General features: G+C 66.3%; 58 protein-coding genes, 1 pseudogene and 1 riboswitch (2 of these 60 running past the window's edge). Of the genes and pseudogenes, 27 read left to right on the forward strand and 32 right to left on the reverse strand.

Going from position 1 to position 54,248, the window contains the following annotated elements:
- Positions 1–163, reverse strand: partial view of a hypothetical protein gene (locus tag ACFO0G_RS08595; RefSeq protein WP_376977043.1) — the 5' portion only. The gene continues 323 nt to the left of window position 1, outside the view; only the first 163 of its 486 coding nucleotides appear in the window; the start codon lies at positions 161–163; the stop codon falls past the left edge of the window.
- Positions 164–204: 41 nt separating this feature from the next.
- Positions 205–705 carry a DUF2087 domain-containing protein gene (locus ACFO0G_RS08600; RefSeq protein WP_376977044.1) on the reverse strand — a complete coding sequence of 167 codons (501 nt, stop codon included), beginning with the start codon at positions 703–705 and terminating at the stop codon, positions 205–207.
- 251 nt (positions 706–956) lie between these two features.
- On the opposite strand from ACFO0G_RS08600, the gene ACFO0G_RS08605 reads away from it, so the two are divergent.
- Both ACFO0G_RS08605 and ACFO0G_RS08610 read left to right on the forward strand, forming a co-directional pair.
- Entirely contained in the window at positions 957–1,508 is a 552-nt protein-coding gene (locus ACFO0G_RS08605) for a nuclease-related domain-containing protein (protein ID WP_376977045.1), read from the forward strand.
- Between the two features lie 328 nt (positions 1,509–1,836).
- Positions 1,837–2,508 (forward strand): SRPBCC family protein, encoded by a 672-nt coding sequence (locus tag ACFO0G_RS08610; RefSeq protein WP_376977046.1) that lies wholly within the window; start codon positions 1,837–1,839, stop codon positions 2,506–2,508.
- Here ACFO0G_RS08610 and ACFO0G_RS08615 read toward each other — a convergent pair.
- The 6 genes and pseudogenes from ACFO0G_RS08615 to ACFO0G_RS08640 form a co-directional block, all read right to left on the reverse strand.
- Positions 2,462–3,410, reverse strand: a pseudogene (locus tag ACFO0G_RS08615) (alpha/beta fold hydrolase). The gene ACFO0G_RS08610 and the pseudogene ACFO0G_RS08615 overlap by 47 nt on opposite strands.
- A gap of 28 nt (positions 3,411–3,438) precedes the next feature.
- The gene (locus ACFO0G_RS08620; protein WP_376977047.1) at positions 3,439–4,464 is read right to left on the reverse strand and encodes an alpha/beta hydrolase; all 1,026 of its coding nucleotides are present in this window, start codon (positions 4,462–4,464) and stop codon (positions 3,439–3,441) included.
- A 30-nt stretch (positions 4,465–4,494) separates the two neighbouring features.
- Positions 4,495–5,313 (reverse strand): HNH endonuclease, encoded by an 819-nt coding sequence (locus ACFO0G_RS08625; protein WP_376977048.1) that lies wholly within the window; start codon positions 5,311–5,313, stop codon positions 4,495–4,497.
- A 90-nt stretch (positions 5,314–5,403) separates the two neighbouring features.
- Positions 5,404–5,598 (reverse strand): hypothetical protein, encoded by a 195-nt coding sequence (locus tag ACFO0G_RS08630; RefSeq protein ID WP_376977049.1) that lies wholly within the window; start codon positions 5,596–5,598, stop codon positions 5,404–5,406.
- Positions 5,595–6,137, reverse strand: a complete 543-nt coding sequence (locus tag ACFO0G_RS08635) for a hypothetical protein (protein WP_376977050.1) — start codon at positions 6,135–6,137, stop codon at positions 5,595–5,597. The genes ACFO0G_RS08630 and ACFO0G_RS08635 overlap by 4 nt, the downstream gene beginning before the upstream one ends.
- Positions 6,138–6,236: 99 nt before the next feature.
- Positions 6,237–7,088 (reverse strand): universal stress protein, encoded by an 852-nt coding sequence (locus ACFO0G_RS08640; RefSeq protein WP_376977051.1) that lies wholly within the window; start codon positions 7,086–7,088, stop codon positions 6,237–6,239.
- A 103-nt stretch (positions 7,089–7,191) separates the two neighbouring features.
- Between ACFO0G_RS08640 and ACFO0G_RS08645 the strand changes: the two genes are divergently transcribed.
- Positions 7,192–8,649 (forward strand): DUF5129 domain-containing protein, encoded by a 1,458-nt coding sequence (locus tag ACFO0G_RS08645; protein WP_376977052.1) that lies wholly within the window; start codon positions 7,192–7,194, stop codon positions 8,647–8,649.
- A 166-nt stretch (positions 8,650–8,815) separates the two neighbouring features.
- Here ACFO0G_RS08645 and ACFO0G_RS08650 read toward each other — a convergent pair whose 3' ends face one another.
- Complete coding sequence (locus ACFO0G_RS08650; protein WP_286397407.1) at positions 8,816–9,088, reverse strand: YegP family protein; 273 nt, start codon at positions 9,086–9,088, stop codon at positions 8,816–8,818.
- Positions 9,089–9,241: 153 nt separating this feature from the next.
- Complete coding sequence (locus ACFO0G_RS08655; RefSeq protein WP_376977053.1) at positions 9,242–9,988, reverse strand: DUF4386 family protein; 747 nt, start codon at positions 9,986–9,988, stop codon at positions 9,242–9,244.
- A gap of 161 nt (positions 9,989–10,149) precedes the next feature.
- Here ACFO0G_RS08655 and ACFO0G_RS08660 point away from each other — a divergent pair, with 161 nt between their 5' ends.
- The gene (locus ACFO0G_RS08660) at positions 10,150–10,503 is read left to right on the forward strand and encodes a hypothetical protein (protein WP_376977054.1); all 354 of its coding nucleotides are present in this window, start codon (positions 10,150–10,152) and stop codon (positions 10,501–10,503) included.
- Between the two features lie 63 nt (positions 10,504–10,566).
- On the opposite strand, the gene ACFO0G_RS08665 is transcribed toward ACFO0G_RS08660, so the two are convergent.
- Both ACFO0G_RS08665 and ACFO0G_RS08670 read right to left on the reverse strand, forming a co-directional pair.
- On the reverse strand, positions 10,567–11,037 hold the full coding sequence (locus tag ACFO0G_RS08665) for a GyrI-like domain-containing protein (protein WP_286397403.1): 471 nt from the start codon (positions 11,035–11,037) through the stop codon (positions 10,567–10,569).
- A 55-nt stretch (positions 11,038–11,092) separates the two neighbouring features.
- The gene (locus tag ACFO0G_RS08670; protein ID WP_286397402.1) at positions 11,093–11,455 is read right to left on the reverse strand and encodes a DUF5655 domain-containing protein; all 363 of its coding nucleotides are present in this window, start codon (positions 11,453–11,455) and stop codon (positions 11,093–11,095) included.
- Positions 11,456–11,704: 249 nt separating this feature from the next.
- Here ACFO0G_RS08670 and ACFO0G_RS08675 point away from each other — a divergent pair, with 249 nt between their 5' ends.
- The 4 genes from ACFO0G_RS08675 to ppsA are packed head-to-tail and all read left to right on the forward strand — an operon-like array spanning position 11,705 to position 19,220.
- Complete coding sequence (locus tag ACFO0G_RS08675; RefSeq protein WP_376977056.1) at positions 11,705–13,678, forward strand: heavy metal translocating P-type ATPase; 1,974 nt, start codon at positions 11,705–11,707, stop codon at positions 13,676–13,678.
- A 46-nt stretch (positions 13,679–13,724) separates the two neighbouring features.
- The gene (locus tag ACFO0G_RS08680; RefSeq protein ID WP_286397399.1) at positions 13,725–14,186 is read left to right on the forward strand and encodes a universal stress protein; all 462 of its coding nucleotides are present in this window, start codon (positions 13,725–13,727) and stop codon (positions 14,184–14,186) included.
- On the forward strand, positions 14,183–16,744 hold the full coding sequence (locus ACFO0G_RS08685) for a cation-translocating P-type ATPase (RefSeq protein WP_376977058.1): 2,562 nt from the start codon (positions 14,183–14,185) through the stop codon (positions 16,742–16,744). The genes ACFO0G_RS08680 and ACFO0G_RS08685 overlap by 4 nt, the downstream gene beginning before the upstream one ends.
- 40 nt (positions 16,745–16,784) lie before the next feature.
- A complete protein-coding gene (gene ppsA, locus ACFO0G_RS08690) occupies positions 16,785–19,220 on the forward strand; it encodes a phosphoenolpyruvate synthase (RefSeq protein WP_376977060.1) in 2,436 nt (811 codons plus the stop codon).
- Between the two features lie 71 nt (positions 19,221–19,291).
- On the opposite strand, the gene ACFO0G_RS08695 is transcribed toward ppsA, so the two are convergent.
- The 4 genes from ACFO0G_RS08695 to ACFO0G_RS08710 all read right to left on the reverse strand — a co-directional run bounded on the left by ACFO0G_RS08695 (position 19,292) and on the right by ACFO0G_RS08710 (position 23,666).
- Complete coding sequence (locus ACFO0G_RS08695) at positions 19,292–19,714, reverse strand: Hsp20/alpha crystallin family protein (RefSeq protein ID WP_286397395.1); 423 nt, start codon at positions 19,712–19,714, stop codon at positions 19,292–19,294.
- 13 nt (positions 19,715–19,727) lie between these two features.
- Complete coding sequence (locus tag ACFO0G_RS08700; RefSeq protein WP_286397393.1) at positions 19,728–22,247, reverse strand: HAD-IC family P-type ATPase; 2,520 nt, start codon at positions 22,245–22,247, stop codon at positions 19,728–19,730.
- A gap of 23 nt (positions 22,248–22,270) precedes the next feature.
- A complete protein-coding gene (locus ACFO0G_RS08705; RefSeq protein WP_286397392.1) occupies positions 22,271–23,137 on the reverse strand; it encodes a universal stress protein in 867 nt (288 codons plus the stop codon).
- 70 nt (positions 23,138–23,207) lie between these two features.
- Positions 23,208–23,666 (reverse strand): pyridoxamine 5'-phosphate oxidase family protein, encoded by a 459-nt coding sequence (locus ACFO0G_RS08710; protein ID WP_286397390.1) that lies wholly within the window; start codon positions 23,664–23,666, stop codon positions 23,208–23,210.
- 271 nt (positions 23,667–23,937) lie between these two features.
- Between ACFO0G_RS08710 and ACFO0G_RS08715 the strand changes: the two genes are divergently transcribed.
- A complete protein-coding gene (locus tag ACFO0G_RS08715) occupies positions 23,938–25,638 on the forward strand; it encodes a GAF domain-containing sensor histidine kinase (RefSeq protein ID WP_286404419.1) in 1,701 nt (566 codons plus the stop codon).
- Positions 25,639–25,647: 9 nt separating this feature from the next.
- Here the strand turns inward: ACFO0G_RS08715 and ACFO0G_RS08720 are convergent, their stop codons facing one another.
- Entirely contained in the window at positions 25,648–26,271 is a 624-nt protein-coding gene (locus ACFO0G_RS08720; RefSeq protein WP_286404417.1) for a response regulator, read from the reverse strand.
- A gap of 338 nt (positions 26,272–26,609) precedes the next feature.
- On the opposite strand from ACFO0G_RS08720, the gene ACFO0G_RS08725 reads away from it, so the two are divergent.
- Positions 26,610–27,119: a universal stress protein gene (locus ACFO0G_RS08725; RefSeq protein ID WP_286397388.1), complete on the forward strand. Its 510-nt coding sequence runs from the start codon at positions 26,610–26,612 to the stop codon at positions 27,117–27,119.
- Here the strand turns inward: ACFO0G_RS08725 and ACFO0G_RS08730 are convergent.
- The 8 genes from ACFO0G_RS08730 to ACFO0G_RS08765 all read right to left on the reverse strand — a co-directional run bounded on the left by ACFO0G_RS08730 (position 27,102) and on the right by ACFO0G_RS08765 (position 35,499).
- A complete protein-coding gene (locus ACFO0G_RS08730) occupies positions 27,102–27,605 on the reverse strand; it encodes a hemerythrin domain-containing protein (protein ID WP_286397387.1) in 504 nt (167 codons plus the stop codon). The two genes, ACFO0G_RS08725 and ACFO0G_RS08730, sit on opposite strands and share 18 nt — an antisense overlap.
- Positions 27,602–27,919, reverse strand: a complete 318-nt coding sequence (locus ACFO0G_RS08735; RefSeq protein WP_286397386.1) for a DUF3040 domain-containing protein — start codon at positions 27,917–27,919, stop codon at positions 27,602–27,604. The genes ACFO0G_RS08730 and ACFO0G_RS08735 overlap by 4 nt, the downstream gene beginning before the upstream one ends.
- Before the next feature lie 40 nt (positions 27,920–27,959).
- Positions 27,960–28,367: an SHOCT domain-containing protein gene (locus tag ACFO0G_RS08740; RefSeq protein ID WP_376977065.1), complete on the reverse strand. Its 408-nt coding sequence runs from the start codon at positions 28,365–28,367 to the stop codon at positions 27,960–27,962.
- 9 nt (positions 28,368–28,376) lie between these two features.
- Entirely contained in the window at positions 28,377–31,178 is a 2,802-nt protein-coding gene (locus tag ACFO0G_RS08745) for an HAD-IC family P-type ATPase (RefSeq protein WP_286397383.1), read from the reverse strand.
- A gap of 49 nt (positions 31,179–31,227) precedes the next feature.
- Complete coding sequence (locus ACFO0G_RS08750) at positions 31,228–31,695, reverse strand: universal stress protein (RefSeq protein WP_286397381.1); 468 nt, start codon at positions 31,693–31,695, stop codon at positions 31,228–31,230.
- Between the two features lie 75 nt (positions 31,696–31,770).
- On the reverse strand, positions 31,771–33,321 hold the full coding sequence (locus ACFO0G_RS08755; protein ID WP_286397379.1) for a DUF4389 domain-containing protein: 1,551 nt from the start codon (positions 33,319–33,321) through the stop codon (positions 31,771–31,773).
- Between the two features lie 62 nt (positions 33,322–33,383).
- Positions 33,384–34,247 (reverse strand): universal stress protein, encoded by an 864-nt coding sequence (locus ACFO0G_RS08760; RefSeq protein WP_286397378.1) that lies wholly within the window; start codon positions 34,245–34,247, stop codon positions 33,384–33,386.
- A gap of 106 nt (positions 34,248–34,353) precedes the next feature.
- Complete coding sequence (locus tag ACFO0G_RS08765; RefSeq protein ID WP_286397376.1) at positions 34,354–35,499, reverse strand: AI-2E family transporter; 1,146 nt, start codon at positions 35,497–35,499, stop codon at positions 34,354–34,356.
- A 131-nt stretch (positions 35,500–35,630) separates the two neighbouring features.
- Here ACFO0G_RS08765 and ACFO0G_RS08770 point away from each other — a divergent pair, with 131 nt between their 5' ends.
- The 4 genes from ACFO0G_RS08770 to ACFO0G_RS08785 are packed head-to-tail and all read left to right on the forward strand — an operon-like array spanning position 35,631 to position 39,033.
- Positions 35,631–36,062, forward strand: coding sequence for a hypothetical protein (locus ACFO0G_RS08770; protein ID WP_286397374.1), 432 nt, complete (start codon positions 35,631–35,633; stop codon positions 36,060–36,062).
- 52 nt (positions 36,063–36,114) lie between these two features.
- On the forward strand, positions 36,115–36,639 hold the full coding sequence (locus ACFO0G_RS08775; RefSeq protein ID WP_286397372.1) for a mycothiol transferase: 525 nt from the start codon (positions 36,115–36,117) through the stop codon (positions 36,637–36,639).
- A complete protein-coding gene (locus ACFO0G_RS08780) occupies positions 36,632–37,567 on the forward strand; it encodes a ribonuclease Z (RefSeq protein ID WP_286397370.1) in 936 nt (311 codons plus the stop codon). The genes ACFO0G_RS08775 and ACFO0G_RS08780 overlap by 8 nt, the downstream gene beginning before the upstream one ends.
- Positions 37,564–39,033 carry a protein adenylyltransferase SelO gene (locus ACFO0G_RS08785; protein WP_286397368.1) on the forward strand — a complete coding sequence of 490 codons (1,470 nt, stop codon included), beginning with the start codon at positions 37,564–37,566 and terminating at the stop codon, positions 39,031–39,033. The genes ACFO0G_RS08780 and ACFO0G_RS08785 overlap by 4 nt, the downstream gene beginning before the upstream one ends.
- 110 nt (positions 39,034–39,143) lie before the next feature.
- Here the strand turns inward: ACFO0G_RS08785 and ACFO0G_RS08790 are convergent, their stop codons facing one another.
- Positions 39,144–39,980 carry a C40 family peptidase gene (locus ACFO0G_RS08790; protein ID WP_286397366.1) on the reverse strand — a complete coding sequence of 279 codons (837 nt, stop codon included), beginning with the start codon at positions 39,978–39,980 and terminating at the stop codon, positions 39,144–39,146.
- Between the two features lie 3 nt (positions 39,981–39,983).
- Positions 39,984–40,154: riboswitch (cyclic di-AMP (ydaO/yuaA leader) on the reverse strand.
- Positions 40,155–40,444: 290 nt separating this feature from the next.
- Between ACFO0G_RS08790 and ACFO0G_RS08795 the strand changes: the two genes are divergently transcribed.
- From ACFO0G_RS08795 to ACFO0G_RS08805, 3 genes are read left to right on the forward strand one after another with little or no spacing between them, the layout of a single operon-like run.
- Entirely contained in the window at positions 40,445–40,804 is a 360-nt protein-coding gene (locus ACFO0G_RS08795) for a TraR/DksA family transcriptional regulator (protein WP_376977070.1), read from the forward strand.
- A complete protein-coding gene (locus tag ACFO0G_RS08800) occupies positions 40,801–41,331 on the forward strand; it encodes a DNA alkylation repair protein (RefSeq protein WP_376977072.1) in 531 nt (176 codons plus the stop codon). The genes ACFO0G_RS08795 and ACFO0G_RS08800 overlap by 4 nt, the downstream gene beginning before the upstream one ends.
- A gap of 20 nt (positions 41,332–41,351) precedes the next feature.
- Positions 41,352–41,795: a DUF1810 domain-containing protein gene (locus ACFO0G_RS08805; RefSeq protein ID WP_286397357.1), complete on the forward strand. Its 444-nt coding sequence runs from the start codon at positions 41,352–41,354 to the stop codon at positions 41,793–41,795.
- Between the two features lie 37 nt (positions 41,796–41,832).
- On the opposite strand, the gene ACFO0G_RS08810 is transcribed toward ACFO0G_RS08805, so the two are convergent.
- Entirely contained in the window at positions 41,833–42,726 is an 894-nt protein-coding gene (locus tag ACFO0G_RS08810; protein ID WP_142133701.1) for a glucose 1-dehydrogenase, read from the reverse strand.
- Positions 42,727–42,889: 163 nt separating this feature from the next.
- Positions 42,890–43,396 carry a metallophosphoesterase family protein gene (locus tag ACFO0G_RS08815; RefSeq protein ID WP_286397355.1) on the reverse strand — a complete coding sequence of 169 codons (507 nt, stop codon included), beginning with the start codon at positions 43,394–43,396 and terminating at the stop codon, positions 42,890–42,892.
- 73 nt (positions 43,397–43,469) lie between these two features.
- On the opposite strand from ACFO0G_RS08815, the gene ACFO0G_RS08820 reads away from it, so the two are divergent.
- Both ACFO0G_RS08820 and ACFO0G_RS08825 read left to right on the forward strand, forming a co-directional pair.
- Positions 43,470–43,661, forward strand: coding sequence for a DUF1918 domain-containing protein (locus tag ACFO0G_RS08820; RefSeq protein ID WP_286397352.1), 192 nt, complete (start codon positions 43,470–43,472; stop codon positions 43,659–43,661).
- A 52-nt stretch (positions 43,662–43,713) separates the two neighbouring features.
- Positions 43,714–44,229 carry an NUDIX domain-containing protein gene (locus ACFO0G_RS08825; RefSeq protein WP_376977075.1) on the forward strand — a complete coding sequence of 172 codons (516 nt, stop codon included), beginning with the start codon at positions 43,714–43,716 and terminating at the stop codon, positions 44,227–44,229.
- A gap of 19 nt (positions 44,230–44,248) precedes the next feature.
- Here ACFO0G_RS08825 and ACFO0G_RS08830 read toward each other — a convergent pair whose 3' ends face one another.
- Positions 44,249–44,926, reverse strand: a complete 678-nt coding sequence (locus ACFO0G_RS08830) for an endonuclease/exonuclease/phosphatase family protein (protein ID WP_286397347.1) — start codon at positions 44,924–44,926, stop codon at positions 44,249–44,251.
- A gap of 157 nt (positions 44,927–45,083) precedes the next feature.
- Here ACFO0G_RS08830 and ACFO0G_RS08835 point away from each other — a divergent pair, with 157 nt between their 5' ends.
- The 4 genes from ACFO0G_RS08835 to ACFO0G_RS08850 all read left to right on the forward strand — a co-directional run bounded on the left by ACFO0G_RS08835 (position 45,084) and on the right by ACFO0G_RS08850 (position 49,076).
- Positions 45,084–45,887: a thioesterase family protein gene (locus ACFO0G_RS08835; RefSeq protein ID WP_376977077.1), complete on the forward strand. Its 804-nt coding sequence runs from the start codon at positions 45,084–45,086 to the stop codon at positions 45,885–45,887.
- A gap of 73 nt (positions 45,888–45,960) precedes the next feature.
- On the forward strand, positions 45,961–46,503 hold the full coding sequence (locus tag ACFO0G_RS08840; protein ID WP_286397342.1) for a PadR family transcriptional regulator: 543 nt from the start codon (positions 45,961–45,963) through the stop codon (positions 46,501–46,503).
- Between the two features lie 5 nt (positions 46,504–46,508).
- The gene (locus ACFO0G_RS08845) at positions 46,509–48,221 is read left to right on the forward strand and encodes an ABC1 kinase family protein (RefSeq protein ID WP_376977079.1); all 1,713 of its coding nucleotides are present in this window, start codon (positions 46,509–46,511) and stop codon (positions 48,219–48,221) included.
- Between the two features lie 105 nt (positions 48,222–48,326).
- A complete protein-coding gene (locus ACFO0G_RS08850) occupies positions 48,327–49,076 on the forward strand; it encodes a lipoate--protein ligase family protein (protein WP_376977081.1) in 750 nt (249 codons plus the stop codon).
- A 38-nt stretch (positions 49,077–49,114) separates the two neighbouring features.
- Here the strand turns inward: ACFO0G_RS08850 and ACFO0G_RS08855 are convergent, their stop codons facing one another.
- Entirely contained in the window at positions 49,115–49,372 is a 258-nt protein-coding gene (locus tag ACFO0G_RS08855; RefSeq protein ID WP_236798496.1) for a mycoredoxin, read from the reverse strand.
- Between the two features lie 132 nt (positions 49,373–49,504).
- On the opposite strand from ACFO0G_RS08855, the gene ACFO0G_RS08860 reads away from it, so the two are divergent.
- Positions 49,505–50,266, forward strand: coding sequence for an SOS response-associated peptidase (locus ACFO0G_RS08860; protein ID WP_376977084.1), 762 nt, complete (start codon positions 49,505–49,507; stop codon positions 50,264–50,266).
- Positions 50,267–50,291: 25 nt separating this feature from the next.
- On the opposite strand, the gene ACFO0G_RS08865 is transcribed toward ACFO0G_RS08860, so the two are convergent.
- Positions 50,292–50,714 (reverse strand): VOC family protein, encoded by a 423-nt coding sequence (locus tag ACFO0G_RS08865; protein WP_286397330.1) that lies wholly within the window; start codon positions 50,712–50,714, stop codon positions 50,292–50,294.
- A gap of 19 nt (positions 50,715–50,733) precedes the next feature.
- Here ACFO0G_RS08865 and ACFO0G_RS08870 point away from each other — a divergent pair, with 19 nt between their 5' ends.
- Positions 50,734–51,054, forward strand: a complete 321-nt coding sequence (locus ACFO0G_RS08870; RefSeq protein WP_142133710.1) for a chorismate mutase — start codon at positions 50,734–50,736, stop codon at positions 51,052–51,054.
- A gap of 24 nt (positions 51,055–51,078) precedes the next feature.
- On the opposite strand, the gene ACFO0G_RS08875 is transcribed toward ACFO0G_RS08870, so the two are convergent.
- Positions 51,079–51,468, reverse strand: a complete 390-nt coding sequence (locus ACFO0G_RS08875) for a hypothetical protein (protein WP_142133711.1) — start codon at positions 51,466–51,468, stop codon at positions 51,079–51,081.
- 131 nt (positions 51,469–51,599) lie between these two features.
- On the opposite strand from ACFO0G_RS08875, the gene ACFO0G_RS08880 reads away from it, so the two are divergent.
- On the forward strand, positions 51,600–51,950 hold the full coding sequence (locus ACFO0G_RS08880) for a DUF6504 family protein (RefSeq protein WP_376977087.1): 351 nt from the start codon (positions 51,600–51,602) through the stop codon (positions 51,948–51,950).
- Between the two features lie 11 nt (positions 51,951–51,961).
- Positions 51,962–54,248, forward strand: partial view of a DNA polymerase III subunit alpha gene (locus ACFO0G_RS08885; RefSeq protein ID WP_376977089.1) — the 5' portion only. It continues 1,205 nt past the right edge of the window; only the first 2,287 of its 3,492 coding nucleotides appear in the window; it begins with the start codon at positions 51,962–51,964; its stop codon lies beyond the right edge, outside the window.

The raw sequence follows: 54,248 nt of genomic DNA on the forward strand, positions 1-54,248 counted from the left end.
CGAGAACGAGATAGGCCGCGACCCACGATCCGTGCTCAAGCTGAAGCGGGCTAGTTACCGCGGCAACGAGACCGCCTGCCACAACGCACAGCAGCGCCACTGAACCGAAGGCCAGGGCCGGCTTGATATCGCCTGCCGGCAACGTACGTGACGAGTTGCTCATGCCGTCCAAACTACTGCACACCATGTCAGGGCAGGGGGCGGTTACTCTGCCGAGGAATACGAGGAACCCGAAGGCGTGCGCTGCAAAACGCCGAAGTCAACCATGTATCGGCGCAGCAGCACCACGTCGTCGGTATAGCTGAGCAGCCGCTCGTTGACCTGTCTCTCTGTGAGCTTTTCGCCGGGTGCGATGGTCTCGGTGGCGATCCTCGCCAGCAGCGCCCGCCGCTCTGCCAGGTTCGCGGGATATCTCTCAATCCGTCCGAGCCGCATGAACCTGTCCAGCCCGGTCCGCGGCTGCCGGCGGGGCTGCTGGGCCAGCAGGTCACGGAATATCGCTTCCCCCGCCACCAGCCCGCCGGATGCTTGCCGCTGGACGAGCCCGGACTCCAGCAGGCCAGCGATGGCTCGTTGGCGCCGCTGCTCCTTCACATCAGGCAGGACATCATTAGGGGCCGCTCCCAGCACTATCTGGGCGTAGGCGGTCCTGGCATCAGCGTTGCCCAGCATCGCCAGCACGCGACGCCAGTGGGGTCCGTTCATCTTCGATCCTCGGGCCACGCCAGTCTCCTCCTCTGCCGCCGAGCCACACCAGTACGTCGAGGTGTGCTGGAGATCGTAGCCAGCATGCCACGGTTCCCGGAAGCCCGCCGGCGGCGGAAAGCCGTATGCGATCCGCCGCGTTCCCCAAGTTTTTGGGAAAGATGCTGCCAGGAACCCCCGAAAACCGGTGCGGACAACCAATGCAGGCCCTATGCTCATGCTGCATGCATCACACAGTGGGGGAGAGAAACGTGAGCACCGATTCAGTACCAGCGCACTTAGGGACCCGTGTACCGGGCCAGGCGGTCATCGAAGAGTTGCTGGCATTGCAGAGCCAGGTGCCGCCGCGATCCAGGCTCCAGCGGATCTTCGGAGTGAGTCCCCTGAGTGCGGAAAGCTCGTCCTGGTACCTGGGTGCCATCGGCGAAATCGTCGTTGGAGAGATCCTGGAAAATCTGGGTCCCGAGTGGCGGGTTCTCCACGCCGTTCCGGTAGGCGCAGGTTCGTCGGATATCGACCATGTGCTGATCGGCCCCGCCGGCGTCTTCACCATCAACACGAAGAACCATTCCGGCCAGCCGGTCTGGGTGGCAGGCAGGACCCTCATGGTCGCCGGTAGGAAGACCCGGCACCTCTACAACGCGGCCCACGAAGCTGCGCGCGCCTCAAAGCTGCTGACTGCCGCGGCGGGTTTTCCCGTGAACGTGACTGCCGTCGTCGTCATTGTCGAGCCGAAGACGCTGACCATAAAGGCGTGCCCCGAGCAGGCGGTGGTGGTCACCGACGCCCAGCTTCCGCGCTGACTGCGCACGGCCAGTCCCGTGCTCGCCTGGGCGGAACTGACCCGTATTTCCGCCGTCGCGGGCAAGCCGGGCACCTGGCACAAGCGTCCGGCCGCGCAACATGACCCGCGGGTGCTTCAACAAAAGTTCGGCGCCCTCAGGCGCCTTGTTGTGCAGGCACGACGGCGACGCGCGGCTTGGATGCTGGGCGTACCGGCGGTGGGCCTCCTGACATTGATGAACGGAGCCCACCTTGGCGCCGCTATCCTGCAGGGGTTGGCAGGGCGTTGACCGGGCCACAGGACATTCGGCACTTTTCCTGGGCCCGACAGGTCCACAAACTGAGGTGATGCGACTCCCGACGCGCTTGCTGCCCATACTGGGGATCGCGGCCGCGGTGGGGGCCTATCTGCGCTGGTTACGTCCCTGGCAACTCACCTGGGGCGCTGGGCCGGAAGAGGTCTCCCGAGCGATGCCGGGCGACGAACTGGTGCCCCAACCGACCTTCAATGCCACGAGGGCCATCACCATCGGTGCAGCGCCCGAAAGGATATGGCCCTGGCTGGTCCAGGTGGGGCTTGGCCGCGGCGGCTGGTACAGCTACGACATCCTCGACAACCTTGGCCGGCCAAGTGCACGGCGGATTATTCCTGAGCTGCAGAACCTCGCCGTAGGCGACATCGTCCCCATGAGCCCAGATGGCAGACACGGCATAACGGTCCAGAGGATGGACCCGCCACTGTCCATGGTCTGGGGCACGCCGGGGAACACCAGCTGGACCTGGCAGCTTGAGCCCACCAAAGACGGTTCAACCCGGGTTATCAGCCGTATCCGTGCCCGGTACCGCTGGTTCCCGCCCGCCATGGCCTTCTCGGCACTCGTGGAATTCGGAGACATCTGGATGATGCGGAAGATGCTGCTCAACCTTCGCGAGCGTGCCGAAACGGTGCAGCTACCAGGCCAGGAACCCCTTGCTACGCCTCCTCCGCTTTCGCATAAAGCGCCAGGAGATCACGGCTGAACTCATGCGGGGACGGTTCGCATGGGCTGTGCCCACCCCTGTAGACCCCGATCCGCGCACGGATCGCCTGCGCAAACAGCCGGTGCAGCTGGAGCGGCCACAGGTCATGCTCGCCCACGGCCACGAACTTGGGAAGCTCTGCCTCAGCCAGTTCCTGCCGTAGATCTGGAACGTTTTGCATCAGGGTGTAGATATCGCGGATGGACGAGCGGCGGGTGAAACGGAAGCGGTAATTGACGAACCGCTGCCTTCCCGGCGGTACGTGGGCCACCCTCCCGCTGCGGATTCCCCAGATGAGCAGCGCGGCACCGGCCCTGCCGTTGACCCACGTGCTGAACCGGCCGATGCGGCTCACACCCCGGAAACTCGGACCCGGTTCCGGTGGGCACCCCAGGAAGGTGATGGACCGGAAGAGATCCGGGCGCTCCACGTAGGCGAGCTGGGCGATGATGCCCGCGAAGGAATAGGCCACAACGTGCACGGGGGCGGCTGTACCTTCAAGGACCGCCAGGAAAGTCGTCCACGAACAACCCGTAGTCGTAATGCTTCCGGGGCGGCACCAGGTTCTCCGGCCCTGCCCCCGCTGACTTGTACTGGCCCGCCAGATCGTACGTCAGCGCGTAGTATCCGGCGCCGGCAAGGTCCGGCATCATGAGCGAGAAATCCTCTTTCGAGCCGGTGGCGCCCGGCACCAGGACCACGCACGGATCATCCGGATTGCCCAGCGCCATGGCGGCGAGCTTGCCGCTGGGGACGTCCAGCGTGAACTGCACAGAGCCAGGCGGTGGCACGGACCAGTCGACATCACCCAGCTCCGCATCCTGCAGGGCCGCCGCATCCACTCGGGCAGAGCCAAACTCCTCGGGATCAACTCCGTAGTCTCTTTGGCCCGGCTCCGGCATGGTCCCAAGATAGCCCAGCCGGACGCGCCTAGTCAGCGGCAGCGGGAGGACCGGCCACGTTGCCCACAAACGCATGGAGCCGCCGGTACACCTCCTGCGATTCCGGATAGCGGTAATCCTGTTGCCAGGTGTGTTCGGTGTTGGCACTGGCCCAGGGGTAGATGAGGGCATCCACGGGAACGCCATGGTCCTGCAGCCGCGCAATGAAATTGAGGTTGGACCGGTAAAAGAAGTCGCGCTCGGAGGTGGTGACGAAGACCGGCGGGTGGTTCCCGTCCAGCCACTCGATGGGGGACAGATAGCCTGCTGCAGATCGCAGCCGTGCAGAGGTCAGGGGTGCCGTGGCCGGCAGCAGCATGCGGACGAAGTTAAGGCTGAGGACAAAGCCGCTTTCAAAGAACACCGAAAAATCAACGGCGCTGCAGTGCTGGACAAGCCCTTTCACATGCCCCGCGGGAACAGCCGGCAGCAGCGAGTAGTGCGCTGCCAGCTCTGGGCGCAGGCTGATGGCGGTGAGCAGGGCCGAAATCTGCCCGCCCGCGGAGTCCCCGCCCAGGACCAGGCGCGCAGGGTCCCCGCCGTACTCCCCGATATTCGCGGCAACCCAGGCAAGGGCGGCGTTCGCGTCCTCGAGCACATGCCCCATATGGAACCGCGGCGCATGCCGGTAGTTGACGTTGACCACCACCATCCCGCCCAGGGCCTGGTTGGCGCAGTACTTGGTCAACGCCGACTTGTCACCGGATGTCCATCCTCCGCCGTGGAAATAGACGTAGACCGGCAGGCCCCCGCCGCCCACCACCACATCTTCACCCGACTGATGTGCCAGGGGTGTCAGCACATCGAGCCGGTGGGCGCGCAAGCCATCGCCGACGTAGTCGAGGTCGTGGACATATGCCACCTCGGTGATGGGATCCGTGTTGAACCGCACCCGCTCCCGCGAGCTGACCGAACGCATCAGCAGCCGCCACGTCCACACAGGTACGCGACGCAACGCAGTCCTGGCCCGGCGGGCCAACTGGAATGCGTCACCGGAATCGGCAGCCACCGTCATGCCTCCATTTTACGGGCTGGTGGCCCGGGCCTATCCCTGCCCGCCTTCCATGATCCGCCGCGCATCCTCCTGAGCCCTCAGGGCCAGGGCTGTTACCAGCTCACCCCTCATCACCTGCCTGGAGGCGGAGTTCATGTTCTGCAGTTCGGACACCGTGCGCGGCGGGTTCACGCTGTGGGCCACCGCATGGCAGTTGGGGCACAGCGGAATGAGGTCTGCTATGGGGTCGAGCTGATATCCGCTGTGCAGCATTTCCGGCGGCACCACATGGTGCACGGCCAGGGCCTCAGGTGCGCTGCCACCGTACGCGGACTCGAATGAGAACCCGCAGGCCGCGCACGATGTGCCGTGGAACGCCAGGCAGATCCGCCGGGCGTCAGGGTCCCGTTCGAACCGGCTTACCTGGACAGTGCTCACAGCGTCCGGCGGCAAGGTCCCGCCACCCACCTCGGCACGGCCCGCCGTCGTGGGCCCGCAAGCACGCCAAAGCCGGCGCAGGGCAGGCTCGTACGACGGCGGCAGGGCCACCAGGGAGGGCCCGCCCGCCTTGGCCCAGTGGTCCCGGGGGAGGGCCTCGGCAAGGATGCCGGGCCGTATCTGTTCGCCAAGTGGAAGCAGTGCGTCAACGGCGAGGGCGATGAACCATTCCCCAGCTCCGGCCAGTTGGTAGGGTTCCGACACCACCACCGCGTGACCGATCAAACCAGCGCCCGCTTCGTTGCTGCCGTGCAGCAGGAGCCAGGCCTCGGTGGCTGGGCTGACGTCCGGGCGATGCTCCAGGCACCACCGCTCCATTGCTCGGCCGGACTTTGCAACGCGCTTGACGACGGCTTGGTGGTCCCAGCGCATCAGCCTGTTTGTGTCGCATCCGAGAATTACTGCAGCCACTGCACACCGACCCCCGCCACGCGCCGTCGACCGTTAAACACTGAGCGGGACTTAGATCGGTTCCTTGGCCAGTGCCTTGGTCTTGGCGGGCGTTTCGCGGCCCAGGCGTTGATCGAGCGTGACGCGCAGCCGCGCTGCGGCAACCTGGACGCGGTGCTCGGCAGCCGTACCGGTTTTCCTGGCGGGCTTGGCCGCGGTGTTCCGGGGAGTGTGGACGAAACGGTGTTCAGGCGATGTTGCGCTCACGGTCCAACCTCCTTGGTACTGTCGTCATCCGTCATTCCATTCTCGCCTAAGTTGTCCCGGTCGTCCACGAAGGCCGGCTCCTGCCCCGACGCGGCGTCCACCTCGGCATCATCCCCGTTCTCCTCGCCGTTCTCGTCCCCGGCCACGCTCTTCCAGGCTATGTCGAACAACTCGAGTTCCTCGGTGCGGGCCAACTCGCTCCTGGCCAGGACCTCCAGGGTTGCCAGCCCCAGCGCCTTGGTCCCTTCATCCGGGTCCAGCGCACGGTCCAAGGCCCACTGGGTGCGGCGCCACCACTCCGCCCGGCTGTCCGCCTCGGTCTTTTGCCGAAGGGCATCAGCATCGGCTTCGCGCTTTTGATCCAGCGCCGTCTTGTCGGCGGCAGTGCGCTGCTTCAGGGTGCGCCAGTTGATGTAGAAGGCGAGCAGGGCCGCGATGAGGACGGCCAGGGGGCCTAACCCCGCAAGGATGACCCACCAGTCCGCCGGTCCGGAATGGACCACGACGTCCAAGGGGCCGGGGGAGGGAACAGGGGTCACCGGACCAGCTTAGGCGCCAGGTTCCGCCGGCAGTGGGCCGACACTCCACCCGCATTCCTTCCCATCATCCGATGGGCGACTGCGTCAACTGCCTCTCCTTCAACTGCCCCGGCGGGAGATGAGGACCGGGCCGCGGGCGTGGTGCAGGACGGCGTGGGCGGTGGAACCCATGGTTTCCCTGAGGATGCCCTGGCCGTGGGAACCCACCACCACTATCCGGGCTTCTGCGGAGGCCTGGAGGATGGCGTGCGGGACCGAGCCGTCCGTGAGGACCTCTCCCTCAGCGGTGATACCGGGTGCCGCAGCACGTGCATGGGTCAACGCGGACGACAGGATCCTTTGGGCCTCAGCCTCGGCTTCCTGCGTAGCTGGCCGCTGGTGGCCCGGGGGCTGGTGCTGGACATGGATCACGGTGAGTGCTGCCTGCCACGCCGTTGCGAGGGCGCAGGCATCCTCCAGTGCTGCGGGGGAACCTGAGGCGTCGACGGCGACGACGACCTGCCCGTCCGGGTGGAGGTCCCGGCGGATGACGGCGACGGGGCAGGCAGCGGTGGCCGCGAGTTCCAGGCTCACGGACCCCACCAGCAGGCCCAGGAAACCGCCCAGGCCGCGGCTGCCGACAACCAGCAGCCTTTCGCCCGTGGAAACCTGGGCCAGAAGCTGCGCAGGCAGTCCGTGGAGCAGTGTGCTCCTGATCTGAAGGCCCGGAACCTCCGCTGCCGCATGGGCCACGCCCTCTTCCAGGATGGACTGGGCGGACTGCTCCAGGCCGCTGCCGGACACGCCCGGCACCGGGCCGAGGTGTTTGGTAAGCAGCGGCCACATTGAACAGTGCACCACGTTCAGCGGGCAGTTCACCGCCCGGGCGTGCCGGGCTGCCCAGCGAACAGCGGCCGCGGCCTCATCCGATCCGTCATAGCCGGCCACAACTGCTTTTGGCTCCTGCGTCATCTGACTGCGCTCCTGCCCGGACCGGCCATCACCCGCGGGACCTTCGGCCCTTTGGCAGCCCTGCTCTTTGGTTTCATCCTGATTCTAAGTAATGGGGAGGGATATGGGCAGCGTGGTCAGCCGTATTGCCGCGACCGTACTTGCCGTGGCTGCCCTCCTCCTGGGGTTCCCGGCGCCGGGCACCGCGGTGGCACCCGTCGCTGTCGTTGTGGAGGACACCGCAGGGGTGCTTGACCAGAACACCCTGCTGCCCGCCGTCGAACGCATCCAGTTTTACGAGCCCACCCGCGTCGCCGTCTTCACTTACAACGGAACGGCGGAGGACAACCTCAACGAAGAGGTCCTCAAGTTTGCCCGGTCCAAACATCCCGAGTGGATCAGCGCCGACGGCCAGAAATGGGCCGACGGGCTGTTCATATTCGCGCTCGACCCTGTGGGCCGTCATGTGGGGACCTACATGGGCGAGGACCGGAAGGTTTCTCTGGAACAGCGCAGCGACATCCAGGACGCGTCAAAGGACCTGTTCCGCGACGCGCAGTGGACTGACGGCACGGTGGCCGGCATACGCCGTGCCGCCGAACTCATCAATCAACCGTGGTACCGGTCCGCCGCGTTCCTGATCACAGCATGGGTTACTGGCGGCATTGCGGCCCTGGGTGCTGCCGCATGGTTGATCGTCCGCGCCGTGACCAGGAGCGCCTGCCGGAAACAGATCGAACGTGGGGACCGCAGCTACTCCAACGTCAGCATGGACCTGGACGTGACGGAACTGAACGCCGGGACCATCCCGGAATCCTCCCGCTATGGGAGCCAGGTCCTGGAGAAACACCGCACCTTCCTGAGCCGCTATGCCACCGTCACGGAACTGTCCAACCAGGTGCATGCGTTGGGCAAGCGGTCCTTGAGCAGCTGGAAGAACCTCAAGCTTGCCCGCCAGTTCGCGGACAGCGCCGCCGAGCTGGACGCGCTGGACGACGTCATCGCGGACAGCAACGCCTTGTTGAACCGCGCCGACACCTGGCCTACCGCCTGGGACCGGCAACTTGCCCCGTTCCGCAAGGACCTGGCCGGGCTGGAGCAGCTCCTGGCCAAGCGGCACGGACAAGGGGACTCCGCCACGGCCGCCGCGCTGCGGTCCTTCCGCGACGAAAGCCTGCGGGAGATCGAGCGGTGGACCGCAGAACTGGCGGACGGGCGGATATCACCGGAAAAGGCCCTGGACCGTCTTTACCAGGCACGTACCCGGCTTTCGGAACTCCTGGAGAACCATGCGGAAACGGTCATCCAAGGCTTTGCAAAGAACGAGCGGGAGGCGCGGCTGATGCGCGAGCAGATGGAGACGGCGCATGAGGGCCTGGACCACCGCCGGCAGCGGACCTACGAGCCGAGCATCCTGGGGACGGTGTACCCGTCGTACCAGTTTTTCTCTGTCGCCACCTTCAACTCCGGATTCAATACCGGGGTCAGCAGCGTCAACTCGGCCAGGGGCGGCGGCAGCACCACCGGTTATGGCAGCAGCGGCGGCAGCTTTTCCGGGTCCGGCAGTTCGTCCAGCTTCTAGTTTTCCCTGGCGTTTTGACGGCTTTCGCGGGGGCCTGGGCGGCGCGTGGCGTTTGGCGCCGCGTTGCCAGCAAATCACACAGGAGTGGGGCCCATCGTCCTCGATGGGCCCCACTGACCTCAGCGGCTGAGCGGTAGTCCGTTCGCCGCAGTACAAGCGCTTCAGCTCATGCTGCGCCCACGGTGCCGAGCCTGCGGGCGCTGCGGCGGACGGTGTAGCGGAGGTGCGGGGCCGCTGCGAGCACAATGCCTGGCGGCGGGGGCGCAACATCCCGGATCAGCCCGGTCCCTGCGCATTCGCGTACCTCAGCTATTGCTGCAGCCGCCTCCTGTTTGTCGGTGAATTGTCCGGAAACCGCCAAAACGTGCCCATCGGGCATCACAAGCCGGAACCGGATCAGCGAGTCTTCATCAACGAACAGTTCGAACGTACCTGCCATATGCCTTGTTCTCTCCTCAGGGTCCTGCCTGCGTCGACGTTGACGCGGACGGCGGCCTGGCCCGACTTCGGGTCCAGCAACCCGGAACGCACAACCCAGCTACGGTGCATCTTCCGGCCTGAATCCAGCTTCTCAAAGGGCCCGGCCGGCCTTTTAGGGACCAAAGTCCCTGACTGGCGGCGCCGAGGATGCTAGCCGGGCAGGCCGGGACAGGCGGATCAATACGATTCCGGTGGCAATGAACCACAACCAGAGCAGGATGCCGTAGCCCCAGTAGAAGTCGGGGACCGTGTGGCGAAGGGCCTCGCTGAGGACTCCCAAGGCACCGGTTCCAATACCGAGCAACGCCAGGTACTGCGGGAAGGGCGCCGCTGCCGCGAGCATTGCCAGTCCCATAAGGAGAATTCCGAGGGCAGAGAGGACTCCGGCGATGGCTGGTGTGTTGTTTTCGGCGATGATGGCTTCAGCGGCGGTGGCGTAGGCGCTGCGTTCACCATCCGTCGCGGCGGCCATGTAGCGGTCGCTGAGATAGACGAGGTTGAGGGACCCCCGGCTGCTGACCGGGATGGCAAGCAGGAGCGCCCAGGGAAGGGCGGCGAAAATCAGTGCTATCAGGGGCAGGCTCTTCCGGAAGGGCATCAGGGCCACGAAGAGGGCCGTGAAAACAAGGACCGGGAGGATGTTTGGCAGGATCCACAGAACCTGCTCGGCCACGTAGTTCGTTTTGTTGGCAGCAATGAACTCGAGAGTGGCAGCTCCGCCGCGCACCGGCGGGGGTGCCAGGAAGTCCAGCACCAGGGCAGCTATCAGCAGGAGGACGAACAGGATCGATGACGCCCCCGCCGCGAGATAGAGGAGGCCCCAACCCGGCTGGGCCCCGGGTGCACCGTGCCTTTTCATGCTTGGAGGCTGCCATTTAATCAGCGGCCCGGACAGTGCCGTTGGGCCCGGCTGCCATGTCCCGCGGCTGTTGCCGCCGGTGACCAAGGTCCCTGTTCGGTTATGCCGGCCCTTGGCAAAATTCGGCATTGAATACTGATTGCGGTCGACGGGAGGAAGGCATGCCGACAGAGGACGCACACGCGGGCAACGGCGCGGAGGAGCGGTTGCGGATAGAGCTGGAGGACGCGGCCTCCGTAAAGTGGTGGGCGCGAATCCTCTACACCCTTGGCTCGCAGTATGGACGCACCCAGCTGCGGTTTGTTGGCAGGATGGAGGACGGCCGAAGGCTCTATATCAGCGACACATTTCCCGGGCCACCCCTGAACGCCACCGCTCCCGCAGAAGCCTGGGCTCCTGGCCTGCAGGCCAGCCTCAGCCAGCTCCGCGAAGAGATAGCCCGCGACGGCTGGACGGAAACCAGCCACGGGGCGCAGCCGTGGGACCTGGCCTTCACCCGCCGCAGGGGCTTATGACCCGGACGGCCGGCTCCGCGTAGCTTTCCCGGCCCCGCGTTCCCAAGTTCCAGGCCCACCGCCTCAGGCGATCGGCCAAACGACCTTGGTCTGCCACGTTGCAGGATCAGGCTGCTGTTCGGGATCGGTCAGGTAGTACTCCCACATACTCTCTGAAGGGGTGGCGCCGTCGGCTTCCATCCGTTCCCTGATGGCGTCGTAGGTGGTTCCCAGCGTGTCGTAAGGGCCGGTATGCACCGCTTCAAAGGCATCCGTGTCAGGGAGCGAACCGCTGGCCACTTCGCCTGTCCCCCGGAAGTCGCCGGAGATAGGGAACCCGGCTTCAACGTCTACAGTTTCGCCCGGCATGCCGTGGTAGCGTGCGAACGGTGGGCCGGCGGGCCTGGCGCCCTGCATCTGGACCGCAGCCATGACAGCGCCGAAGGCACGGCCGAAGAAGCTGGTCAGCGCGTCCATCGGGACCCTTTCACGCACTACGGCGACGGGTTGTTCGGTGACATGGATTTTTTGGGGCTGCTGGCCATTCTCAGTCATGGCATCAGCCTTGCCGTCCCGGCACCAGCCTGACAGGGCCATAGGACTCTAACCGTCAGCCCGCGGCGCCGTACGCTTCCTGCATCCAGGTGCGGACCTCGGCATCAAGTTGAGTGCTGTCCGTGAGTTCCAGGTGATGCATCCAGATTTTGGCCGAAGGATGCACGATCTGCTTGAAGCGCCGCGAGCCCAGGTCCCGCGGCAGTGCCAAGGACAGGACAAGCGGAACAGAAGACTTCACATAAACCCCGGGCCGCCAGAGGTACGCGAACCCGCGGCGCCGGCGGAAGGAAATTTGGCTTTTGCCCACCCTGATCTCATGGGGTCCCAGGCCCGCCGCCATCCGTTCGGCCGTCTCGTAGATCCCGAGCGCGGTGGGTGCTCCGTCGAAAAACTGCTCCACTGACCGGGGCTGCATCGACGAGTCCCGCCCTAAGCCTTGCCTGCGTTGATCGTTATGGCTTCCATCCGCGTTCCAGTATGAGTCTGTGCCAAGTCTGCGGCTCAAGCATGACCGCGGCATCGGTGCCGTGGGCAGGGCCGAAGGTCACGCGGCCGGGGTGCAGAAGACAGGCCGGGGCCAAATGCCCTAGCCCCCCTGACGGCGGCAGGGTAGGTTCAGTTCCATGTGCGATGACCTTCACCGCCTCCTGCCGAAGGGTCCTGGATGAGGAAGCAGGCCTCCCCGCCCACGGCCACCGGCGGAGGTCCCGGCAGCCTTGACGCTGGAGAACCCGCAGGCTCGCCGGTGGAAAAGGCCTCGGGCTTCCTCAGACGGTATCCCGTCGTCGCACTGACCCTCCTGGTGCTCGTGGCCTCACTGGTGCTGGTTCAGTTCGGCCTGGAACTGCAGGTCCGCATCCTTGCGTCGGCCTACGCGGCCGTTATCGTGGTGGCCCGTGCGGCCGGCATGGTCCGGTCGCTGCGCGAGGGCCGCTGGGGGATCGACCTTTTGGCCCTGATGGCCATTGCCAGCACGGTGGCGGTGGGAGAGTATCTCGCGGCCCTGGTGGTGATCCTGATGCTCACTGGCGGGGAGGCGCTGGAGAATTTCGCCCAGGGTCGCGCAGCGCGGGAACTGCGGTCCCTGCTGGACAGGGCTCCCCGCTTCGCCCACCGCGAGGAATCCGGCGCGGTTCTGGTGGACACCCCAATCGGCGAGGTCGCGCCGGGGGACATACTGGTGGTCCGCCCGTCCGAACTGGTACCCGTTGACGGCGAACTCCTGTCCGATTCAGCCACCCTGGATGAATCATCGCTGACGGGTGAAAGCTTGCCGGTGGAACGCACCCGTGGGCAACAGTTGCTCAGCGGCGCCGTCAACGGAGTGGCGGCCATCCGGATGCGGGCAGCGGCCACCGCGGCCGACTCGCAGTACAGCCGCATCATCGCCCTGGTGGAGGAGGCCTCCAACAGCCGCGCCCCGGTAGTCCGCATGGCCGACCGCTACGCGGTGCCCTTCACCCTCCTGGCCCTGGCCATGGCGGGAACGGCATGGCTCCTGTCCGGCGAGCCGTTGCGCTTTGCCCAGGTCCTGGTGGTGGCCACCCCCTGCCCGCTGCTGATCGCGGCGCCGGTGGCGTTCCTGGCCGGTACCAGCCAGGCCGCCCACAAGGGCATCATCATCAAGAACACCAGGACCCTTGAACAGCTGGCGAAGGCACAGTCGGCGGTCTTCGACAAAACCGGTACCCTCACGTCGGGGCGTCCCGTCCTCGATGAGGTCAGGATGGCACCTGGCCATGGGGAGACGCTGGGGAGCAGGAAGATCCTCCAGCTCGCCGCTTCCGCGGAGCAGTACTCCTCGCATGTGCTGGCAGCTTCAGTGATCGAAGCCGCCCAGGCAGCCGGGCTCACCCTCCTGCCAGTGCAGCAGGCGACGGAAAACGCCACCCACGGTGTGGAGGCCGTTTGTGACGGCCAACAGGTGGTGGTGGGCAAAGCCGGCCTGGTCCGCAGCTCATCCAGCGGATTCCGGGAGGCTGCGGTCCACAGCGGCCAGCTTGCCGTTCACGTGGCGGTCAACGGCGGGTACGCCGGTGCGTTGATCATGAAGGATCCATTGCGGGGCAACGCCGTGGATACGCTCGAACGCCTGCGCGGCCTCGGCGTGCAAAACACCATGCTGCTGACCGGCGATGCCCACGCCACGGCCGCCCACATTGCCGAGGAAGCCGGGATAGGGCGGGTCCAGGCGGAGTGCCTTCCCGAGGACAAGGTCAACACTGTTGCCGCCCTGGCGGAACGGCCGGTCCTGATGGTGGGCGACGGCGTGAACGACGCTCCTGTCCTGGCCGCTGCGGACGTCGGCATCGCGATGGGGGCCAAGGGCGCCACGGCTGCGAGCGAATCGGCGGACGTGGTGATCATGCTCGATGACCTGTCCAAAGTGGCCCAGGCCGTCGCCATCGGAAAGCGCACAGTGGCTGTTGCCCTGGTGAGCATCTGGACGGGGATAGGGCTAAGCCTTGTCCTGATGGCCATCGCCATGACCGGGTACATTCCCGCCGTCGCCGGCGCGCTCCTTCAGGAACTGGTTGACCTGGCCACCATCCTGAACGGTCTCAGGGCGCTCCACGGTGCTGATAAGAAAGCCGGGGCCGGCCGGAAACCCGGTCCACGGAGGCTGCCGGCGGCATGACTTTCGGCCCTTCCCAACCCAAGCTGCAGCCGGGAACGTGGTGACCATGAATGCAGAAACAGGAGCCAAGCCGGTCATTGTGGGTGTGGACGGGTCCGAATACTCCTCCGCGGCCCTCCGCTACGCGGGCACACTGGCAGCCCGCCTTGGCGCCCGGCTCGAGGTCATCTCATGCATCGGGATGCCGGACTACCTGGTGATGTCGCGGCTTGAGGGGGCGGATCGGCAGTTCACCGCAAGGCTGGAGGATGCTGCCGGGCGCCTGGTGGAGGATGCCCTTGGCCGGGCGTTTTCCGGTGACCGGCCGGACAACATCGACGTGTCCATCAAGTTCGGATCACCGGCGAAGGTGCTGGTGGACGAGAGCCGGCGGGCACAGATGCTGGTGGTTGGACGGCACGGCGAAGGCGGCCTGCTCAAGTCGTCCATGGGTTCCGTCAGCAGGGCCTGCGCTGCCCACTCCAATTGTCCCGTGCTCCTGGTTGGGCAGGAGGCGGACGCTGTGTGAGGACCGCGGAGGGCCTCAGCTCTGAACAGGCCGCGCAGCTCCTGAAGCAGGCGGGCCCCAACCAGCTTCCCGCGGAGAAACCCGTTCCGCAGTGGCGGAAGCTTTGGGGCGAAATGACGCACTTCTTCGCCCTCATGCTGTGGTGCGCCGCAGGGCTGGCCTTCATCGCGGACATGCCGCAGCTCGCCGTGGCGATCATCGTCGTCGTCATTGTCAACGGGGTCTTCGCGCACATCCAGCAGGAACGCGCGCAGCACGCCGCCGCCAGGCTGCGTGGCCTGCTGCCCGCCGACGTGGTGGTCCGGCGGGACGGGAAGGTGCGCAAGGTCCACGCCAGTGAGCTGGTGGTCGGTGACGTGGTGCTGCTCGCTGCCGGCGACCGCGTCCCGGCGGACACGGTGTTGCTGTCAGCAGCGGCCTTCGCGGTGGATGAATCCATGCTGACCGGCGAAAGCGCCCCGGTGCCGAAAATCGCCGGTGACCCGGCCTGGGGCGGCACCTTCCTGGTCAACGGTTATGGCGAGGCCTCAGTGTCGGCAACAGGTACCGGAACCAAGCTCGCCGGGATCGCTGCCCTGACCAGTGGGGCGGTTCCACCCCCCACGCCGCTGTCACAGGAACTGCGCCGCATCGTCCGCGTCACCGCCGGTATGGCCCTGGGCATCGCGGCGGTCTTCTTCCTTGCATCGCTGCTGGTGGGCTTCCAATGGCGGGACTCGTTCCTGTTTTCCATCGGCGTTGCCGTAGCGCTGGTCCCGGAGGGCCTCCTCCCCACCGTCACGCTGTCGCTGGCCATGGGAGCACAGCGCATGGCAGGCCGCAGCGGGCTGGTCCGGAACCTCGAAGCAGTCGAAACCCTGGGCTCAACCACCTTCATCTGCACCGACAAAACCGGGACCCTGACGCAGAACCGGATGAACGCCGTCGAAGTCTTTACAGTGGCTGGTCCTGTCCAGGTGACGGGCCAGGGATATGCTCCCGACGGCGGTGTCCAGGGAAGCGGGGTGGAAGGGGCTGCCAAGGTGGCGCTGGCTGCGCGTACGGCTTCGCAGGGCCGAGCCGAGTTCCACGACGGACAGTGGCGGGCGCAGGGCGACCCCATGGAGGCGGCGATGGACGTCCTGGCCCGCAGGCTGACAGGCACTGAGGCCGGCGCTGCCCCCTGGCGCCGGTTGCCGTTCGATCCCGTGCGGCGCCGCGAATCGGCCCTCCTGGGGGCGGACCTGTTCTGCAAAGGCGCTCCCGAAACCGTGCTCCCGGTCTGCGAAGCCGTGCCCGGCCCGGTCAAGGAACAGGTGGAGGTGATGGCCGCACGCGGGCTGCGCGTCATCGCTGTTGCCCGGCGCCAGCTTGCAGGAGCACCGGAGGCCTGGCAGTCCACTCCAGCCTTGGAGCTTGAAACAGGCATGGAACTCCTGGGCCTGATCGGACTGCAGGACCCGCCCCGGCCGGATGTGGCCGACGTGATCCGCACGGCGCGGCAGGCGGGACTCAGGATCGCCATGATCACCGGCGACCACCCAGCTACGGCGGCGGCGATTGCCCGCCAGATCGGGCTGACCGGCAGCCCCGAACTGGTGCTGGAAGGCGCGGACCTGCCGGAGGACGACCAGATCCTGGGCGCACTTTTGGACCGCGACGGAGTGGTGGTCAGCAGGGTCTCGCCCGAGCAAAAGCTCCGCGTGGCCAAAGCGCTGCAGGCACGCGGCCATGTCGTGGCGATGACCGGCGACGGCGTCAACGACGGCCCGGCCCTCCGCGAAGCCGACATCGGTGTGGCCATGGGCCTCAGCGGAACAGACGTGGCGCGTGAAGCCGCGGATCTGGTTCTCCTTGACGACCATTTCGGCACCATCGTGGCCGCCATCGAACAGGGCAGGGCCACCTACGCCAACATCCACCGGTTCCTCACCTACCACCTCACCGACAACGTGGCGGAACTGACCCCCTTTGTCATCTGGGCACTGTCCGGCGGCCGGTTCCCGCTGGCCCTGGGGGTACTGCAAATCCTCGCCCTGGACATCGGCACCGATCTGCTGCCCGCCCTGGCCTTGGGTGCCGAGCCGCCCGGCAGGCGTATCCTGGCACGTCCACCCGAACGGCGGCACCTGATGGACCGGCAGTTAATCATCCGGGTCTTCTGCATCCTGGGCCCCGTCGAGGCCGCCATGGAAATGGCGGTGTTCTCCGCGGTCCTGGCCGGCGGTGGGTGGAGCCGGGGCCAAGTGCCGGAGGCAGGGCTCCTGATGGCTGCCTCCGGTGCCGCCTTTACCGCGGTCGTCCTGGGGCAGCTGGCAAACGCCTTCGCTTGCCGGAGCGCCACGGTGCCGCCCTGGAAGCTGGGCTGGGGGACCAACAGGCTCCTGGTCTGGGCCGTGCTGGCTGAGCTGGCCATCCTAGCCGTGTGCCTGTACATCCCCTACCTCGCAACACTGCTGGGCCAGGCACCGCCACCCCCGGCAGGCTTCCTGCTGGCGCTCCTGGCGGCCCCTGCGGTCCTGCTGGCGGACTGGATCCACAAATCCGCGCGCCGGCGGCTGCGGCGGAGCAGGACCTAAGACTCTGCAGCCCCCCGCCGGTCAAGTCCAGAATCAAGCCATGAGTGCCGCCGCAGACACGTCCCTGGCCAACGCCAACGTCAAGTGGATCGAGGACACCGGGATCGCGGACATCCCTTCCGTCGGAGGAAAGAACGCTTCGCTGGGCGAGCTGACCCGTGCGCTGCAGACCGAGGGGGTCCGGGTCCCCGAGGGGTTCGCCACCACCGCTGCCGCCTACCGGGCGTTCCTTGCTGCCAACGGCCTGGAGCCGCGGATTAGGAAGCACATGGAAGACCAACGTGCCGGAACATCCACGCTCCGCCAGGCCGGAGCGGCGATCCGTGAGCTGTTCCTGCAGGCCACCTTCCCGGAGGACATCGCCGCGGACATCCAGGAACACTACAGCGCCCTGTGCCGGCGGGCGGGGCAGGACCAGCTCGCCGTCGCGGTCCGCAGCAGCGCCACCGCGGAGGACCTGCCGGACGCCAGCTTCGCCGGCCAGCAGGAAACCTTCCTGAACGTGGCGGGCGCGCGGGCGGTCCTGGATGCCTGCCGGCGCTGCTACGCATCCCTGTTCACCGACCGCGCCATCAGCTACCGCGAAATGAAGGGATATGACCACCTGGACGTCGCCTTGTCCGTGGGGGTGCAGCGCATGGTCCGCTCCGACGTTGGCGCATCCGGGGTGATGTTCTCAATCGACACCGAGTCCGGGTTCCCCGGCGTGGTGGTGATCAGCGCAGCCTGGGGGCTGGGGGAGACGGTGGTCCAGGGGACCATCAACCCGGACAAGTACCAGGTGTTCAAGCCGCTCCTGGCAGAGGAGCGCTTCAGCCCCGTGATTGAGCGGGAGCTGGGCGCCAAGGAACGCAAAATGGTGTACAGCCAGGGCGGGGATGCGCGGACCAGGATGGTGGAGACCTCCGAACGGGAGCAGCACACGCTGGTGCTGGATGACCGGGAGGTTGTCCTGCTGGCCCGCTGGGCCGCTGCCGTGGAGGAGCACTACGGGCGCCCGATGGACATGGAGTGGGCCAGGGACGGGGTCACCGGAGAACTCTTCATGGTGCAGGCAAGGCCGGAAACCGTCCAGGCCCGCAGGAGCACAACCACCTTCCGGACCTACCATCTTGCACAGCCCGGGAAGGTCCTGGTCTCCGGCGCCGCGATCGGCGACGCCATAGCCCGGGGCGAGGCGTGCGTGGTGCGGGATGCCAAGGACATCGAATCCTTCGTGGACGGCTCCGTGCTGGTCACCCGGATGACGGATCCGGACTGGGTACCCGTGATGAAGCGCGCGGCAGGCATCATCACGGACCACGGCGGCCCAACCAGCCACGCGGCCATCGTCAGCCGCGAACTGGGCGTGCCCGCCGTCGTGGGAACGCGCAACGCCACGGAAGCACTGTCCGACGGCGTCAAGGTCACCTTGTCCTGCGCGGAAGGCGAGGAAGGCCGCGTCTACGAGGGACTGCTGGAGTTCTCAGTGGAAGACGTGGACATGCAGGCGCTTCCGGCCACCCGCACGGCCGTAATGATCAACATCGCAAGCCCTGCCGCGGCCTTCAAATGGTGGCGGCTGCCCGCCGCCGGCGTGGGCCTGGCCCGGATGGAGTTCATCATCAACAATTTGATCCGCATCCACCCCATGGCCCTGGTCCATCCGGAAAAGGTGGCGGACCCGGACGAGGCTGCGCTCATCCGGCAGCTGACCAGCGGCTATGAAGACCCCCAGGAGTACTTCATCGACGTGCTGGCCACCGGGATCGCGAAGATTGCCGCTCCGTTCCATCCCAAGCCCGTGATCGTCCGGTTGAGCGACTTCAAGACCAACGAATACGGCCACCTCATTGGCGGCAGCGCCTTTGAACGCCCGGAGGAAAACCCCATGCTCGGGTTCCGTGGCGCCTCCCGCTACTACAGCAGCCACTACCGCGAAGGCTTCGCCCTGGAATGCAAAGCCCTGAAACGCGTACGCGAGCAGGTGGGATTCGGCAACGTCATCGTCATGGTTCCCTTCTGCCGCACCGTCCGGGAAGCTGACCAGGTGATCCAGGCGATGGAGGAGCAGGGATTGGTCCGCGGCCGGGACGGCCTGCAGCTCTATATGATGTGCGAGATCCCCTCGAACGTGGTCCTGGCAGCGGAATTCGCCAAGCGCTTTGACGGTTTCTCCATCGGGTCCAACGACCTCACCCAGCTGGTGTTGGGGGTGGACCGCGACTCGGAGGAGCTCGCCGGGCTGTTCGACGAGCGGGATCCGGCAGTGATGGCCATGATCGCCGAAGCGATCAGCAAGGCCCACGCCGCCGGCATCAAGATCGGAATCTGCGGACAGGGGCCCAGCAACCATCCTGACCTCGCAGAGTTCCTGGTCAGCCAGGGCATCGATTCCGTGTCCCTGAATCCCGACACCTATGTGCGGACGCTCCCGGTCATTGCCGCTGCGGAGGCACGGATCGCGGACGGGCAGACTGCCAAGCTCGTGCTCTAGGCGCCAAAGTGCCTGGCTCCCCAGGGTTCATCCCCGGGAAGCCAGGCACCGGCGTCGTACTTAAACCGTCCTCAACCCCTGCTGATGGGGATCTTTGACGCACCGGCTTCCTGCTCCTGCTCCGGCATCGGAGCCCGGACTTCGAGGAGGCCGTCCTTGTACGAGGCAGTAATGTCGCCTTGCTGGACGCCGCTGGGGAGGGGAATGCGGCGCATAAAGGAGCCGTAGCGGAATTCGGACCGGTAGCTGTCCTTGCCCTTTTGCTCCTTCTTCTCCTGCCGCTCCGCCTTGATCGACAACACGCCATCGGCAACCGTGACGTCAACGTCCTTTTCCGGATCTATTCCGGGCAGTTCGGCCCGGACCACGAGCGTATTGCCGTCCATCATCTCCTCAACCCGAATGGCCGAAGAGCCCACATCGCCTTCGAACAGCCTCTCGATGACATCCATCGGAGAGCGCCGGGTATCAAACCATCTCATCAGGTCAGTCATTCTTGCCTCCTGCTCAAGTGGAAGCCGGACCATCGCTTCGCCCGGCAGTTCCACCTTCCCGTTCCCGTGCCGCCGCTTCCAGAGTCAAAGGTCCCAGCCCGCCCTGGTGGCCCGGAATGGATGGCCGCCGGGTGAACCGCCCCACCACCTCGATGGCCACGCAACCTGCGGCGGCAACCGAGGTGGAAAGGATCAGCAGGCCGGGGGGCGGCCAGTCCACCCGGAAGAAATCCTGTGCCACCGGGACGGTGAATAACAGGACCAGCCCTGAGTACATTCCGGCAAGGATCAGGACCTTGGTCGGGTGGAGGGGGCGCGATGCCACTACCAGGATCCACGCCGCCACCAGGCCAAGGGTCATGGTGGCCGCGGACTGCGCGGACTCTTCGCTGTATCCGCCCCACGTCTGGGCATAGCCGCTGACCGCAAGGACGCACAGGCCGGTGCAGATGCCGGCCGGCACAGCGAATGCGAGGGAACGCCGGAGGAACCCGGGAGCGTAGCGCTGCCCGCCGGGCTGCAGGGCCAGGAAGAACGCCGGCAGGCCGATGGTCAACCCATCCAGGGCCGACAGTTGCCGGGGCAGGAATGGAAAGGCCAGCAACAGGATGCCGGACACCACGGAAATGATGGTGGCGTAGACGGTTTTGCTCAGGAATACCAGGGATACACGCTCGATGTTGCTGATGGCCCGCCGTCCCTCGTCCACCACGGCCGGCAGCCGCTCGAAGCGCCCGTCCAGCAGGACCAGGCGGGCCACGGCCTTGGTTGCCGGGGAGGCCGAGTCCATGGCAATCCCCAGGTCGGCCTCCTTGAGCGCCAAAACATCATTCACCCCGTCCCCGGTCATTGCCACAGTGTGCCCCCGCCGTCTCAGGGCCTGGATCAGGTCCCGCTTCTGGGAGGGTGTCACGCTCCCGAAGAGGCTGTGGGCCTCCACCGTTTCCTCCAGTTCGACGGGATCTTGAGGAAGCCGGCGCGCGTCACAGGCGACGCCGGTCCCAAACCCCACCCCGCGGGCCAGCGCCCCCACCGTGCGCGGATCGTCTCCGGAGATGATCTTGACCGTTACCCCCTGCCGCCGAAAGTAGTCCAGCGTGGACGCTGCGTCCTGCCGGATGCTCTCTCGGAAAGCCAGCAGCAGGACCGGGACCAGGTCCGGCGGCAGTCCCGCGCCTGCGGCATCCGGGGGCAGCGGCGCCGGCAGGTACACCAGAGCCAGGGTCCGCAGGCCCGTTGCGGCCAGGGCTGCTGCCTTGCCGTGTGCCGTGGCGCAGCCGGGGGCGTGCAGCACCGCATCCGGTGCTCCCAGGATCCAGGTGCCGGCAGCTGCAGAGCCGGCTGCGAACGTCACCGAGCTCCACTTCCGGGCAGAGGAGAAGGGGACCAAGTCCTGCTCCTGCGCCGGAACCTGCACAGGGAAGGCTTTTCCGATGGCTGCCGCGGTGCTGCTGGCGTCCGCGTTGGAACCGAACCATTCCAGCGCCTGCCGCCACCCGGGAACAGGAACCGTCCCGGCGTCGTGGACGGCGTCAAACACGATGGAGCCGGAGGACAACGTGCCGGTCTTATCCAGGCAGAGGACATCCACCCGTGCCAGCACCTCCACGGCGGCAAGTTCCTGGATCAGTACTTTTTGGCGGGCAAGCCGGAGCCCGCCCACGGCGAATGCCACGCTGGTCATCAGGAGCAGGCCCAGCGGAATCATGGCCATGATGCCTGCAACGGAGCCCACGGCCGCCGGCACCCACCGCCCTGATGCCATGGCACCGGCCCACCCGCCCTGCTCCTGCATCTGCGCATTGGTAAGCAGCAGGGCGGTGGGAAGAAGCAGCCAGGTAATGACGGCAAAGACCTTCTCCAGGCCCCGCCGAATTTCGGATGTCACCAGGGAAAACCGGCGCGCCTCGGCGGCCAAACCGTAGGCAAATGTGTCAGGTCCCACCCGGAGCACGGTGGCCCGCCCACTCCCGGCAAGGATCAGGGAACCGGAGAGCAGTACGGCACCGCCCTGCTTGGGGACGGGCTCCGATTCGCCGGTCAGCAACGATTCGTCCACCTCAAGCGGGTTCCCGTCCAGCAGCACCAGGTCCGCCGTGACCTGGTCTCCGGCGTTAAGTACCACCAGCTCGTCCGGGACCAGCTCTTCCGAGGATATGGTTTCCCGGGCACCGTTCCTGACCACCGTGCTCCTGGCGGCATGCAAAATGGCAAGCTGGTCAAGCAAGCGCTTGGCCCGGTATTCCTGAATGATGCCGATCAGCGAATTGCTGATGGCGGACAACCCGAACAGCGCATCACGCCACTGGCCAAGGACCAACAGCAGGATGAAGCACCCTCCCACCACGCCGTTGAAAAGGGTGAAGACGTTGGCCTGGACAATCTCTCCGACCGTCCTGCTGGTAGCCGTGGGCACACTGTTGATGCGGCCGGCAGCAGTGCGTTCCCGAACTTCTGCGGTGGAGAGCCCCTCCCGGGCATGGCGCGCGTCCACGCCCGGGACCGGGGCCCCGTTGTCCCCAGCTACCGTCATGGCCTGGCCAGGCTGCTGACCGGTCAGTCCTGGTGCTGCTGCCTGTGCATGCGGGTGATGACCGTAGGGCAGGGCGGCTGGGTCAGCACCGCGTGTGCCGTGGACCCCAGAAGGAGCCTCTCAAAACCACCCTTGCCACGGCTGCCCAGGACCAGCAGACGGGCACCGGCAGCTGCACGGAGCAAGGCGTCCGCAGGTTCCAGGACGGTTTCCATCACGGTTTGCACCCTGAGATCCGGGTAGTCCTGCCGGAGGCCGGCCTCCGTTTCGGACAAGACGATCTGCTCCTCCTCCATCACGTGGGTGGCGAAACTGCTTTGCGGCAGTCCGGCGGAAATCCAGCGGTTGGGGCCGGTGAACGCGTAGAGGACCGTCAGTTCCTCTCCGAGGGAGTCAGCTTCTGCTGCTGCAAAGGCAACGGCCTGTGTTGATTCCTGCGATCCGTCCACGCCCACCACGATGCCGCGGCCGTGCTCCTGGGCATCACCGATGACAGCCACGGGGCACTCTGCCGCAGCCGCCGCCTGCAGGGCCCGGTCCGTTAACGCGCCGCGGTTGTGGCCGCTGGTGCCAAGGACCAGCATGCTGGCATTTTTGGAGTAGTCACCAAGGGCGGCCCCTACGCCGCCTTCCAGGAGCTGGAGGGTAACCTGCAGGCCCGGTTCGGCTGCGGTGGCCTTTTCGCCGGCTTCCTTCAGCAGGCCCAGGCCCGATTCCCGCAGGACTTCAAGGTAGGGCAGGACTTCGGCGGCCATCCACCGGTCGTCCACCACATTCACGACGGCGAGGGGAAGCTTGTGCCTGTTGGCCCGGGCTGCTGCCCACAACAGGGCGGCGTTGGACGCCGAGGAATCGGTGATGCCGACGGCGATTGGCTTGGCAAGTGCCATGGGGGACCATCCTTTGCGGGTTCTAATGGGGGAGTGTTCTGCTGGAGCAGGGAACCGTTCGCGTGCCGGCCTAATCCGCGGTCGGTTCCCGCGGCGGCCACCAGTGGGTCGGCGCGGCGATGACGAACCTGCGCCCACTGATCTCCTGCGGCGTGATCCGGATCAGGATGTTCTTTTGGCCGGGCTGCCAGGGTGAAAGCCCGGCATCCATGGCGTCCTGGGTTTCCTCGGCATCGGACACGATCAGCGCTTGCCCCTTGAGGATGACGCTCCAGGCAATGGTGCCGTACTGGTTCATCCCGTCGGCCTCGACGGCCACTGCTTTCCGTTCAGCGAGGGAGGCAAGCTTTGTTCCTTCGCCGGTGCGGATGAGCAGGGTGCCGTTGGTGGGGACGAAGTTCACGGGATAGTTCTCAATCGTGTCCCCGTCGGTGAAGGCAATCCTGCAAAGGGACGTCGAACGAAGGTATCGCCAGCAATCGTGGACGCCCAGTTCCTTGATTTCCGGTTCAGTCGCGGCAGTATTCATGGCCGTAGCCTAAAGCCGGGCGCCGCCCCCGGGCTAGGGAAGAAGGTCCCGCGCCCCCTAGCGCCCCCATTCCGGCACCTTGAGGGGTATTTTTCCCCGTGCCCTCCTAGAATTAGATGCGAAGAGCCTTCATGCTCAGGTGAAGGTGGAATTGGGGGCGGAGGCCGGCACTTCCGTTTCGAACACTTGGACCGCGCCAGGGACCTGCAGCGCCGCAGGTTCCTGCCGCAGGAGGTGGCACGTGAGTTCTGAGCAGCCTTGGCGCTCGCCGATGAGGGACAGAATGGAAGACCTGGTGCGGGACTTTACGGCCCGCGGGGATGAATTGCTGGACACGCAGGAACGGATCAACGGACTCTTGGCGGCGGTGGTGGCCCTCGCTGAGGACCTGAGCCTTGAAGCCGTCCTTGACCGACTTGTGCGGTCGGCCTGCGCCCTGGTGGGCGCGCGGTACGGCGCATTGGGAGTCATCGGAGAGGACCGAAGGCTGAGCCACTTCATCACGGTGGGAATCGACGAAGAAGGAATCCGATCCATCGGCGACCTTCCCACCGGCCACGGCGTGCTGGGCCTCTTGATCCGCGAGCCGAAACCCCTACGCCTCCATGACCTTGGCCAACACCCCATTACGTCCGGATTTCCCGCGAACCATCCGCCCATGAGGACCTTCCTGGGCGTGCCGGTCCGCGTCCGGGATGAAGTGTTCGGCAACCTCTACCTGACGGAAAAACAGGGCGGGGAGGACTTCACCGTGGAAGATGAAGACCTTGCGGTGGCCCTGGCTGCAGCGGCCGGAGTGGCGATCCAGAACGCCCGCCTGTTCGAAGACAGCAGCCGGCGGCAGAAATGGCTCGAGGCAGGGATGGAACTGAGCAGCAGGTTGATCATGACCTCTCACCCGGGGGATGGGGACAACCTGGATGTTGTTGCCGACACCGCCCTCAAGGTCTCGGACTCCGCGCTTGCAGTCGTGGCCGTTCCGGCCGGTGACGGCACGCTTCGCTGCCGTTCATGCCTCGGGGTGCAGGGTCTGCAGGCCGGCCAGGAACTCATGGTTTCACAAGCGGTATCGAGCGTCCTCGAGGGCGGCGGATCGTTGGTGGCGAAGGATCCGCGGCAGGTGTTCGAGGACGGGGTAGCGGAAAAGCTTGGCTCCGTACTCGTGTGCTCGCTTGGGCACAGCTCCAGCGACAATGGGGTCCTGCTGCTGGCGCGCGCACAGGGTACTGCTGTGTTCAGCCAGGCCGAGGCAGAGTCCAGCGCCATCTTCGGAAGCCGGATCGGACTAGCGCTGGACCTTGCCCGTGTGAACGCGTTGCGCGAACAGAACCTTCTGTTCACGGACCGGGAACGGATTGCCCGGGACCTGCACGATCTGGTCATCCAGCGCCTGTTTGCTGCCGGGCTGAGTATCCAGAGCCTGCGGCGCTACACCCTGGATCCGGTGGCGCATGAGCGCATCGCCGCCGTGACCACCGAACTCGATGAGACCATCCGCAAGCTGCGGGACACCATCTACTCCCTCCGCACAGCGGATGAGGAACGTGAACCGTTGACGGGCCGGATCTTGCGGGTGGTCCGGGAGAATTCCCGCAGCTACGCCCTGACCCCCAAGGTATCCCTGGACGGACCGGTGGACTCGATCCGCGAGGATGTGGCAGTGCATCTGTTGTCAGTGCTGTCGGAGGGGCTCAGCAATGCACTCCGGCATTCCGGCGCCGACGACATCCAGGTCACCGTTGCCGTGGGGCCTGGCGATGCTTCGGGTACGAACGGTGATGGCAGGAAAGCCCGTGCCGGGAATGCAGTCCAGCTCCTCATCCATGACAACGGCCGGGGGTTCGCCGAGCCCGGCCAGGTGAGCGGCCTGGCGAATATGCGCCACCGCGCTGAATTGCTGAAGGGCAGCTGCCTCATCGAGAGCGTTCCGGGGCAGGGCACGTCTGTGCGTTGGTCGGCACCACTCGGTTGACCTGTCCGGTCAGGCGGACTCCGGTGAGCTCCTGGTGACGTAAACGGCCGCCTGCGTCCTGCGCTCGAAGCCCAGTTTGGCCAGGATGGACGAAACGTAGTTCTTGACTGTCTTTTCCGCCAGGAACAGCTCGTCGCCGATCTGGCGGTTGGTCAGCCCCTGGCCGATCAGCGCCAGCACCTTCTTCTCCTGCGCGCTCAGGCCCTCCAACCGGGGATCTGTCGGTGCGGTGGAAAGCCCGGTGATGATCTGCTGCTCCATCCCCGGGTCAAACAGTGATTCGCCGGCAGCGGCCTTCCGGATCCCGGCCAGGAGATCGTCGCTCCTGATCTGTTTCAGGATGTATCCGGAGGCACCTGCCAGGACTGCCCCGCGCAGGGCCTGTTCGTCGTCGTAGCTGGTCAGGATCAGGCAGCGCAGGCGGGGATCGAGGGAACGAACGTCCCGGCAGACTTCGATGCCCGTACCGTCAGGAAGCCGCCCGTCGAGAATGGCAATGTCCGGGTGCAGGGCCGGGATGCGGCGGGTCGCTTCGGCCGCAGACCCGCTTTCGCCTACTACCAGGAACCCCTCGCCTTCCAGCAGGTCCTTCAGCCCCTGCCTGACAAGCTCATGGTCATCGAGGATGAACACGCGGACCGGCCCCAAGGATCCTGTTGGCTCATCAGTCCCTGCTTCATGCTTGTGCACCGAACGCTCCCAATGTCTTCAGGATCATGACCCCGCGGCATGCGGGGTAGCCCCGGGGAGGGCCTGGTCCCATTGTTACCCGGGGAGGCGGGTGCGGGAAGGGACCAAAGTCCACGTAACCGAATCCGGCCGCGCAATGGGCCGCGCAATGGCCCCTGCACGCGCGGACCTGATGACCTTCGGCCCTTCCCCGGGAAGTGTTTGTGGTCCATTCTGGGACGAGCCACAGGAGAGTATCCGGCCACAGGAAAGTACATGGCAAGTCAGCGATTGGAGCCGGCATGAGTGCCCTTGAACCGCACCCGAGGATCATCGTTGGGGTGGATGGATCCGAAGCCTCCGTCGCCGCGCTCCGGGTGGCCCGGGCCATGGCGGAACCCATGTCGGCGAAAGTCGAAGCGTGGGCGTGCTGGGACGTTCCGGCGGGCTACGGGGTGTACCTCGCCGTCGGGATCGAGGGGTTCAAGTATGCCGCGGAACAAGTACTCCACCAGGCCCTCGCAGAGGCTTTCGGGGAACTGCCTTCGTTCGTGCACCCCCGGCTGGTCCGGGGCAAGCCCGGCCCGGCGCTGATTGACGCCAGCCGCAATGCGTCCCTGGTGATCGTCGGCAGACGGGGACACGGGAGCTTCGTCCCGGGTTCGGTGAGTTCGGCGTGCGTGAGCCACGCGCACTGCCCGGTGCTGGTGGTCCACGGTCCGGAGGCAGAAGCTCCGGAGGCAGGGACCCGGGCAGAGGCGGCGGCTGAAGAAGTGGGCGGTGCCCATCCCCGTTCAGCCGTGGTGCCCTGACGGGCCTTCTCCCACCAGTTCGTGCAATCCCTCAACTGCATGGGCGAGTGACAGCCCGGAGGACTGGACGACGAAAGGCATCAGGAGGCGGTTCTCCTTGTCCAAATGCAGCGCGAAGATCCGCTGGATGGCGCCGGCCGCAACTGCCGCAGGGACCCCGTCGGCCGTCCTGAGTTCTTCGACCAGGCCGACGATGACGTGGTGCTCGGCCAGCATGCCGTCCACCAGCAGTTTGGCCTCAGGCATGCCGTGCGGCCCGCTGTAGAGCGGACCCTCCTCGGCCAGGGCATGGGGCACCAGTTCCTTGTCACACCAGTCGAGGAGGGTGGCCTGCGCAGCCTGCCCAGCGGCAGGGTCGCCCGCCTCCACGGCCTGGGTGAGCAGCCCTACCAGCCCGTTGAGGTGCCGCAGCATATCCGCATGGTGGGCCTCCACCGCCTGCAGCGCCTGCTGCTCGGACGAAAGGTCCTTGCCGTTCCCGTTCATTCGTTGTTGCCTTCCAGTTGCCCAACGTGCCGGTTCCTGCTGCGCAAGGACCACCGAAGGTCCTTGATGGCCCAGTAGGCGCCGCCGTTCATGACGGCAAACCCTGCGATGCCCACCGAAGGGACCCGGATCACCAGGCCAAGGAGGAGGACGCCGACGCCTGCCGCGAAGAGCAGTAATCCCCGGCTGATGCGGGTCCGGAGGGACAGCGCTGCGATATCCCGGCTGAGCAGGCCGGCGAGCCGGGGATCGTCTCCTTCCAGGCCATGACCGATCAGTTCGAGTTCGCGTTTCTCGAATTCAGAGAGTGGCACAGCTGCACCCCACTGTCCGTTGCCTGCGGGACCCACGAAATCACGTACCCGGCTGGCCACGCAGGACGGCCAGCCTGTTCTGGTATTCAACTGCGTCAATTTCCCCGCGGGCGAAGCGCTCGGCGAGCACGTCCTCCGCCATCCGCGGGGATTGCTGCATGGGGTGCGGGGAGGGTGCCCGCAGGGAACGGGCCAGCAGGACAATACCGGTGATGATCGCCCCCCAGACCACCACCATGCTGATGCTCATCAGGACATAGCCCCACAGGCCCATGCCGTCATTCCAGCCGTACACTTCCACTGCCTCCGGTTCCTGGAAGGCGGGCGCCAGCCGTCCGCTTTCCCTTTTCAGTATCAGGCGCCGCCGGAGCGGGTGGGAGAGCCGTTGGTCCTGTTCCAGCACTGCTGGACCCGGTGGGAACCGCACCTGCTTATGCGGGCTGCTCAAGCCGCGGAACTAAAAGCCAGTGCGCCGGAAACGCTTGTCCACGGCGACCACGAGGGAGGCCAGCAGCGCCAGGCCAAAGATCCGCAACCAGGCGTCTGTGCCGATGGGGGCGGTGTGGAAGAGTTCGTTCATCAGCGGGGTATACGTGAGGGCCAGTTGGCCGGCTGCCTGGACCACGACGCCGAGGATGAGCCAGCGGTTGCCGAAGGGCCTTAGCCGCCAGGCGGGGCGGCTCAGGGACCGGCAGCTGAAGAGGTAGAACACTTCCACCGCCACGAAGAGGTTCACGGCAGAAGTGCGGGCCTGCGCCACGCCTGCGCCGGTGGCCACTTCGTGTTCAAAGAGCCACCAGGCCCCGGCGACCAGGAGAGCCGACACGAGCAGGATCCGAACGGTAAGCCCCAACGTCAGGAGGGGGCGGCCAGGTGCCCGCGGCGGGCGGGACATCAGGCCAGGTTCCTTCGGCTCAAAGGCGAGCATCAGTCCAAGGGCGACGGCGGTGGTCATGTTGATCCAAAGGATTTGGGTGGGCAGGATGGGCAGCGTAGCCCCCAGCAGGATGGCCACGAGGATCACCAGTCCCTCGGCCATGTTGGTGGGGAGGGTCCAGACCATGAACTTGGTCAGGTTGTCGAAAACATTCCTGCCCTCTTCGACCGCTGCCTCGATGGTGGCGAAGTCGTCATCTGTCAGGACGATGTCAGCGGCCTCCTTGGCCACCTCGGTTCCGGTGCGTCCCATCGCAATGCCCACGTTCGCCTGTCGAAGGGCCGGTGCATCGTTCACGCCGTCGCCGGTCATGGCCGCCACGTGCCCGCGGGACTGCAGGGCATCGATAAGGCGGAGCTTCTGCTCAGGGGAAACCCGGGCAAAAACCGTGGCCCGTTCCACGGCATTCGCGAATTCACCGGCCGGGATGGCGTCCAGCTGGGCGCCGGTCAGTGCGCTCCCGGACCCATGGTACGCGTCCAGCCCCACCGCCGCGGCCACGGTCACCGCGGTCCGCACGTGGTCCCCAGTGATCATCTTGACCCCCACACCGGCACGCAGGCAGGCCGCCACTGAGGCGGCAGCCGCCGAACGCGGCGGATCGTGCATCGCCTGGAGCCCGGTCAAGGTCATCCGGCCGTGCAACTCGATGTTGGAAAGGGTTCCGCCGTCCGCTGGAAGGCGCAGCATGGCGGTGGCCAGCACCCGCAGCCCGGTGTCGGCGAGCGCGTGTGCAGCAGTGAGCACGGCGTGCCTGCGGAGGGGCCTGTTGCCGCCGTCGCTGTCCATTTCGTGGCCGCATAGCTCCAGTACCCGTTCCACGGCGCCCTTGACGAACACGGTGACTTCGCCGCGGGTGGGCGTTGACGCGTGCAGTGTCGCCATGAACTGCCGCTCCGAGGTGAACGGCAGTTCGCCCTGCCTCGGATTGGCGGCCAGGAAATCCCGGACCCTGGCGCCGCCTTTCCCGGCCGCCACCAGCATCGCCGCCTCGGTAGGGTCACCCCGGGCCAGCCAGCCGGGCCCCTCGGGGCGGATGCTTGCGTCGTTGCAGGCTGCACCGCCCAGGAGGGACCAGTAGAGGGCCGCGTCCCGGTCCTTTGGCCGGATTGCCGCGCCAGGTTCCTGTCCGCCGGCGGTGCCGCCTGCGGTTGACGCGAGGATGTGCCCGTCCGGGCCGTAGCCGGACCCCGTGATGTCGTACCTGCCCGAGGGCGTCCAGAGTGCCCGGACTGTCATCTGGTTCTCCGTGAAGGTGCCCGTCTTGTCCGAGCAGATCACCGTGGTGCTGCCGAGCGTTTCGACGACTGGGAGCCGCCGGACCACCGCACGGCGCCGGGCCATGCGGCGGACACCGATGGCAAGCGTCACCGTTACGGCGGCGGGAAGGCCCTCCGGAATGGCGCCCACTGCCAGGGCGACGGCGGCCGTGAACATCTGTCCCGGCTGTTCCCCATGTGCCAGGCCGGCGAGGAAGGCCACGGCGGCGAGGGCAAGGATGGCTACGGTAAGCGTGGTGCTGAAGCGTGCCAGTTTCAGGGTCAGCGGCGTGGCCACGGGACGGACGGAGCCCATGAGGCGGTGGATTTCGCCGAGTTCGGTTTCGCCGCCAATGGCGACGACGATTCCTGCGCCGCTGCCGGCGGTCACCAGCGTGCCGCTGTACAGCATGTTCCTCCGGTCGGCCACGGGCGTGACCTGCGGGAGTACCACCTGGTCCTTGGACACAGGATCGGATTCTCCCGTGAGCGCGGATTCATCCACCCGGAGGGCGGACAGGCGTACCAGGCGCAGGTCGGCAGGTACCTTGTCTCCTGCCTGGAGCAGCACAAGGTCTCCGGGGACCAGGTCCTCGGAGGGGACCTGCTTCCGTTCGCCGTCGCGCATCACGGCGGCGTGTGTGCGGACCAGCGAATGGAGGGCATCCAGGGCTGCTTCTGCCCGGACTTCCTGGATGAATCCGATGACCGTGTTGACCAGGACTACCGCGAGGATGACCCCGGAATCCAGGAATTCACCAAGGAAAGCAGTTATCACGGCGGCGGCCAACAGGACGTAGACCAGCGGATTGTTGAATTGGCGTCCCAGCTTGCGGGCGATGCCCCCGGTGTGCCGCCGCGGAAGCTCGTTGGTCCCGAATTGCACCCTCCGGCGCTCCACCTCGTCGTGGCCCAGGCCTCTGGCTGCGTCCGTTTCGAGCAGGAGTACCACTTCGTGGACAGGCAGGCCGTGGTGGGCAGGATCGGACGAATCGTTCTGCCTCCGGCGGCCGGCAGGGGATGGCGGCAGCGGACTCCGCGGCCGTATTTCTCTGGCCGGCACTGTCCTCACCTGCCCCCGGGCCGCAATACCTTGCCTGCGGCTGTCCCGGTCAGCCCTTCCTGGAACCTTCGGAGTGCTCCTCGGGGGTGTGAACCACCAGGACGGGGCAGTGGGCGTGGGCCACGATGGCTGAGCTGACGGAGCCCAGGAGCAGGCCGCCGAAACCGCCGTGCCCCCGGCGCCCCACCACGATCATGTCGGCGTCGCGGCTGGCATCGATCAGCGCTTCACGGGGGTGGCTGCGGACCAGGGTCGAGGTGACGTTTGACGGCGTCCCGGCTCCGAACGCCTGCTCCACCGCATCGTCCAGGATCTTCCTGGCCCCCTCCTCGAAGCCTTCGATCCCCATCATCACGTAGCCGTCGTACATCTGCGGGTACTCCCAGCAGGCCACCGCCTGGACCTTGGCGCCCAGCGGAGTGGCCAGCCGTTGCGCCTGGCGCAGCGCCTCCACGGAGGCTTCCGAACCGTCAACCCCCACCACGATTCGGGCGATTGGTGCCCCGGCAATGCTCATGTTCGCTCCCTTGGTCGGACCCGCGCTGTCACGCCTATCATGCCCGCACGGGAGGTGCCGGGCTAGGGCCTAAGGTCATGGCGCGCCGGCGGGCGGAGCAGCGGCCGGCGGCATGGCCGCTCCGGGCCCCTCAGGTTCGGCGGCGCCCTGGTCCAGCCGGAACGGCGGGTATTCGTCCCGCATCAAAGCGGTGTAGGCAAGGACCCGGTAAATCCAGCGGTTGACGCCGAGGATGAAATCGAACAGCGGGCGCTGGTAGCGGCCGGTGAACAGCAGGATCACTGCCGCGATAAGGACCAGCACCCCAAGCAGGGACGGTCCCGTTTCCTGTACATAGGTTGTCCCGCCGAAGTTGTTGTCCGCCCGCCAGCGCCACGTGGTGTTGGTAAAGGCGGCGATGACCAGCAGGTGCGGGATCGAGAGCAGCCACCATTTCACCAGGACCAGGCCGCGGGACAGCCGCTCGGGGTAGTCCACGTCAAAGTCGGCGGGGTAATTGGTGCGCCTGAGGGTGAACGGCGGGTACAGGTCCGTGCCGACGGCGGCGTAGGCGTAGAACGCCACCCGCCAGTTCCACCGCATGACGCCGACATTGAAGTCGAACAGCGCCCGCGGGTAGCGGCCGGTAAACAGGATGCCGAACCCGGCCACGATGGTTGTGATGACGAAGGCGAACCAGAGGAAGAAAAGGAGGATGAAATGCGGGATGGCCAGGAACCACTTCACCAGCCACATCCACCGCGACAGGGCGGGATCCAGCTCACCGAAGAGCCTTGCAGGGTAGCCGGGACTGCCTGGTACCGGGGCGAACGGCCCGGAGGGCGGTGCGGCCCCGGGTACAGGCGGTGCTCCCGTCACCGGCACGGGATATCCGGGTGCGCCTGTTGCCGGGCCTCCGTACGGTGGCTCACCGTACGGAGGGCCACCGGAAGGGGGTCCTGCGGGGGCCGGCGCGGCGTGCCGTCCAAGGCCGGACGCCCCAAAGATGATGAGGGGTATGCCGATTACCAAGGCAACGATTCCGCCAACCAGCAGGCCCGTGGCTGCCGGCTGGAACAGGTCCGAGTGGAAGCCTGCCTGCAGCTGCACATCCACCCCTTGGGAGGCGTCGGCGTTCATCACCACGACTTCCCAGGTGCCGGGCGCGATGTTCCAGGTGAGCTCCTGTTGCCCGGAACCGGAAGCGGAGGCGGTCCAAAAGCGCTGGTCCGTCGGGGGCGCTGCCGGATTCCCGCCCGGCACGTCCCGGTAATCCGCACGGAAGGGCTGCTGCCGAATGTTCAGCAGCTCCGAGTGGTGCACGCCTGACAGGTACTGCTCCACGTCGGCCTGCGGACCGATGCCAATGAACACCGGCTTGTCCGGTGTCACTGATGCAGCCCGCAGCCTCAGCTTGCCGATGTCAAAGGGCAGCCTGCCGGGAACGTCCTCGCCGATGGCATCGGCCCGCGGCGAGGTGAGGGCAAAGGAATTGACGGAAAAGCGTGACATACCGGACGTCAGGTAGCCGTCGCCCTGGATGGTTCCCACCGCTGACGCTACTGCTCCGCCTGCCAGTGCAGCCAAACCGGGCAGGGTGATGAGGATCCCGAGGATCAGCATGATGATGGCAGCGGGCTTTTTCATGGCGTCAAACCTTCCGCCTACGGAATACGGAGTGCCGGCAGGAAGGCCAGCAGGCGGTGCACCTACACAGTGAGGGCAGCGTCGGTCCGGGTGATAATCACGGGGCACGGAAGGTGCTTCAGGACGCCATGCGCGGTGGAACCGAGCAGGAGGCGCTTAAAGGCCCCCTTGCCCCGGCTGCCCACCACCAGCAGCCTCGCCCCGGCGGCGGCCTCGACAAGGCCGGCAACCGCGCCCCGTTCGGTTTCGAGCCGCTGGTGCACCACCAGGTCCGGGTAGTCTTCCTTGAGCCCTGCCACCGCTTCGGAGAGCACCACGCGTTCCTCGTCGGCGATAAGTTCGGCCATGGCTGCGGGCGAGAGCCCGGCGTCGATGATGGGATCCGGCACATCAACGGCGTAGACGACGGTGAGTTCGTCGCCTTCGCGGTCTGCCTCGGCGGCCGCGAACGCAACCGCCTGGGTCGATTCAGGGGATCCGTCGACGCCGACCACCACTCCGGACCTGCCTTCGAGGTCCTGGGTTCCGACGACGGCGACAGGGACCTTGGCGGCCGTGGCCACCTGGAGTGCGCGGTCGGCAAGGGTGCCGCCGAAATGGCCGCTGCCGGAACCCATGACCATCATCGAGGTCCTCTTGGAGTACTTTGCAAGGGAACCGCCCACACTGCCGGTGAGCAACTCCGTGTCAGGGCTGACGGGAACCGTTCCTTCGAGGCGTCCGGCGGCTGTCTTCAGGAGTTCCTCCCCGGCCTGCTGAAGGGTTCCAAACCACGGATACGGTTCGGCAACCCACCGGTCATCCACCACGTGGAGGATTACCAGCGGCAGGTCCGCACGGTGGGCGCGGCGGGCGGCCCACAGGACGGCGGCCTGGCTTTGCGCTGAGTCGTTGGTGCCCACAGCGATGGGTTTCCGGGATGTCATGGCCGCACTTCCTGCCTGTCGTGAACTGGCTTCTGCCATTCAAGACTGGCCCGGGCGCCACCGGCGCTCTAGGGCCGAAAGTCACGGAAGCGCTGTTCAGGGCGCTTCACGCCCCTGGCGCTGCCGGAGCAATAGGCTCCGGGCCGGGGATGTCCCTTTCGGCCAGCGTCTTGTAGATGGTCCAGCCGACGGCGGTCAGCGGCACGGCGAGCAGCGCACCGATGACGCCGGCCAGCGTTGCCCCCGCGGCCAGTGCCAGGATGATCACCAGCCCGTGGATCCGCAGGACCCGGCCCATGAAGAGGGGCTGGAGGAGGTGGTGTTCCAGTTGGTTGGCGGCAACGAGGATCACCAGGACCACCAGCGCGGGAACCGGTCCGTTCTCCACCAGGGCCACCAGCACCGCCAGGCTGCCGGCGGCGGTTGCGCCGATAATCGGGATGAAGCCGCCCAGGAAGACCACCGCGGCAAGGGGGACTGCCAACGGAACCCGCAGGATCAGGAGCCCGGTAAGGACAATGACGGCGTCAATGGCTGCGATGATGAGTGTCCCCCGGACGTAGCCGCCCAGCACCACGATGCTGCGTTCGGCCGCCAAATGTGCCTTGCCCTGGCGGGTCCCGGGGAGGAATCCGATCAGGAAGCCCCGGATCTTCTCGCCGTCCTTCAGGAAAAAGAACAGGATCACGGCTGTCAGGACTGAACCTGCCACAATCTCCCCGGCCGTCCGCAGGCCCGTCAACGCGTCGGCCCCCAGGCTTCCTCCAGCGAGGAACTTCTGGAACTCGCCGCGGGCTGCGTCGATCTGGTCACTGGTCAGGGCCACGGGGCCGGTGGTGATGAACTGCTGCAGCTGGCCAATACCTGCTTCTGCCCGGGCGGCCAGGACGGAGGCCTGCTGCCGGACCAGGGTGATGATGCCACCCACCACTCCGGCCGCCACCGCCAGGATCACCAGGAACGAAGACAGTACGGCCAAGGCGCGGGGCCAGCCCCGTGCCGCAAGCCAGCGGACGGCAGGAGACATGGCCGACGCCAGGATCAACGCAACGAGCACCGGGATGGTAACCAGCGGGACACGGATGGCAGCCGCTACCGCCACCCAGGCAAGCGCCAGGACGGAAAGTGCCTGGATGGCCCGGATGCTGGCCCGGCCCAATCCGTCGGTCCACAGGACGGACATCCGGGTGGCGAAGGACTGGAGCCGGGGCGGCTGTGCCGCGGGCCCGTCGGGGGACATATTCGGTTGCATGCGGTTCTCCTTGCTGGCCATCACGTTTTCTGCCCCATTTGCCTGTCCCTTACCCATTACGGTTCACATCCATCCCGGTTCGTCAGTATGCTTACTATTGTCCGCTGAACGGCAACCGGAAAGGCACCATCATGACTGAGCAGAACGTCCCCGACGATGAGCTGGAAGTTGTGGAGGAGGACGACGTGCTTCTCGATGAAACTCCCGGCGCGGCGTCGTCCCTGGAACTGGACCCTGTGATGGGGGAACCCGACAATTACCCGGGTGCTGCGGAGAACAATCCGGAACGCTGGCAGGAGGACCCCCTGTTGCAGGACGAGGCCGTCTCCGGTGAAGAGGAGGACTTCCTCAGCGACCAGACGCTGCGGGACGAAAGCGCGCAAGCCCGCTACCGCTCCGGCGATGAGCAGGTGCCGCCGGACGCCCCCACGCTGGGGGAGGCGGCGGCCGACGTCGATTTCGGCGAAAACCCCACAGGCCCCGAAGCGGACGCCAGCGACGACGAGGAAAACTTCGGCGGCTCGCCTCTCAGCCAGTTCGAGCCGGACGACCTGGAACGCTAGCGGCCTAAGGCTGCGGGCCCAGCTGGGCCCGCAGCGGTGGGAAGGGGAAGAGATGCAATCCAAGGAACTGCTGCTGGAGGCCTTCGACCGGCTCCCCGCTCTCGTTCGCCAGGTGCTGGAAGGACTCGGCGAGGTGGACCTGCAGCGCCGTCCTGCCGGTAACGGCAATTCAATTGGCTGGCTGATCTGGCATACGGGCCGGGTGGAAGATGCGCAGGTAGCCTCCGCCTCGGGGCTGGAGCAGGTTTGGACGGCAGAAGGCTTTGTATCCCGTTTCGGTCTCCCTCTTGCGGAGCGGGACACCGGCTACGGCCACACCAGCGAACAGGTGGACGCCGTCATGGCGCCCCGCGAACTGCTGCAGGAATACTACGCGGCGGTCCACCGGCAGACCGTCCAGGTCCTGCAGGGTATTGATGATCCGGACCTGGACCGGGTGGTCGACAAACATTGGGATCCGCCCGTAACCCTCGGAGTGCGGCTGGTCAGCATCCTGGGGGATTGCCTCCAGCACCTCGGCCAGGCAGCATATGCCAAAGGGCTGCACGCGGAGCCGGCAGACGCCCCCGGTGCGTGAACTCGTGGTGCTGGGCACGGCCTCCCAGGTTCCCACGCGCACGCGGAACCACAACGGCTACTTCCTGCGCTGGGACGGCGAGGGACTTTTGTTCGACCCCGGTGAGGGCACCCAGCGCCAAATGATCCATGCCGGGGTGGCGGCAAGCCAGATCACCAGGATCTGCCTCACGCACGTACACGGAGACCACTGCTACGGCCTGCCGGGCGTCCTGTCCCGGATGGCACTGGACGGTGCTGCACACCCCGTCCACCTTCACTATCCGGCCTCCGGGGAGCAGATTGTCCAGGCCCTCGTGGCTGTAAGCTCGCCCGGCATCGACCTGCGGCTCCATCCGCACTCCGGTGCCGGCCCTGTGGCGGACGGCCTGGAGGTCCGGCCCCTTAGGCACCGCATCGAGACGTACGGATACCTGCTCACCGAGCCTGACGGCCGCACCTTCCTTCCGGAGCGGCTCCGGGCGGCAGGAATCGAAGGGCCCGACGTGGGCCGGCTGCAGCGCAAAGGCTCCCTCGGCGCCGTCGCGCTGGAGGACGTGAGCATTCCCAGGCCCGGCCAGCGCTTCGCGTTCATCATGGACACGGCACCGTGCAGCGGCGCGGAGGAACTGTCCGATGGCACCGACCTCCTGGTCACCGAGTCAACATTCAGCAACGACGACGGCGGGCTGGCGCAGCAGTATCTGCACCTGACCGCCGGGCAGGCAGGGGATCTGGCGGCGTCCGGAAAGTCCAGGACGCTGGTGCTTACCCATTTTTCCTCACGATACGGCGACGACATGTCCCTGCTTGCGGAGCAGGCGCAGGCACGTGCTGCAGGGACCGCGGTCATCGCAGCCCACGACCTGCAGCGCATAGCCGTTCCCCCGCGGCGGCACCTGGTGCGGGAAACAGCGGACCATTATGACGGCGATAGGGTTAAACCATGACGGCAGCAGCTGAATACACGGTGGCTTTTGACGGCCGCTTCGCGCGTGAATTGTCGGAACTCGCTGTTCCCTGGCAGGCCGAAGAAGCCCCTAGCCCCGGGCTCCTTGTCCTCAACGAGAAGCTTGCGCGTGAGCTGGGCCTTGACCCGGAGTACCTGCGCAGTCCCGAAGGCGTGCGGCTCCTGGTGGGGAATCACATTCCACCCGGCGCCACTCCGGTGGCGCAGGCCTACGCCGGCCACCAGTTCGGCGGATACTCACCCCTGCTCGGTGACGGACGGGCACTTCTGCTGGGCGAGGTCACGGACCGGAACGGACGCCTCCTTGACATCCACCTCAAAGGCTCGGGACGCACGCCTTTTGCCCGGGCCGGGGACGGGCGGGCCGTCGTCGGGCCCATGCTGCGTGAATACCTCGTCAGCGAGGCCATGTACGCCCTGCACATCCCCACCACCCGTTCGCTCGCCGTCGTGGGGACGGGCCGCCAGGTCCGGCGCGACGATATGCTGCCGGGCGCCGTCCTGGCCCGGGTGGCAAGCAGCCACCTGCGCGTGGGCAGCTTCCAGTACGCGCGTGCCACGGAAAACATGGAGCTCCTGAAGCGGCTGGCCGACCACGCCATCAGCAGGCACTACCCCCACGCCGCTGACGCCGACAACCCCTACCTGGAACTGTTCGCCTCTGTCGTCTCGGCCCAGGCGGAATTGGTGGCCCGTTGGATGCTGGTGGGATTTGTGCACGGGGTCATGAATACAGACAACATGACCATCTCAGGGGAAACCATCGATTACGGCCCGTGCGCGTTCGTGGACGCGTTCAATCCCGCCGCCGTCTACAGTTCAATCGACGTCAGCGGCCGCTACGCCTACGCCAACCAGCCGGTTTTGGCCGAATGGAACCTTGCCCGGCTCGCCGAGGCGATGCTGCCGCTCATCGACGAAGACCAGGAGAAGGCGGTTGGCCCGGCGGTGGAGGTGCTTGGCGGCTTCCGGGGGCAATACAGCAGGGCGTGGACCAGCGGGATGAATGCCAAGCTCGGCCTTGGCAGCGGCGGGGGCAGTGACGGGGAAACCACGTCCGCGCTGGTGGACGGCGCCATTGACATCCTGAAAGACGGCCCCGTGGACTACACCCTCTTCTTCCGTAACCTTGGCAAGGCGGCCCGGGGCGACCTTCGCCCGGTCCGCGGCATGGTTCTTGATCTGGCCGCGTTCGATTCCTGGGCGGAGCGGTGGCAGGCACTTGAACCGGACGCGGAGCTGATGGACAGCGTCAACCCGGCGTACATCCCCAGGAACCACCTTGTGGAGGAGGCGCTGGCCGCTGCCACGGGCGGAACCCTGGCACCCTTGCAGCAGCTGCTGGAGGCAGTCAGCGATCCCTTCACCGAGCGGTCCGGGCTGGAACGCTACGCGGAAGGCGCCCCTGAAGATTTCGGCAGCTACATGACCTTCTGCGGGACCTGACAGCTGCGGATGCGGAGGGCAGATGCGACAGGAGGGCGGCAGCCGGTGTACCGGCTGCCGCCCTCCTGTTTCAATGCCTGCGCGGATGCGCGCCTTCGGTTGCGCGAAGACTAGGCGACGCGGACTGCTGAGTAGCCGCCCAGCCAGCTGATGGAGTGCACCTGGGTGTCGTAGCCGTTCACGCCGCCGCTGACAACCTGGCCGTTACCGGCGTAAACGCCCACGTGGCCGGAGGTTATGATCAGGTCGCCGGGAGCAGGAGCGCTGACCACGGTGCCGTACTGGAAGAACTGGGTGGGGGCAAGATCGCCAACGGACTTGCCCACCGAGCGCAGCGCCTTCTCAACCATGGCAGTACAGTCCTGCTGCACGCCCAGCTGGCTGTAGGCGTTCGCCAGGATGGCAGCGCCGGTGCCCGTGCCGCTGGGGGCTGATACGGGGGTGGCCGAGGCGTAGGACATGTTCATGCCGGTGTTGGCCGGAGCGGCGGCTGCAGTCTGCACGGGCGCTGCTGCCGGAGCCGGAGCCGGTGCGGCGGTGTAACCGGCGCCGGGGATCTGGATCTGGTCGCCCGGGTAGATAACCGAGGACAGGCCCAGGCCGTTGGCGGCCAGGACATCGTTCAGGCTGACGCCGTAAGCAGATGCGATGGCACCGAGGGTATCGCCGGAAACTACGGTGTGGACGCTTCCTGCTGCCGCTGCCGCAACGGGGGCGGCAGGTGCGGAGTAGGCCTGCACGTTGGTCTTTTCAGTGGTGTCCGGGCCGGTGACACCGGCGTGGGCCGGGGCGCCGACGCCGAAGGCAATGCCGGACGCTGCAGCAACTGCCAGCGCGGGGCGGCCCAGCGAGCGGGCCTGGGACTTGGCTGTCACGGCGAGGCCCTCGAGAACAATCGAGCGGGCCGGAGTTGCGCGGTGACGGGCAGGGGTGGAATTTTTTGACACGGTTGATCGCCTCTCCCATGCCTGCGGGGTGAGCTGTCGGGTTCGGGCTGGAGATACCCGGCCGGAAGCATCCCCGTAACGGACGGAGGCGCTATCGACTTAACCCCAAGGCCACAAGTGGCCGCGGAAACTTGGTTCCCCCGTCCCTGCCAGCTGGAGCGGTTGTATCCCATGATCAGCGGCAGGGCTCGGCATACTGATGGGAATGTCCCGACTGAGAGGGACACCTGAAGACCATAACCCACATGCGGCGGCATTGTCACATTTGGATAACATACGAGGTCCCGCTCTCGAATTCCGCAAACGTTTGGATGTTACCTCCGTCCCGGGTTTAAGCTCGGCTAATAGCCATGGCGTGCAGCCCGGTAACGGTGCGGACACGGGCGCGAGGGGGATGCTGCTGGCCCCACGGCACGGGCCGTTTCCATGCCGACGGTTCCCGGTCGGACCGCTAGGCTGATTACATGCCAGATTTCGACCGGTTCCGCGTGCTGCTCGAAGAGGAGCGGGCGCGGCGGCTGGAGCTGCTGCCGGCGCTGCGGGCCGACATAGACGCGGCGAATTCGGCCCGGCAGGACTCCAACGTCGATGACGAGCACGATCCCGAAGGGGCCACGATCGCCTTCGAGCTCTCACAGGCTTCGGCGCTCCTGAAGCAGAGCTCGGCCGGCCTGGACCAGATTGACGCGGCGTTGACCCGCCTGGCCGCGGGGACCTACGGCGCCTGCGCAGTATGCGGTGAACCCATTGCGGAGGGCAGGCTGGAAGCGCGGCCGTGGACGCCGTTTTGTATCCGGCACGCCTCGTCCGGCCGGGGACGATGACCGGCCCTGCGGAGGTGGTGTCCGCCGCGGTGGAGTTCGTTGACCGGACCCTCCAGAACGAAGGCGCCTGGTATCGGGCGGACGACGTCGGGAACCGGCTGGGCTGGGCGCTGGACTCTTATGGCTCTTCCATCGGAGCGGTGCGCGGCACGGTGCGCGACACGCTGCGTAAATTCAAGGACCTGGACCACGACGCCACGGTGATGCTTGCTTCCGCCCTGTGGGGACAGCCCAGGCCCGGCTCCCGCCCGGTGTTTGAGCGCCGGTTGGCGGCGGTGGTGCTGTTGCAGTCAAGGGTGCGGCTGCTTCGGCACTCGGACCTGACCCGGCTCGAAGGCTTCCTGCGTTCCGCCCAGGCCGCTGACCTGACCCAACCTCTCCTTGCCGACGTCCTGGTGCCGCTGCTGTCCGGCCTCGGGGAGCGCGAGCGCCACCGGGCCGGTGTGGTCCTGGCCCGGTGGCGGGACGACCCCGACCCGCAGCTTCAGGAGGCGGCAGCCGCCCTCGACAACGATTTGACCCTTTGACCTTAAACCGGGAGATCCACATGAACGAGCACTTTGACCTTGACCGTTTTGTTGCCGCGCAAGACAGCGGCGGTACCTATGACCAGGCGCTGGGGGAGCTGCAGGTCGGGAGGAAATCCGGGCACTGGATGTGGTTCGTCTTCCCGCAGATTTCCGGTTTGGGGCAGAGTGCAACGTCCCGCAAATACGCCATCTCCTCACTGGCTGAGGCCCGCGCCTACCTGGACCACGACGTGCTGGGCCCGCGGCTCCTGGAATGCGCCCTGGCCCTGGCCAACCACGCCGACCAGCCCGCCGAAGACATATTCGGCGGCATCGATGCCAGGAAGCTGCGATCGTCCATGACACTGTTTCTCCGGGCGGCACCCGGAGAAACAGTGTTCAAGACTGTCCTGGCCCAGTTCTTCGATGGCGAGCCGGACCCGGCCACCGACGAAATCCTGGCCGGCCAGGCCGCTGACTGACCTCAGGTTGACGGGTCAGCCGGGCCGGGGGTTCCTGCTAGGGCGTGGGGCTGCCGCCGTTGACGTTCAGCGTCTCGCCCACCACGTAGCTGGACTCGGGTGAGGCCAGGAAGACATAGGCGGGTGCCAGCTCCGCAGGCTGTCCTGCCCGGCCCAGGGGAGTGGACTGTCCGAATTCCGGCAGCTGCTCCTTGGGCTGGCCGCTGCTGACTTGCAGGGGGGTCCAGATGGGTCCCGGGGCCACGGCGTTCACCCTGATTCCCTTGGGGGCCAGCTGCTGCGCCAGCCCCTTGGTGAAGTTGTTGATGCTGGCCTTGGTGGTGGCGTAGTCCACCAGGGTGGGGGACGGGTTGTACGCCTGGATCGAGGTGGTGTTGATGATGGTCGAGCCGGCCGGCATGTGCGGGACGGCCGCCTTGGTCACCCAGAACATGGCGTACACATTGGTCTTTAGGGTGTGGTCGAACTGCTCGTCGGTGATGTCCTGCAGGTCCTCCTGGGCCACCTGCTTCCCGGCGTTGTTGACCAGGATGTCCACCCCGCCCAGCACGGCAACCGCGGTATCCACCAGTTCCCGGCACGTCGCCGAATCTTTGAGGTCGCCCGGCACCTTGACAGCCTTACGGCCTGCGGCCTCGATGATCCCGGCGATGCGGGAGGCGTCCTCCTCTTCCTGGGGCAGGTAGGAAAGGACGACGTCGGCGCCTTCCCTGGCAAAGGCAATGGCCGTTGCGGCGCCGATGCCTGAGTCCGCGCCGGTCACGATGGCGCGGCGGCCTTCCAGCCGTCCCGTTCCGCGGTACGTTTCTTCGCCCAGATCGGCCTTGGGCGCCAGTTCGGCATCAAGGCCCGGCTCGGGCTGGTGCTGCTTGGGCGGGGAAATCTTTTCGTAGGCAGTCACCGGATTACGGAAGGTGTACTGGTCAGTCATGGTGGTCCTCCTGTTCGTGCGGACTCGGGCTGGTTCGTCGCCCCGGAAACTGAAGCAGCCTGCGATCAAGGAATCGCAAAACCCAAAAAGCTAAGCATGCTTACGGTTCCCAGCCTAGGCAATGAAACCCCGCCCTGCCAAGCGGCCTTTCGGCCCGGCAACGTCAATCCCGCCGAACTTCCACCAGCCTCACCTCCGCCAACCGCCCGCCGTCGACCACGGCTTCCATGAACGTGCAGGAGGGCTGCCGGCGGCGGTCCGTGGGCGAGCCGGGATTCAGCAGCCGCAGCCCTTTGGGTGACACCGTGTCCCAGGGAATGTGGCTGTGCCCGAACACCAGGACATCGGCTTCCGGATACAGCGCTTCACACCGCTGTTCGCGGCCCTTTGCCTGCCCTGTCTCGTGCACCATGGCAAACCGGACACCGTCCAGCGTGGTGGTGGTTGTCGCGGGAAGCCGCCGGCGCAGGTCCGGGCCGTCGTTGTTGCCATAGACGCCCAGCAACCGCCGGCTTCGGCGCTCGAACTCGTCCAGCAGCGCCGCCTCCACCCAGTCACCCGCGTGGAACACAACGTCGGCACTTTCGACGGCCCGCCATACTGGCCCGGGAAGGTCTTTGGCGCGCTTCGGCACATGGGTGTCGGCGATGAGGACAAGGTTCAACGGCATATCCGCATCCTGCCATTCTGCCCTGTTCCCGCGCCCGCGGCAGTCGTAATCTGGGGGCTGGGAGGTGATTGCCATGGAGGCAGCCCAGGGCGACCGCATCGTCGTTCACGGTAGGACGGTGGGGTCCTCGGACCGGCACGGGGTGATTCTGGAAGTCCGCGGCGAGGGCGGAAGCCCGCCCTATGTCGTCCGCTTTGACGACGGGCACGAAACCGTCATGTATCCCGGCGGCGATTTCGCCGTCGACCGCGCACACAGCACCTGACGGGTGGGGCGGCGGCACTGCGGCCAGCCGCTCCACCTGTCAGACTGGGGGCATGGATCAGTTTCCGCACTCCAGCAGGTCCTCCACCCCGCCGCCCCGCACCGGTCCGCGCGATCCGGGTGACGCCTGGGTGGAAGGGGACCGCGGCCGGTACTGGGGCAGGTTCGGCGCCGCCGGAGTCCTTGCCTACGACCCCGCCAAGGGCGTGCTCCTGCAGCACCGGGCCGTCTGGAGCCACAACGGGGGAACCTGGGGCCTGCCCGGCGGGGCGCTGCATGAGGGCGAAGAAGCGGTGGACGGTGCGCTCCGGGAGGCCTTCGAGGAGGCTGCCGTCCCGTCGGAGAGCGTGGAGGTGCTGTTCACCTCAGTGCTGGACCACGGCTACTGGTCCTACACCACCGTGGTGGTGCGGGTGCTGGAATCCTTTGAGCCCGTCATCAGCGATCCCGAAAGCATTGCGCTGCTATGGATCCCGGTAGCCGAGGTGGACGCCCTGGAACTGCATCCCGGCTTCGCGGACGCCTGGCCGGGCCTGCTGGCGCGGCTGGATTCCGGGGAGACCTGGTAAACGGGGGAGTCGTTTCCTGTTAATAGCCTTGGCCGTACTCGGCTGTCACCAAAATCGGCAGGTGGTCCGAGTTGCCCCGCGGCAGCGTTTCCACGCTGGCGATATCCAGGCCCAGTGACGTAGCAAAGTCGAAGTGGCCCTTGAACACCTTGTACCGGGTATAGGTCCGTCTGTTGCTGAGGGACAGGGCGTAGCCGGAGTTCTTCATGTGCATGTCAAGGTTCTTGGTGAAGAACGGGTAGTTGAAGTCGCCCACCATCAGGGTCATCAGGCCCCTGCCCATGCTCAGCAGTTCGGCGTGCGCTGCGTGGATCTGCTTGCGCCGCAACGAATTGGAGGCCGTGAGCGGGGCTGCGTGGAAGGAGCCGATCACCAGCTCATGCTGCGTTTCGTTGTCCATCACCCTGGTGCCGATCAGCCGCTCATGGGCCGGGGCCAGCACCCTGTCATGCATGGACTTCTTCAACGCGAAGGACTGGGTGTCCAGCGCGGTAAAACGGCTTGTGCGGTAATAAATGGCCAGCCCCAGCCGGTTGCCCTTGGTGGCATCGGCCAGATGGAGGGGGCCCAGGGTTTCCGGAAGGTCGCTGGCATCCACTTCCTGGAGGCACAGCGCATCGATGTCATGGTTCCGTGCCAGGGCGAGGAGTTCGCCGCTGGCAGCGTGCTTGCGGAGGTTGTAGCTGATGACGCGCATGAAACACCTCTTTTGAGGGTTGCTGACAGGACCAGTTCCTTACTCTAGTCGGATTGCCGCCGCCATCCTCCAACATTTCGCCGGCCGTCCCGGCGCGCCGTTCACGCGAAGGATAGAGTTAGTGGCAATTCACTGAACGTTTCGTAAGGGGCCAGCCTTGACTGCAGACCTGCCCGAACTCGCCGAGGGCAACTTTTACTACCAGGACCTGGGAGAGGGCCGGTTCCGGTCCACCATCCACGCCCAGGGAGCCTGGAATGTCCACGAACAGCACATGGCACCGGCATCCGGCCTTCTGGCGGACCTCCTGGAACGGCACCAGCCCCGGGAAGACATGCGGATGGCGCGGATCAGCTACGAGATCCTTGGCCTGATCCCGGGTGGGGAGTTCAGGATCCACACCACCACGCTGCGGCCCGGCAGGACCATCGAGCTGGTGCAGGCCGAACTGGTGGCCGGCGGCCGCACAGCGATCCGCGCCACCGGGTGGCGGATGCTGACCAGCGACACCGGTGAGGTGGCCGCCGTCGAGGACGCCGCCATTCCGGGCCCTGACGAATGCAAGCCTTATGACGGCTCCGCCGTCTGGCCCGGTGGCTACATCCGGTCCCTCGAAATGCGGGTGGCCGAAGGGCACCGGCCAGGGGCGGGGAAAGTGTGGCTGCGCACCGAACATCCGCTCACCGACCGCGCAGACAGCGGGGATTTCGCGCGCCTCATGGGACTGGTTGACACCGCCAACGGCATCGCCGCCCGGGTACCGCCCGGCAAGGACAGCTACGCTTTCCCCAACCTGGACCTGCAGATCCACATGTACCGCAGGCCTGAGGGGGAGTGGCTGGGGCTGGACAATGCCGTGTCGTTCGGCCGTGACGGGATCGGCCTCACGTCCACCGTGCTGCACGACCGGCAGGGCCCGTTCGGCCGTGCCGAACAGATCCTGACGCTTCGGAGGACGTGACCGGCAGCTATGGTGCCCTCCTGTATCGCTGAGTATCGTTGTATATCGTTCGCGATTGACAAAGGAGTTCATCATGCGTGCGTCATACCCTGCAGGCGGATTCGGTCCCGGTAATTTCGACGGGATGTGGCAGGCCGTCGAAGAGCTGAGGTCCAGGTTCGAAAAGCGGGTTGGAACCCGTGCCGGGAAAGGCGAGGTGAGGGCAGCCGTCCTGGCCCTGCTCGCTGAGCGGCCCATGCACGGTTACCAGATCATCCGTGAGATCGAGGAGCGCAGCGGCGGCAGCTGGAAGCCCAGCGCTGGTTCTGTCTATCCCACCCTGCAGCTGCTGGCCGATGAGGGAACCATCAGCGCCGAGGAATCCAACGGCCGGAAGATCTACTCCCTCACCGAAGCAGGCCGCGAGGAGGTGGCGGCCCACCACGGTGCTGCGCCCTGGGATCCGGCGGGCACCCAGTCCGGAACCGGAGTTGCTTCCCTCCCCAAGGCCGGGATCGAGCTGGCCCAGGCGGCAGCCCAGGTGGCCCGGATCGGTTCGCCGGAACAGGTGCAGCAGGCGGTGGCGGCGCTGGACGAGGCCCGGCGCCGGCTTTACGCCATCCTCGCCCAGGACTGACCCGGGTGGCGTCGACTGTCCAGGACAAGGCCGCCGACCCGCTGCCCACGCGCGAGCACCGGGGGCGCTACCGGCGCATCCTGGGCTTCGCCGCCCGGAACCTCGCCGCCACGTGGTGGTTCGAACTGTTCCTGCCGCGGATAGGACTCGGCCGGATCTCCGCGCGCACCCGCTCCAGCCGGATGGGCCGCTTCGCGCAGCGGTTCCACGACCTGGCCGTGGAACTCGGCGGCCTCATGATCAAGGTGGGCCAGTTCCTGTCCTCCCGGCTCGACGTCCTTCCACCGGAGATCACCAAGGAGCTGGAGGGGCTGCAGGACGAAGTGCCGCCGGTCTCCTTCCCGGCCATTTCTGCCCTGGCGGCACAGGAACTGGGGACACCACTGGCAGGCGTCTTCGCCACCGTGGACCAAACGCCCATCGCCGCTGCATCCCTGGGGCAGGCCCACCGGGCCCGCCTTAATGCCGATGACGCCGGGGACACGGGGCTCGATGCCGTGGTCCTGAAAGTGCAGCGCCCGGGCATTGGAGCCATCGTCGACGTCGACCTCGCCGCGCTCCGCAAGGTGGCCGGCTGGCTCAGCCACATCCGGCTCGTGTCCCGCAGGGCCGACATGCCGGCCCTTGTGGAGGAATTTGCCCAGACCAGCCTCCTGGAAATCGACTACCTGCACGAGGCCGTCAACGCAGAGCGATTCGCCGCGGATTTCGCCGGCGATGACCGCGTGGAGGTTCCGGGCGTGGTGTGGGAGCGGACCACCCGCCGCGTGTTGACGCTCGAGGACGTCACGGCCATCAAGATCACAGACGTCCGCGCCCTTCGTGCCGCCGGCATCGATCCCGCCCAGGTAGCGCCGGTGTTCGCATCCATCATGTTCGACCAGCTCTTCACCAATGGCTTCTTCCACGCCGACCCCCACCCGGGAAACATCTTCGTGACGCCCGTCCCTCCAGGGGCAGGGGAACTTGCATGGAAACTGACGTTCATCGACTTCGGCATGATGGGCGAGGTAACAGCCTCCACGCGCAGCGGGCTGCGGAAGCTGCTGATCGCCGCCGCTGCCCGCGACGGCAAGGGGCTTGTGGCGGCCATCAACGACGTGGGCGTTTTGATGCCGTCAGCCGACAGCGCGGGACTGGAGCGCGCCATGACACAGCTTTTTGCCCGCTTCGGCGGCATGGGCTTTGCCGAGCTGCGCGAAGTGGACCCGCGGGAGTTCCGCGATTTTGCCGTGGAGTTCGGCGACGTGGTCCGTTCGCTGCCGTTCCAGCTGCCGGAAAACTTCCTGCTGATCATCCGGGCCATGTCCCTCACATCCGGGGTGTGCAGTGCCCTCGACGAGCGGTTCAACCTGTGGGATTCGGTGGAACCCTACGCAGCTCAGCTGCTGCGGGACGAGCGCGGCAATGTGGTGCAGGATGTGGCCCGGCAGGCCATCGACGCCGCCGCCGTGGCCTTCCGCCTGCCCCGCCGGCTGGACGCCCTGGCCACCCGGCTCGAGGAGGGATCACTGCAGGTAGCCGTTCCGCGGCTGGAGCGGCAGGGTGCCCGGCTGGAAAGGGCCGTGCGCCGCTCAGCCTCCGCCCTGGTCTTCGGCGCCCTGCTGCTCGCCGGCGCCATCGTCCGGGTCGACGACCTGGTGCTAAGCAATGTGCTGATGGCAGCATCGGCCTTGCCGCTTTTGCACGCACTGTGGGTGGGGCGCCGGGGGCGTTAAGGCGCGTGCCGCCGTCGGGCGTACCCTAGGTGTGGCCTGTCCGGCCGCTGCCATCGAACTTGTCGCCACCGAAACCGACGACGCCAAAGCCCAGGGAGCTTCGCAATGCAAAACACCGCTACCGGACTCCGCCCGCTCACCGTGGTGCGTCAGGACGTATCCCTTGGTGCGGGCCGCGACCTCGAATTTGGCCTCGAGCTTTTGGCCAGGGCCAGGAATGGCGGGATAGGGCCCACCCTGCGGCTGTACCGGCCCGCTCCCACTGTGGCGTTCGGGCAGCGGGACACCCGGCTGCCCGGCTTCGACGCCGCCGCCCGGGCCTGCCGGGAGAACGGCTTCGAGCCACTGGTCCGCAGGGCGGGGGGACGCGCTGCCGCTTACCACCAGGGCACCTTGGTGGTGGACCATATCGAACCGGACGCGGATGCCGTCGCCGGGTCCAAGGCGCGGTTCGGCTACTTCGGCGAACTTTTTGCTGCGGCGCTGCGCAGCGTGGGGGTGCAGGCAGCGGTGGGCGAGATCCCGGGAGAGTACTGCCCCGGGGAATTCAGCGTGCACGGCACCGACCCGCTGGACGGCTCACGGCGCGTGAAGCTGGTGGGAACTGCCCAGCGGGTGGTCTCCGGCGGATGGCTGTTCAGCTCCGTCATTGTGGTGGAGGATTCGGCCCCGATCCGCAAGGTCCTTACGGACAGCTACGCGGCACTGGGCCTGGACTGGGACCCTGCCACCGCCGGTGCGGCCAATGACCTGGTGCCCGGCCTGGATGTGGCAGCTGTTGAGCAGGCCCTGCTGGAAACATATGCGGGCCACGCCGCCCTGGAAACTGCCTCGTTCAGCAGCCTGGGGGCATGACCCGCAAAGAGTTGTGCGGCGCAGGTGGTTCTGGCTGATCAGGCGGCCAGGCGGCTCTTGACCTCGGCGGCTGACGGGTTGGTGGCTGCGGTGCCGTCCGGGAAGAGGACGGTGGGAACGGTCCGGTTGCCGCCGTTCAGCTGCTCCACGAGTTCGGCGGTGCCCTCCACCTCTTCGATGTTGATTTCGTTGTAGCCGATGCCCTGCGCATCGAGCTGCTTCTTCAGCCGGTTGCAATAGCCGCACCAGGTGGTGGAAAACATGGTGATGGTGCCGGATTCGGGGGTGAAGTCCACAGGGAGCTCCTATACGTCGCTTGGAAGGTTTCCTTACATTCAACCGTAGCGGGGCCGCCGGTATTCCCCGCTGCCGCAGTGCCTGGGCGGCGCCGCATGACACTTTATGGCGGCCGGTGGCAAGCTGGTGCCATGTGTGGACGCTACGTAATGGCCCGTGCCGTGGGGGACCTCCTGGCTGAGTTCGACGCCGAGCTGGAGGACGAGGTGAGCATTCCGCCGTCATGGAATGTGGCACCCACCGACGCCGTCCCCATAGTGCTGGAGCGCCTGAAGGAGGACAACGCCGGGCCCAGGCAGGTACGGCAACTGCATGTGGCACGCTGGGGCCTGGTCGCGTCCTGGGCGAAGGACCTGAAAATCGGGTCCAGCATGATTAACGCCCGCAGCGAATCGGTGCTGGAGAAACCGGCGTTCCGTAAAGCCGCGAAGTCACGTCGTTGTGCAGTTCCGGCCGATGGCTACTACGAATGGAAGCAGGGCCCCGGGAAGTCCAAGCAGCCGTATTACGTGCACCCTGGCCAGTACCACGGACTGGTTTTCGCCGGCCTCTATGAATGGTGGAAGGACCCGTCCCTGCCCGAGGGGGAGCCCGGGCGGTGGCTGCTGTCCACATCCATCCTCACCGCGGACACGCCTCCGCCGGGGACGGAGTCCACCATCTTTGGGAAGCTGACGGAACTGCACGACAGGGTGCCCCTGCCCATGGACAAGGCCACCATGGAAGCCTGGCTGGACCCCCACGCCGATGACGCAGCCGGCCTCGTGGACCTGGTGCGGTCAAGGGTCAAGGATGCCGCCGCCGACTGGCAGGTTGATTCCGTGGGAAAGGAAGTGGGCAATGTGCGCAACAACGGTCCCGAGCTGATCCGCCCGGTGGAGGCGCTGTTCTAGCAGCCCCGCTCAAGGCGCCCTGCCTTCACACGGTGACCGTACCGCCGTCGTCCACTGCCCAGGTGGGGTTGTAGGCCACCTCCCAGCGGAAGCCGTCGGGGTCGGCGAAGTACCCCGTGTAGCCGCCCCAGGGCTGGGTGACCGGTTCGGCGATGATGGCAGCGCCCGCAGCCGCTGCCTCCTCCATGATCCTGTCCACGTCCGCCGGACTTTCCACGTTATGGCTGAGGGTGATGCAGGGGACACCGGACGGCGGATTCGTGCCTGCTTCGGCCTGCATCTGGCGTGCGTCCCAGAGGGAGAGCACCAGGCCGTGGTTCACCTGGATGAACAGCACCTCCCCGGCCGCCTCCCGGTGGACCGGCCAGCCAAGGCCGTCAATGTAGAAGGCGCGCGAATCCGCAACGTTGCGGACACCGAGGGAGATAAAGTCGACTCTGGGCTCCATGCTTCGATACTGTCAGACGATGGCGACAATTCAAGGAAACGACAGGGATGCCCGGGCCGACAAGGAACAGCTCGCGGCCGTCCGGATTGCCGTTGACGAGGTGGATGAGCAGATTGTCACCCTCATTGCCCGCCGCGAACGGCTGATCAGGATTGCCGGAACCCTCAAGGGGGATGACGCCGAGGTGCGCGCCCCCGGACGGGTGGAGCGCATCATTGAGCATGTCCGTTCCGCTGCGGAGAAAAAGGACATCGACCCGGACATCGTGGAGTCAACGTACCGGGCCATGATCTCCGCGTTCATTGAACTTGAACTGCGGATCCACAAAGAAAACAGCTGAACTTTAAAGTGTTGGTGGAGGGGGCTACAGGGCCTCCTCCACCGGCACTCCGTGCTGGAACTCCCGTCCGTCCGCCTCGCTGAAGGCAGAGATGACGTGCCCCTTTCCCAGCCCATCCAGCGCTGAAAGGGGAAAGCTCCCGGTAATGCTGTTGTCCGAATGGGACACCCCGGACAGGTCGTAATCCTCCTCGACCCCCTGGTCCCGGTTGAACGAGTAGCAGGCGATTGCCTCCCCGTTCATGAATTCAATGCACAGCCGCCGCTGGAATGAATAGTCCGGCGAGGCTCCCATCAGCCCCACCACGTAGGCGCCGGATTCCGGAATGGCGCCGTCGATATCGAACGTGGCAAGGATGGTGGAGTCCTGGGCCTTGATGCTTGCCTGCTTTAGGAGTGCGTCATCGGTACTCATGCCAACATCCTGCTCCCTGCCGCACGCTCCGTCCACCCCCGCCTATGTTTTGCTGCAGACGCGGCGTAGACTGGCAGTATTCGAATACATGTTCGAATAACCATTCCAGGTTTACCGTCCGGGGAGGCGCCATGGGCATGTTCAGCGAGTCCGTTGACGTGGTGTGCTCCGCTGCGGGCCAGCCGGAATCCCTCACCTGGGCAGGCCGGTCCTACACGGTCTGCGCCGAACCTGTCCGGTGGTACGAACGCCGGCAATGGTGGGCGGAGGACGCCAGGGCTCCATTGGGAAGCGGGCAGGGCGTGGTGGACCACGAAATCTGGCGCATCCAGGTGATCCCAAGCCGGAAGCCACCCCGCCCCGGGGGTCCCAATGATCCTGCCGGTGCAGAAACCCTCACCCTTGACCTGTCCCGCCACATCCCCAGCGGCCGATGGCGGCTGCTGCGGATCCATGACGCGCTACGCCCCAGAACTGCCTGAAACAGAACAGCATGAGCTTCACCCACCTACACGTTTCCACAGCATTCAGCGCCCACTACGGCGTCTCCTGGCCGGAGGAGCTGGCCATGGCAGCCGCCGCGGACGGGGCTACTGCCCTTGCCTGCACCGACAGGGATGGCCTGTATGGCACCATCAAGCACCTCAAGGCCTGCATGGCTGCCGGCATCGATCCCATTGTGGGGGTGGACCTGGCAGTCTTTGACGACGACGGCGATCACCGCACGCAGGTAGCCGGCCGGGTGGTGGTGCTGGCCAGGGGCAATAACAACGGTGCCGGTTACCGTGCGCTCTGCAGGCTGGTATCCGATGCCCACGCCAGGACATCGGGGAAGGCCGGGGGAGCGGTCCCCGCGGCAGTCACCCGCGCCGAACTTGCCTCCCGCACCCTGGACCCCCAAACCCTCAAGCCGGTGCTGACCGTCCTGCTCGGACCTGACTCAGACGTCGGAAGGGCCATGGGTGGGCGGCGGTACCTGCGCCCCCGAACCCTGTTCAAGCAATGGATCGACGCCATGCCCGCTGGAACAGTGGTGGCGGAAATCGTCTCCCAGCTCAGCGCACCGGGTACCTCGTTCAGCACGGCCCATGCCGTCCGCATGCTCAGGCTCGCCGAGGAGCACCATGTACCTGCCATCCTCACCAATGCCGTCCGCTACTGCGCTGCCGATGGAGCCCCAACTGCCGACGTCCTGGACTCTGCCAGGACCTTGAAGTCCCTACCGGAACTGGCAGGAGAGCCGCTGCTGCAGCCAACCGGACAGGGATGGCTTAAAACCGGGGAGCACATGCTGGCCCTGGGGAAGGAGATCATTTCCGCTGCAGGTTATGGTGCCGCGGACCTCAAGCAGCTGATGGCCCAGACCGAGGCGCTCGCCGATCTTTGCCGGATCGACCCCACCACCGATATGGGCTGGAAACAGCCAGTTGTCCCTGAGGCGTCAGTCATTGGCATCAACCAGGATCCGCACGCCGAACTCATCCAGCGCTGCCATGCGGGAATCGGCAGGCGGTTCCCCGGTGTCAGCGGCAAGGCAGAGAAGGACATGCTGTTTCGGCTTGACCATGAACTGGGCATCATCAACAACCTCGGATTTTCCTCCTACTTCCTCACGGTGGCGGAGGTGTCCCGGATGATCCAGGACATGGGGGTCAGGGCGGCTGCCAGGGGATCGGGGGCCTCCAGCCTGGTCAACTACCTGATTGACGTCAGCCATGTGAACCCCCTCCAGCACGACCTCATTTTCGAACGGTTCCTTTCCAACGACCGCGCCACCCTTCCGGACATCGACATCGACGTCGAAAGCGCTGAACGCCACAACGTCTACCGGCGGATCTTCGAGCGGTTCGGGTCAGAGCGGGTCACCCTGATGAGCATGCAGAACGGATACCGGGCGCGGGGGGCAGTGCGCGACGCCGGGCTGGCGCTGGGTATGGACGACGGCGAGGTGGGGGAGATCGCCAAGCAGCTGTGGCGGTTTTCGGCCCGGAAGTTCCGGGAGGCGTTGCAGGAAAAGCCCGAGCTCCGGGAGTTTGCCGGCAGGGTTGAACAGCGCGATGCCGATGGCAACCAGCAGCTGGACCTGCTGGTGGATCTGACTGAACGCCTGGACCGGCTCCCCCGCCACATCTCCATGCACCCCTGCGGCGTGATCCTGGGTGATGCCACGCTCCTGGACCGCACCCCGGTCCAGCCAAGCGGGCTTGGCCTGCCCATGAGCCAGTTCGATAAACACGACATGGACCCCATGGGCATGCTCAAACTCGATGTCCTGGGTGTCCGCATGCAAAGCGCAATGGCTTTCGCCGTCCGGGAGATAATACGCATCCACCCCACCAAAAAGGACGTGGTGGCAGCGGGCAGGCACCCACTGGGACCCGATGGCACCGGCCCGGACTACATTGCCGGGGACGGCCGGATCGACCTCAACGCCGTCCCCCTTGACGATGAACCAACCTATGAACTGATCAGGAGCACGCACACCCTGGGTTGCTTTCAGATTGAATCCCCCGGGCAACGGGAACTGATCGGAAAGATGGCGCCCCGGGAATTCAACGACCTCATCATCGATATTTCCCTGTTCCGCCCCGGGCCGATGAAATCGGACATGGTGCGGCCCTTCCTGGAACACCGCCACGGATTTGCCCCTGAGGTTTATCCGCACCCGGACCTCAAACCCGTGCTGCAGGAAACCCATGGGGTCACGGTCTTCCACGAACAGATCCTGAAAACCCTCGACATCATGACCGGTTGCGGGCTGGCCAAGGCCGACGAGTTCC

The organism is Arthrobacter sedimenti, assembly GCF_042652025.1.
Taxonomy (GTDB): domain Bacteria; phylum Actinomycetota; class Actinomycetes; order Actinomycetales; family Micrococcaceae; genus Arthrobacter; species Arthrobacter sedimenti.

What these genes read in the sequence shown, in the direction of transcription:
- ACFO0G_RS08760 (WP_286397378.1), bottom strand. Translation starts at nt 34,247, where the DNA reads ATGACATCCCGGAAACCCATCGCTGTGGGCACCAACGACTCAGCGCAA.
- ACFO0G_RS08710 (WP_286397390.1), bottom strand. Translation starts at nt 23,666, where the DNA reads ATGAATACTGCCGCGACTGAACCGGAAATCAAGGAACTGGGCGTCCAC.
- ACFO0G_RS08695 (WP_286397395.1), bottom strand. Translation starts at nt 19,714, where the DNA reads ATGACTGACCTGATGAGATGGTTTGATACCCGGCGCTCTCCGATGGAT.
- ACFO0G_RS08815 (WP_286397355.1), bottom strand. Translation starts at nt 43,396, where the DNA reads ATGCCGTTGAACCTTGTCCTCATCGCCGACACCCATGTGCCGAAGCGC.
- ACFO0G_RS08875 (WP_142133711.1), bottom strand. Translation starts at nt 51,468, where the DNA reads ATGAGTACCGATGACGCACTCCTAAAGCAGGCAAGCATCAAGGCCCAG.
- ACFO0G_RS08865 (WP_286397330.1), bottom strand. Translation starts at nt 50,714, where the DNA reads ATGGAGCCCAGAGTCGACTTTATCTCCCTCGGTGTCCGCAACGTTGCG.
- ACFO0G_RS08770 (WP_286397374.1), top strand. Translation starts at nt 35,631, where the DNA reads ATGACTGAGCAGAACGTCCCCGACGATGAGCTGGAAGTTGTGGAGGAG.
- ACFO0G_RS08725 (WP_286397388.1), top strand. Translation starts at nt 26,610, where the DNA reads ATGAGTGCCCTTGAACCGCACCCGAGGATCATCGTTGGGGTGGATGGA.
- ACFO0G_RS08785 (WP_286397368.1), top strand. Translation starts at nt 37,564, where the DNA reads ATGACGGCAGCAGCTGAATACACGGTGGCTTTTGACGGCCGCTTCGCG.
- ACFO0G_RS08680 (WP_286397399.1), top strand. Translation starts at nt 13,725, where the DNA reads ATGAATGCAGAAACAGGAGCCAAGCCGGTCATTGTGGGTGTGGACGGG.
- ACFO0G_RS08755 (WP_286397379.1), bottom strand. Translation starts at nt 33,321, where the DNA reads ATGAAAAAGCCCGCTGCCATCATCATGCTGATCCTCGGGATCCTCATC.
- ACFO0G_RS08810 (WP_142133701.1), bottom strand. Translation starts at nt 42,726, where the DNA reads ATGACTGACCAGTACACCTTCCGTAATCCGGTGACTGCCTACGAAAAG.
- ACFO0G_RS08805 (WP_286397357.1), top strand. Translation starts at nt 41,352, where the DNA reads ATGAACGAGCACTTTGACCTTGACCGTTTTGTTGCCGCGCAAGACAGC.
- ACFO0G_RS08765 (WP_286397376.1), bottom strand. Translation starts at nt 35,499, where the DNA reads ATGCAACCGAATATGTCCCCCGACGGGCCCGCGGCACAGCCGCCCCGG.
- ACFO0G_RS08860 (WP_376977084.1), top strand. Translation starts at nt 49,505, where the DNA reads ATGTGTGGACGCTACGTAATGGCCCGTGCCGTGGGGGACCTCCTGGCT.
- ACFO0G_RS08795 (WP_376977070.1), top strand. Translation starts at nt 40,445, where the DNA reads ATGCCAGATTTCGACCGGTTCCGCGTGCTGCTCGAAGAGGAGCGGGCG.
- ACFO0G_RS08800 (WP_376977072.1), top strand. Translation starts at nt 40,801, where the DNA reads ATGACCGGCCCTGCGGAGGTGGTGTCCGCCGCGGTGGAGTTCGTTGAC.
- ACFO0G_RS08665 (WP_286397403.1), bottom strand. Translation starts at nt 11,037, where the DNA reads ATGACTGAGAATGGCCAGCAGCCCCAAAAAATCCATGTCACCGAACAA.
- ACFO0G_RS08820 (WP_286397352.1), top strand. Translation starts at nt 43,470, where the DNA reads ATGGAGGCAGCCCAGGGCGACCGCATCGTCGTTCACGGTAGGACGGTG.
- ACFO0G_RS08660 (WP_376977054.1), top strand. Translation starts at nt 10,150, where the DNA reads ATGCCGACAGAGGACGCACACGCGGGCAACGGCGCGGAGGAGCGGTTG.
- ACFO0G_RS08880 (WP_376977087.1), top strand. Translation starts at nt 51,600, where the DNA reads ATGGGCATGTTCAGCGAGTCCGTTGACGTGGTGTGCTCCGCTGCGGGC.
- ACFO0G_RS08730 (WP_286397387.1), bottom strand. Translation starts at nt 27,605, where the DNA reads ATGAACGGGAACGGCAAGGACCTTTCGTCCGAGCAGCAGGCGCTGCAG.
- ACFO0G_RS08625 (WP_376977048.1), bottom strand. Translation starts at nt 5,313, where the DNA reads ATGCGCTGGGACCACCAAGCCGTCGTCAAGCGCGTTGCAAAGTCCGGC.
- ACFO0G_RS08600 (WP_376977044.1), bottom strand. Translation starts at nt 705, where the DNA reads ATGAACGGACCCCACTGGCGTCGCGTGCTGGCGATGCTGGGCAACGCT.
- ACFO0G_RS08705 (WP_286397392.1), bottom strand. Translation starts at nt 23,137, where the DNA reads ATGGCACTTGCCAAGCCAATCGCCGTCGGCATCACCGATTCCTCGGCG.
- ACFO0G_RS08870 (WP_142133710.1), top strand. Translation starts at nt 50,734, where the DNA reads ATGGCGACAATTCAAGGAAACGACAGGGATGCCCGGGCCGACAAGGAA.
- ACFO0G_RS08775 (WP_286397372.1), top strand. Translation starts at nt 36,115, where the DNA reads ATGCAATCCAAGGAACTGCTGCTGGAGGCCTTCGACCGGCTCCCCGCT.
- ACFO0G_RS08700 (WP_286397393.1), bottom strand. Translation starts at nt 22,247, where the DNA reads ATGACGGTAGCTGGGGACAACGGGGCCCCGGTCCCGGGCGTGGACGCG.
- ACFO0G_RS08670 (WP_286397402.1), bottom strand. Translation starts at nt 11,455, where the DNA reads ATGCAGCCCCGGTCAGTGGAGCAGTTTTTCGACGGAGCACCCACCGCG.
- ACFO0G_RS08750 (WP_286397381.1), bottom strand. Translation starts at nt 31,695, where the DNA reads ATGAGCATTGCCGGGGCACCAATCGCCCGAATCGTGGTGGGGGTTGAC.
- ACFO0G_RS08655 (WP_376977053.1), bottom strand. Translation starts at nt 9,988, where the DNA reads ATGAAAAGGCACGGTGCACCCGGGGCCCAGCCGGGTTGGGGCCTCCTC.
- ACFO0G_RS08650 (WP_286397407.1), bottom strand. Translation starts at nt 9,088, where the DNA reads ATGGCAGGTACGTTCGAACTGTTCGTTGATGAAGACTCGCTGATCCGG.
- ACFO0G_RS08825 (WP_376977075.1), top strand. Translation starts at nt 43,714, where the DNA reads ATGGATCAGTTTCCGCACTCCAGCAGGTCCTCCACCCCGCCGCCCCGC.
- ACFO0G_RS08610 (WP_376977046.1), top strand. Translation starts at nt 1,837, where the DNA reads ATGCGACTCCCGACGCGCTTGCTGCCCATACTGGGGATCGCGGCCGCG.
- ACFO0G_RS08850 (WP_376977081.1), top strand. Translation starts at nt 48,327, where the DNA reads ATGCAAAACACCGCTACCGGACTCCGCCCGCTCACCGTGGTGCGTCAG.
- ACFO0G_RS08675 (WP_376977056.1), top strand. Translation starts at nt 11,705, where the DNA reads ATGAGGAAGCAGGCCTCCCCGCCCACGGCCACCGGCGGAGGTCCCGGC.
- ACFO0G_RS08620 (WP_376977047.1), bottom strand. Translation starts at nt 4,464, where the DNA reads ATGACGGTGGCTGCCGATTCCGGTGACGCATTCCAGTTGGCCCGCCGG.
- ppsA (WP_376977060.1), top strand. Translation starts at nt 16,785, where the DNA reads ATGAGTGCCGCCGCAGACACGTCCCTGGCCAACGCCAACGTCAAGTGG.
- ACFO0G_RS08830 (WP_286397347.1), bottom strand. Translation starts at nt 44,926, where the DNA reads ATGCGCGTCATCAGCTACAACCTCCGCAAGCACGCTGCCAGCGGCGAA.
- ACFO0G_RS08715 (WP_286404419.1), top strand. Translation starts at nt 23,938, where the DNA reads ATGAGGGACAGAATGGAAGACCTGGTGCGGGACTTTACGGCCCGCGGG.
- ACFO0G_RS08840 (WP_286397342.1), top strand. Translation starts at nt 45,961, where the DNA reads ATGCGTGCGTCATACCCTGCAGGCGGATTCGGTCCCGGTAATTTCGAC.
- ACFO0G_RS08640 (WP_376977051.1), bottom strand. Translation starts at nt 7,088, where the DNA reads ATGACGCAGGAGCCAAAAGCAGTTGTGGCCGGCTATGACGGATCGGAT.
- ACFO0G_RS08645 (WP_376977052.1), top strand. Translation starts at nt 7,192, where the DNA reads ATGGGCAGCGTGGTCAGCCGTATTGCCGCGACCGTACTTGCCGTGGCT.